Raw genomic sequence first — 42,525 nt, 5'->3', positions numbered from 1 at the left:
ATCTTGACCTTAAAAACAGGATCAAAAGATCGCAGCCTGCGGCAGCTACAGGGTCATTTTCCGGCCTTTAAATCAGCGCATGAACAAGCCGCCGTTGACGTCCAGGCACGCGCCCGTCACGGAGGTCGCGTTATCGGCGATCAGCAGCAACACGCTGTCGGCGATGAACGCTGGGTCTCCGAGGGTGCCGGCCGGGATCATCTTGAGGATCTGTTCCAGACGCTCCGGGGCCACACTTTCACGCACTATCGGCAAGTCCAGCGGGCCCGGCGAAATGCTGTTGACCGTTACCCCTTGCGGGGCCAGTTCACGGGCGAAAACCTTGGTCAGTGTCGCCACGCCACCCTTGGCCGCCGCGTAATGCGCGCCGGTGGCGGTGCCGCCGTTCTGTCCGGCCAGGGACGCGATGTTGACGATGCGCCCGAAGCCGCGCTCGGCGAAGTGCGCGCCGAATACCTGACAGGCGACAAACGTGCCGCGCAGGTTGATCGCCATCGACTCGTCGAACTCTTCCGGTGTGATCTCCATCAGTGCAGCGACTTTCGACACGCCGGCGTTGTTCACCAGAATGTCGGTGCCGCCCCACTGCTCAGTGAGCAGGTCGCGGGCACGCTGAAAGTCGGCCTTGCTGCGCACATCCAGTTCAATAGCCACGGCGCTGGCGCCGCTGCTATCGAGTTCCAAAGCCAAACGTTGCACGCCATCAAGACGCACATCGGCCAGAGCGACGCGATAACCTGCCGCATGCAGACGGCGGGCGATGCACTCGCCCAGTCCGCGCGAGGCACCCGTTACGAGGGCTACTCGACTCATGATGTTGCCCTCACAGAAGGAAGCCGAGCGCGCTCAGGCTGTCGGTGGAGTTGATCAGCCGTACCACTTTGCGCTCCAGGCTCGGCACGCCGTCGGTAAAGCGAATGCGGTGATTGAGGTCGGCCACGAATGGCGTGTGCACGCCGCGTTTGTAGGCGTACAGCAACTGCGCGGAATTCACTTCAACGATGTCGCCCGCCGCTTCCACCAGGCGGAAACGCGAAACCGTGCGAATGGTTTTCGCCGCATCCACGGCCGACGGCGAATAGCCGGCGGTCAGGCGTTCGATGCGCAGGTCACGCATGCGCGCATCGTCGTAGGCGTAGTTGAGGGTCGCTTCGAAATCTTCGGTGTCCGGGTCGATCGGCACGATGTACTTGCCGCTTTCGCTCCACAAGGTCGCCCACTCGGCGTAGTTCTTGTGATCGAGCAGTTCGGCTTCGCGCCAGATGAATTCGATGGCCTGGGCCAACGGGCCGGAAAAGCCGTTCAGGGTGTCTTGATTGCTCATTGGCTCATCATCCTTTTCCACATGTCGTAGGCACCGCGCATGCCGCCTTCATCGGTGGCGTGGCTGACCTTGTCGCCGTTTTCAGCGGTGATTTCGCGGTTCAGGCCGCGGTTGACCAGGATTGGCGCGTCGACGCCGGCGTACGAGCCGCGCTGCACGCGGTCCCAGGCTTCGGCATCGTCAGGGCTGCCGAAACCGAACGGGCCCTGGAAGTGTTCGTGGATGCGCATACGTTCGCGGTTGGCGATTTCCGGGCCGCCGTCCATGCCGAGGGCGACGTGGCGGATCTCGGTTTCGGTAACCGACACCGGGCGCAGCACGCGGAAAAACGACATCGACATCGCCACGTTCGGGAACAGGTTCAGGTTGAAACCGGCGCCGTGCAGCGAGCGCACGATGCGACGGACCTGATCGGCCGGCATGGTTTTCGACAGTTCTTCAGTCACATGGGCGAAGCGTTCCTGCAACTGCTCGGTGCCGTCGTCGTGATCGAGGTCGACGTGCTCCGGCACCATCACCATCACGCTGTGGCCATTACCCAGCGAGTGGGTCACGGCTTGTTCGTCGGTCATGAACGAAAGCATTTCCGAGGTTTCTTCATCCACCGACGACATGAACGACTTGTGCACGATCGGGAAGTGGTAACCGTCGGTGGTGTTTTCCAGCTGGATCTTCCAGTTGCCCTTGAAGCTGAACTTGTGTTCGCCCTGGGTCTTGATCGGGTAGCCGGCGCCCTGTTTCATGAACAGGTCCATCCAGTGTTTGGCGCCGCCGAGGAAGTCTTCCAGCGGTTCGATCTCGTCGTTGTAGCTGGCGAAGACCATGCCGGCGTAGCTTTCGACGCGCAGGCTGGTCAGCGGCAGTTCGGATTTCTCCAGGATGCCTTCGTAGCCATCCGGATATGGCAGCGCACGCAGCTTGCCGTCCAGGCCATAGGACCAGCTGTGGTACGGGCAAGTGAAACCGGTGGCGTTGCCCTTGTGCTTCTCGCACACAGTTGCACCACGATGCCGGCAACGGTTTTCCAGGACGTTGATGTTGTTCTTCTTGTCGCGCACGACAATCACCGGGCGACGGCCGATGGTGGCGGTCTTGAAGTCACCGGAATTACGCACTTCGCTTTCGTGGGCAACCCACACCCAGGTGCGGTAGAAAATCTTGTCCAGCTCGGCTTCGAACAGCGCCGGGTCGTTGTACAGCGAGACGTCGACGCGGTCGTGCTGGACCAGGTCTTCGGGGCTTTTCGACGTCGCGATCAGCCGATATTCATGAGTGCTCATGCGGTTCTCCTCATGGCTTCTTTTTATGATTGAGTGGTAGAGGCTTGCAGCTGCGCACCAAAGGCGCAGACCAGTTCGTCCTGACCTTTGCGACCAACGATTTGCAGGCCGACTTTCAGCCCGCCGCAATCGAGTTCCACCGGCACCGTCAGCGCCGGATGGCCGCTGAGGTTGAAGGGCCGTACCAGCGGGGTCATGCCGGCCACGGCTTTGCTGCCGGCGCGGGCTTCGCTGAGGGTTGGCGGCAAGGTCGGCAGTGTCGGCAGCAGCAACACCGCGAAGTCTTCCAGCGCGGCGTCCACCTGTTGCGTGAAACGTGTGCGCACGGCTTCGGCCTGGGCCAGTTCTTCACGGGTGGTACGGCTCGCCGCCAGCAAACGTGTCTCGACATCGGCGCCGATCAGGCCTTTGCCGGTCAGGTGACCGAAGGCCGCCCAGTTTTCAAAATTGATCACGGTCAGGCCGGCCGCGAACGCCGCTTCGAATTCGCTCAGGTGCAAATTGCCGCGGCGCCATCCGGCACGGTCGGCGGCGGCACCCAGGCAGGCTTGCAAGTGCGGGTCGCAGTTCACGTCAAGGAAGGCGACTTTCGCACCCGCGCCCGGCAAGCCTTGCACGGCAAAGCCTGGGCAAATGACCTGCATCGCGGCAATCAGGTCGTCCATGGATTTGGCGAACGGCCCGACGCAATCGAGGCTGGATTCCAGCGGATGCGCACCGACGCGGCTGACGCGACCATAAGTCGGCTTGAGTCCGGCAACGCCGCAGCACGCCGCCGGCACCCGCACCGAACCACCGGTGTCGGTACCGATGGCGATGTCGGCCAGACCGGCCGCGACTGCCGAAGCCGAACCGCTGGACGAGCCGCCCGGCACGCGATCCGGTGCTTGCGGGTTGATCGGTGTGCCGGTCCAGTCGTTGATGCCGGTAACGCCAAACGCCAGTTCATGCAGGTTGGTCTTGCCGACGATCTGCCAGCCAGCGTCGAGGATCGCGTCGACCACTTCGGCGTTCTTTGTCGCAGCCGGGGCGTCGGCGAAGGCGCGGCTGCCCGAGCGCGTCGGGTGACCGGCGATGTCGATTGAATCCTTGATGGCAACGCGTTTGCCGTTACCGCCGAGGAGGAATTCGCTGATGAAAGTACTCATGCATTCAACTCCGTATTGAATAGGCGCTGCGTACGGAAATGCGCGATCAGCCAGACGCCGTCGACACAACGAAAATCGATGTTCAGCCGCGTACCGAACAGCTCGTTGCGGCCATCGGCGTAAGTCGAAATCTGCTGCATGATCCACTGCCCCTGCGCTTTATCACCGTCGACCACGATCGACTCGCTGGTGAGGTAATGCAGGTTCAGCCTGAAGTGGTCGGACGGTGGCAAGTAGCCGCCGACAAACGCCGCCACTGCCTCACGCCCCTGGTGCTGGCCGAAGGTTTGCGCGGTCTGGCTACCAACGCCTTCCCAGATCGCGTCTTCGGTAAACAACTGCGCCAACTGGCTGAGTTGAACCGCCGCTCGCGGCACATCGCACAGGTCCATGTAGCGCGCCATCAGGCGGCGCACTGCACTTTCCCCTTCGAGCGTCGCCAGACGCTGCAGCAAGGCCTCGTTCATGGCTTACACCTTGGCCGCATCAGGGATGGTCAGCGGACGACCGATGCGCGCTTCGATCTTGGCGTAGCGCCACAGGCTGTACTGGCCGACCGGTGTGGTGCGGAACAGGTTGCAGGCATCGATCACCGACTGGTGGCAGTCGACGTCGGCCATGATGTACACGGTCCACGGCGAGGTGGTGGACGGGCCAACCATCAAGCGGTCGTCATCCATCGCACCGAGCACGGTGATGCCGGGCATGGCGCCGAGGTCGCCCATCATCTGGCTGAAGCCCTTCCAGACGCTCAGGCCTTCGCCGGTCGGCAGGTCGAAAAAGTTCTGGGTGATGCCGATGCAGAAGACGACGCGCAACGGTTCCTGGGTAGCTTGGGACATGCTGTTGATCCTTTGAAAAAGTGATGAGAATTCAGATGTAGCCAGGGAACGGCGGCACGCCGAGGAACACCGAGCCGGCGCCGTCGTACAGGCCTTCGCTGAGGAAGGCGTGCTGGGTCACCACCAACGAGTCGCGCAAGTAACGTTGCAGCGGATGGCGCAGGTAAATGGCGGTAGTGCCGGCGAGGCTGTAGGCGCTTTGCACCACTTCGGCACCGGCTTGGGACACATGGATCGCCGACAGACGCAGCAGGCTGGTCTGCTCAGGCGTGACCGGGTTGCCCGCGAGGATCGAGTTCCAAACCTGTTCGGTGGCGTTGTAGAAAAAGCCACGCGCGGCGGCGAGCTTGGCTTCAGCCTTGGCGATCTCGATGCGCACGTAAGCGCGGTCGGACAGTTTCGGCGCGCCGGTGATGCCGCTGCCGCCCGCCATGCGGCTGATTTCGTCGAGCGCAGCACGGGCCAGGCCGAGGTTGACCACTGCCAGCACTTGCGCGGCATAAGCAATCGATGGGTAGCGGAACAGCGGTTCGTCGATGGTCGCGGCACCGCCACGGATGAAGGTCCAGCGCTCGTCGACGCGCTTATCGGTCACACGCAGGTCATGGCTGCCGGTGCCTTTGAGGCCGACCACATCCCAGTTCTCAATGATGTCGACCTGCTCCGGGCGAAACACAGCGGTGCGCGGCTTGCCGCCAGCGGCACCGATGCCCACGCCCAGCAGGTCTGCGCCTTTGCAGCCGCTGGCAAATTTCCAGGTGCCGTTGACCTGATAGCCACCTTCCACGGCTTCGGCCGGTTGCAATGGGAACAGACCGCCAGCGAACACCAGATCAGGGCTGTCGGCGTAGAGTTCAGCGAGGGTTTCCTTCGGCAAAGCGGCCAGGTAAACGCCGGCGCTGCCGAAACTGGCCACCCATCCGGCAGAGCCGTCGGCTTCGGAGATGCGTTCGATCATTTGCAGGAACAGCGCTGGCGCCAGCGCATCGCCGCCGAAGCATTTCGGCGTGGCGGCGCGGTAGATGCCCACTTGTTTGAAACGCTCGATCATGTCCCGTGGCACATGAGAGACCGCGTCGAATTCCTCTCGACGCTGGCGCACTTCATCCAGTACCTGCGCAAAGGCCTGGCTATCGACGACATTCTCGTCAACGCCGATCAGAGCGTCTTGTTGCGCAACCGCTGAACGCAGCATGGGCATTCTCCGTTTTGATTATTGTTAGTGGGGGATACGCTGCTGACTCCTGTAGGAGCGAGCTTGCTCGCGAAAAACGCCCGGACAGCGCGTTCATTCAGACAGGACGCGTAATCGTTGACGTCCATCGTGAGCGAGCTCGCTCCTACAGGGATCTGCGTGGTCACCCTTGCATTGCGGTCCAGTGTAAAAACCGCACCCCGGCGCAACTATTGGTGCGTGCAGCCCCCCGACTAAAGAAAACCCCTAGGCCGACACCCCTTACCTCTGAGCGCATCCCCATGCGCGAGCGGGTATAAAACGCCATACTTCCGGCTCCACCGGTCGGAACCCACTGCCACCAAGGGCTGCGCGATGTACTTGCCGAAACCGAACGACTTTTATGCGCTGATCGAAGCCATGCCGCTGTGCATCATTCTTCACGATGCGCACACCAAGGAGATTCTCTGGGCCAACGCCGCAGCCTTGGCGGCGCTGGGCTTTACCCTGGAAGAACTGACGCCACTGAAAGCCCCGGACATGACCCGCGACGCGCCGAAGTACCGGCGCTCGGTGGGTTTGCGCTGGCTGGAAGGCGCCGCGCGCACGGGCCAGCGCGCCATCGAGTGGTGCTATCGCTCAAAGCAAGGGGTGGAGATTCTTTCCGAGGCGGTGGCGACGCTGGTGCACCTGGACGGTCGCGATGTGCTGATGGTGCAGTTCCGCGACATCTCTAAAGAAGACAAGGTCAAGCGCGACCTCAAGCGCTTCGAAAGTCGGCTCAAGGCTTTCATGCAGGACTTGGCCGAAGGCGTGGCGGTGCTCGGGCCGGAGGGTGGCATTCGTTTTATCAGTGACTCTGGTGCGCACTTGCTCAACAGCGAGGGCCACGAGCTGATCGGCAAGAATTTTCTCGCCTGGTGCGACAACGTTTCACGCCAGCGCCTGTTGCAACAGCTCGCCAACGAAACACCGGAACATGCGCCGTTCAGCGTTCACTACAAGGTCCAGCGACTGGACGGCGAATGGCGCTGGCATGACGCAACCTGCCGCTACATCGAAATTGAAGACGATCTGGTCGGCCACCTGCTGCTGTTCCGCGACGTGACCGAACAGGTTCAGGCCGAAGAGGCGCGGCGGGTCAGCGAGCAGAAACTCGAATACCTGGCGCGCTACAACGCCATGGGTGAAATGGCCGTGGCCATCGCCCACGAATTGAGCCAACCCTTGGCCGCCACGCGTAATTTCATTGAAGGCACGGTGATTCGCCTGAACAATGCCGGCGACACCGATGAAGGCGTCGCCTGGGGCTTGCAGAATGCGGTGCGGCAAATCGAGCATGCCTCGGTGATCATCAAGAGCGTGCGCGATTACGTGGTCAAGCTTGAGCAGTCCGAAGAGCTGGTCGACCTTAACGAGCTGCTGCGCGAAACCCGCTACTTCATCAGTTTGCGCGCCGATCCGAGTCTGGTCCGCGTGGAAATCGTCACCGCGCCCGAGCCGCTGCGGGTGAGCTGCGAGAAGGTGCTGATCGGCCAGGTGATCCTCAATCTGGCTTTCAATGCAATTGAAGAAATGGCCGACCTGCCCATTGAACGGCGCTTGCTGCGCATTCATGCCAGCGCTGGCGACGGCGTTGCGCTGGTGCGCATCGAAGACCGTGGCCGCGGGATTCAGGCCCAGGCGCAGGAAAAGCTGTTCGACGGGTTCTTCTCGTCCAAAGTCAGCGGCAACGGCATCGGCCTGGCGCTGTGCAAGAACATCATCGGTCGCCATCGCGGCGATATCTGGGCGCAAAACCTGGAGCCTTGTGGCGCTGTTTTCAGCTTCTCCCTTCCTCTCGCCTCCTCCCTTTAAACGCAAAAGATCGCAGCCTGCGGCAGCTCCTCCAGGAGAAATACGAACCCTGTAGGAGCTGCCGCAGGCTCGGGCCGCGTTCGGACGATCTTTTGATCTTCGGCCATCACTGGCACAGATACACAAACACTTGGCAGGCAGCGCAATTCCCCGATTTGCCGGGCGAGGCACTATTCGATGGTCAGAATCTGCCCACTCACCCGCGATCCGCGTTACCAACAATTCAGGAAGTTCCCCTTATGCGAACAAACAGGATCTCCGTACAGTCAGCGCTAGGCCTGAGCCTGCTTGTACTCGGTTTGAACAGTGCCCGTGCGGATTTGCCCGCCGACACCATTGGCCAGACCACCTTGGCATTCCCCGCTGAACCGCATCGCGCGTTTGTCGTCGATGTCGAGTTCGAAAGCTTCGTCGCCGGCCGTGTCACCGTGGTCGACCCCGACCAGAAGCGTGTGCTGGGCATGGTGCCGACCGGTTTCGCCGCACCTTCGGCCCTGAGCCATGACGGCAAGCTGCTCTACAGCGCCGACATCTGGTATTCGCGTGGCACCCGCGGCACCCGCACGGACGTGCTGACCGCCTGGGACACTTCGACCCTGTCGCCGGCCTGGGAAGTGCTGATCCCGAACAAGCGCGCCGAGTCGCTGACCCAGCGCTATGGCCTGAAGACCAGCGGCGATGACCGCTTCGTCTACGTCTACAACTTCACCCCGTCGACCTCGGTCACCGTGGTCGATACCCAGACTAAAGCTGTTGCGACCGAAATCGCGATCCCCGGCTGCGTGCTCAACTACCCGGTCGGCAAACGTCGCTTTGCCTCGCTGTGCGGCGACGGCAGCCTGCAAGTGGTAACGATCAACGATCAGGGCCAGGAAACCGCGCGCAACCGCACGCCGTTCTTCGACCCGAACGCCGAGAAACTGGTCGAGCGTGCGGTCAACGTCGGCGATACCTACTACTTCACCACCACCACCGGCACCGTACGCGCCGTGGACTTCTCCGGCGACACACCGAAAATCCTGCCGAGCTGGTCGCTGACCACCGACGAGGAAAAGAAAGCCGGCTGGGCACCGGGTGGCTGGCAGCTGATGGCCGTCGCGCCGAAGCTGAACCGCTTGTACGTGCTGATGCACGACGCTCATGAACCGATGAAGTGGGAAGACCCGAGCACTTTCATCTGGGCCTATGACCTCAAGACCATGAAGAAAATCGCCACCCTGGAAGCCCCGGCTCCGGTGTGGAGCATGCAGGCAACCGGCGACGACAAGCCGCTGTTGCTCGGCGCCGACGTCGAAGGTGGCTTGCAGATTTTCGACCTCAAGACCAACAAGCACACCGGCAGCATGGCAAAAGTCGCGAAGACCGCGACTCAGGTCATGAGCTACTAAACGAGGTTCGGCCATGCAATCAGATCCGATCTTCATCATTGCCAGCGCACTCGCCATTTCGGCGCTGCTGGCCAGTGCCGCGACCCACAAGGTGCGGGCCCCGGCGCGCTTCGCCAAGCAAGTGGCGGACTATCAACTGCTGCCCGCTGCGCTGGTGCGCCCGAGCGCGCGGTTGATTCCGCTGTTGGAACTGGCCATCGCTTTCGCGCTGCTGGTTCCGGTCAGCCGGGGCTGGGCAGCGTTGAGTGCGGCCAGCCTGCTGGCGCTGTACGCCGCCGCCATCGGCATCAACCTGTGGCGAGGTCGTCGCGACATCGACTGCGGCTGTGCCGGTCCCGATCAGGCGCAACCGCTGCGCCCGGTCCTGCTGCTGCGCAACAGCGTGCTGGTAGCGGTAGCGCTGCTGGCCAGCGTGACGCCGGTGGTGCGTGACATGACTGTGTTCGATGGCTTCGTCACCGTGGCTTCCGCCGCTGTCGCGCTGCTCATCTACGCCGCGGCCGCTGGCCTGATGGCGAACTCCCCTCTTCTGCTCAAATTGATTGGTAGGTAATCAAAATGGAAGGCTTGATAGTTTCCAACGTTCTGCTCTGGGTGCTGCTGGTGGCCGTGGCGTTTGTCGTCATGGGCCTGGTTCGTCAGATTGGTGTGCTGCACGGTCGCCTGGCTCCGGCCGGCGCACTGATGGTCGACAAAGGCGTGGCCGTCAACGAAGCCGCACCGCAAATCACCGCCGCCGACCGTAACGGTCGCCCGGTGAACTTCGGTTATGCCGGTGAAAAATCGCAACTGCTGTTCTTCCTCTCGCCGACCTGCCCGATCTGCAAGTCCTTGCTGCCGGCGATCAAATCCATCGCCAAGGAACAGGCCGGTACCCTCGACGTGGTGTTCGTCAGCGATGGCGACATGGACGCCCAGCAAGCACTGATCCGCGAACACAAACTGGAAGACGCGACCTACGTGGTCGGCCCGGAAGTGGGCATGACCTACCAGATCGGCAAACTGCCGTACGCGGCGCTGATCGACAAGTCCGGCACCCTGCGCGCCAAAGGCCTGGTCAATTCCCGCGAGCATCTGGATAGCCTGTTCGAAGTAGAGCATTTGAAGCACGCCACGCTGCAGCAGTACCTCAATGCTCAGCCTCACGATCATGACCACAGCCACGGCCATAGCCACTGATAAGGCAGGGAGACGTTTATGAAACTGCTGGATCTGTTGTTCGAGCGCTCGACGCGCCGTGTTGCCGACACCACCTCGCGCCGCAAACTGCTGTCGCGCATGGGCTCGCTGATGGTGGCCGGTGCCGCCCTGCCGCTTTTGTTGCCTCTGGATCGCACCAGCAAGGCACTGGCCGCCACTGACCCGAAGGCCGGCGACCCCGGTGATCCGAACAGCTGCGACTACTGGCGCTACTGCTCCATCGACGGTTTTCTGTGCAGCTGCTGCGGTGGTTCGGTGACGTCCTGCCCACCGGGCACCGAAGCCTCGCAAGTGACCTGGATCGGCACCTGCCGCAACCCGGCCGACGGCAAGGACTACATCATTTCGTACAACGACTGCTGCGGTAAACAAAGCTGCGCGCAGTGCGCCTGCACCCGCAACGACAGTGAAGAACCGGCCTACCGCCCGTTCAACAACAACGATGTGAACTGGTGCCTGGCCGCCAAATCGCACATCTACCACTGCACCGTTTCGATCATTCGCGGCGTCGCGGTCTGACACGCGCTTTACCGCCGGTTGCCCGGGCAATCGGCGGTTTTTTTCTTTATGCGTCTGTTGTTTTTTTCTTTTGGTAAGACCTGCCACCCGCAAAAGGTACTTGTCATGCGTATGTTGCTTTCCCTGGGCCTGGCCTGCCTGCTCATCACCCCACAGGTGTACGCCCGGGCCATTCCCAACCCTGGCCAGCGCCATGCGCCGGGCAACGAAGAACTGCAAAAGCCCATCGCCGAGGCCAACTACAGCGTCGGTGTGAACTATCAATTGCAATGCGCCGGTTGCCATTTGGGTGACGGCACCGGTTCCGCCGCCAACGACACGCCACGGATGAAAGGCTTTGTCGGCAACTTCCTGAAAGTCCCCGGCGGCCGCGAATTCCTGGTGCGCGTGCCGGGCATGTCGCAATCGGCGTTGAACAACGCGCAACTGGCGGATTTGCTCAACTGGCTGATGCGCGAAGACGGCATGGCCGGCAAGAGCATGCCGGCGGATTACCAGCCTTACAGCGCCGAAGAAGTTGCGACGTTGCGCGCCAAAACCATGCTCAACCTGCCCGGCACCCGTGGAGAATTGATCAAAGCCATGCGTGCGCAAGGCATCGCGATTGATGACGGGATGAATTACTGAGTCGGCTCAGTCGCGACCCGCCTCAATTGACGATACGCATCCACCAATTGATCAAGGCTGAACGAGAGATTTCGCCCACTGGGGTTGGGCAAGATCCACACGGCCGCATTGCCGAAAGTCCTGTCCTGAAGTCCCCACTCCACGTTGCGCTGACCGGATAGCGCCGAGTACGCCGCTTTCCCCAGAAACGCCACATAACGTGGCGCATGACGGGCGATCTTCTGTTCGAAAGCCGCCGCCGCTGCGGCGAACTCATGCAGCGACAACTGATCCGCCCGCGCCGTCGGTCGGTCGACCACCGCAGTCAAACCGCACTGATACTGAAGAATCGTCCGGTCGTTTTCCGGGCGCACTTGCTCCGGGGTAAAACCGGCCAAATGCAGCGTGCGCCAGAAGCGATTGCCCCGGCCGGCAAAGTGATGCCCCTGCGCGGCGGCGGTCATGCCGGGGTTGATCCCGCAAAACACCACCGCCAGACGTTTGGCCAGAATGTCTTCGAGCCCCTCACTCACCGCAGATCACACTCACCGCATTACGGGCGAGGTCGGTCAGCTCGCTGCGGGACTTACCCGCCCGCGCGCGGATCGAAATGCTGTGCAGCAGCGATGATGCCAGTACCGCCAGGGACGCCGCGTCGACATCGCCTTTCAGTTCGCCGGATTCGATAGCCGTTCGCAGGCGCGCTTCCAGGTCGGCGTCCAGGCGGCTGAGCCGATCCGAAAGCACCGCGCGAATTTCCGAGTCCTCAACCGCTTCGGTAGTCGCCGTGCCGATCGCGAAGCAGCCGCGTGGTTGGCCTTCGCCCGAGAAGTAGATCGACAACTGTCCCTCATAAAAACGCATCAGCGCCTCTCGCAACGTCAGGCCGGTGTCTGTCAGCGCCCCCTGCATTTCCGCGGAGGCCACTTCCCAATATTGCTCCAGCGCCTTGATGTACAGGGAATGCTTGTCGCCGAAGGCCGCGTAGAGGCTCGGACGATTCATCCCCGCCGCCGTGGCGATGCTGTCCAGGGACGCGCCGGAATAGCCGGTGCTCCAGAAAACACCGAGCGCTTGTTGCAGCGCCGTCTGCGGGTCATACGCGCGGGGCCGGCCGCGGCCTTTACCCTCTGTCAGTTTATTTTGTGCCATGTCGTACAAAATCCTTGCAGGAAGGTGAATGTGGGGATATTTTTACACCATCGCACAAAAATAAGGAACCACAAATTCCTTGATCCATGTTTGTTCACGCGAAGCTCGAACCGGGTGTTGCAGCGACGAAACAGAGGCGGCGGAGCGATCCTCCCAACCGCCTGCGGGTTTGCTTTCAAACAGCATTTATTCACATCGGCGCCAGGCGATAGCTCCAGGCCCGAATTCCCCGGTTAAAGGTGCTTTCGATCATGACTACCCAAATCGATATCCCGGCTTCCCAGGCCTTCGCGGCCCAATCGCCCATCAAGAAACCCTTGAAGGAAAAACTGCGGCCATGGCTGATGGTGGGCCTGCCCGCCCTCTTCGCCGCCGTTGGCTACGCCCACTACGTTGCCGGCGTACCCTTCGTCACCACTGATAACGCCTACGCCCGGGTGGCCAAGGCTTCGATCAACGCGCGGATTTCCGGTCAGGTTGTAGAAATCGCCGTTGAAGACAATCAGAAGGTCACCAAGGGCCAGGTGCTGTTTCGCATCGACCCCAAGCCATTGCAGATCGCGATCAATCGTGCCGAAGCGCAACTGAGCGTCGCGCGATTGCGCATCGACGGTCTCAAGGCCAGCTATCGCCAGCAACAGGCGGAACTGCAATCGGCGAAAGAGTCGGCGGGCTTCGACCAGAAGGAATTTGCCCGCAAGAAAGCGCTGGTGGCGACCGAGTTCGTTTCCCGTTCCCTTTTTGAACGCTCGGAAACCGACCTCAAAGTGTCACGGCAGCGCATTGCGTCCATCGAGCAACAAATCGCCAGCACCGTTGTGGCTTTGAACGGCAACCCGAACATCGAAGCCGACAGTCATCCGAGCGTTCGTGAAGCCAAGGCGCATCTGGACGAAGCGCAGTTGTACCTCGCGTACGCCACGGTTTATGCGCCGGCCGACGGCATTGTTGCCAAGGTGGATGACTTGCAGGTCGGCAACTACCTGAACAACGGCGCACCGGCCTTTGCGTTGATTTCCGATCACGAAATCTGGGTCGAGGCCAACTTCCGTGAAACCCAGGTGACGCATATGCGCCCCGGCCAGGAAGCGACCATCCGCATCGACACCTACCCGGATCGCGTGTTCAAGGCCCACGTCACCAGCATGAGCCCCGGTGCCGGTTCGGACTTCGCCCTGCTGCCGCCGGAAAACGCCACCGGCAACTGGGTCAAGGTTGTTCAGCGGGTACCGGTTCGCCTCGAACTGGATGACGCCGACCCTGCCCTGCCGCTGTTTTCTGGCACCAGCGCCACGGTCAAGGTCGACACCGGTTACAGCACGCCATGGTGGTATCCGCTCAAATCGTTGCTGACGGCAGGTAACTTCTAATGAACGCCCATGCAGATACAACCCCGAATGCAAGCAGTGCGCGCTCGCTCAGGTTGGCCGTTCTGCTCGCGACTTACATGCAGTCGGCGAACCTGCCGTTGCCCAATGCGGTACTGCGGCTGATTCAAGGCAGCCTGTCGATGACCGACGACCAGGCGGGCTGGATTTTCACCGCGTACCTGGCGGCAAGCGCGATCACCATGCCGATTGCCCAGTGGCTTGCCGGGCGCTTTGGCTTGAAGCTTGTGTATCAAGCGGCGCTGGCGTTCTTCGTGCTCGGTTTGCTGCTGGCCACTGTTTCCAGCACGCCGCTGGAGTTCATCGGCGCACGCATTATTCAAGGCTTGGCGAGTGGTGTGCTGGCGCCGCTGTCGATGGCGATTGCCATGGAGACGTTGGCGCCCGAGAAACGCATGAAGTTCGGCGCGACCTGGACCGCCATCGTGCTCGTGGGCATCGTCAGCGGCCCGAGCATCGGTGGCTGGATCGCCGAGCATTTCGACTGGCGTCCGATCTTCTACGTCAGCCTGCCGTTGTCGGCATACATCTTCCTGGTCGTAGCGCTGTTGCTCACCGAGAAGAAAGCCGCGAAGGCGCCGGCGTTCGACTTCTTTGGTTTTGGCACCTTCACACTGGCGTTGATCAGCCTGCAAATGCTGCTCGACCGTGGTGAACGCATGGACTGGTTCGACTCGCCGGAAATCTGGATCGAGGCGCTGGCCAGTGGACTGGGCTTGTACCTGTTCCTGGTGCATGTGCTGACCAAACAGGCGCATTTCCTCAACAAGAGCCTGTTCCGCGATCGCAATTTCGTGCTGTCGACGATCATCTTTTTCGCCGTCGGTTTCGTGCTGTTGTCGACCATGGCCCTGACGTCGCCGATGCTCGATGAAATCCTCGGCTACCCGCCTGACACTACCGGAGCCCTGACCATCCCGCGCGGTATCGGGCTGGTTGGTGCGTTCCTGCTGATGGGGCGCGTGCCTGAGCGTTTCGACCGTCGGTGGTTCGTGGCGATAGGCGCCGGCGCGGTGATTTATGCCAACTGGTTGATGCTCGGCTATTCGCCGTTGATGGACTGGTCGCCGGTTGCGGTGACCGGCGCGATCCAGGGGATCGGCATCGGCATGCTAATGCCGTCGCTGACCAAGGTTGCGTTCAGCACGCTCGACCCCAAGCTGCGTCCGGAAGGCACCGGTCTGTTCAATCTTTCCCGTGTTTACGGCAGCACCATTGGCGTGGCGATCGTGCAGATTTTCTTCTTCAACAATACGCAGGCGATGCATCTGGCGCTTGGCAACAACGTGACGCCCTATAGCGCCGCCGCGCATTTCGGCACCGCATCGCTGCCGACACTTGAAGGGCTCAACCACCTGATCACCCACCAGGCTGCGTTCATCGCCGTTGTCGACCAGTTCAAGATCCTGATGGTGGCGATGCTGGTGGTCAGCCCGCTGATTCTCTTTCTTCGCAAACCCGCTGCGGCCAACTAGTTTTCGTGGAGTGTGCCCAATGAAATCCAGTCATCTGTTCCAACCGAAACTCACGGCATTGTCGGCGCTGGTTTTTCTCTCGGCCTGCACCGTCGGCCCTGACTTTAAAACTCCGGCTGCCAGCCCATCGCAGCACTACGACCAACAGGCCGAACAACATCTCGGCGGCCAGCAGCGCATCGCGCTTGGCCAGAAAGTCAGTGGGCAATGGTGGTCGGCCTTCCGCTCGCCCAAGCTCGACCAGGTCGTGCGCCGGGCCATCGACGGCAACCTTGAACTGGTCGCCGCCGATGCAACCATTCGCCAGGCGTCGCAATCCGTGGCGGCGGCGCAAGGCGCGTTGTACCCGCAGGTCGACTTCGGCGCGACGGCGGGTCGTCAACGGGTGCACAACGCCAAGGAACCTTCGATCTCTAACTTCTATGCGATCGGACCACGGGTCGGTTTCGACCTCGATGTGTTCGGCGGCAACAAGCGGCTGGTCGAACAGCAGCAAGCGTTCACCGATCTGCAAAAGCATCGCTTTGAGGCGGCGTACCTGACCCTGACCGGCGAGGTTGCCAGCCAGTCGTTATTGATCGCATCGGCCAACGCGCAAATCCAGGCCGTGGAGAAACTGCTGGCCAACGACATCAAGAACCTCGAACTGGTACGCGCGGCGCTGATCAACGGCACGACCACGCAGATTGATGTTTCGCTGGCCGAGACGCGGCTTGCCCAGGACCGCACGCTGCTGCCGCCATTGGCCCAGCAACGTGATGCGGCCCGCCATGCGCTGTCGATTCTGACGGGCAAAGGCCCGGCGGACTGGATCGCGCCGGACTTCCACCTCGACGAGTTCGCCTTGCCGTCGAACGTGCCGGTCAGCCTGCCCTCGGAAATGGCCCACGACCGGCCGGACGTGCGCCAGGCCGAGGCCGAGCTGCACATCGCCAGCGCCGCCGTTGGCGTGGCGACCGCCAATCTTTATCCGCGGGTGACGCTGTCCGCGTCGCTGGCCCAGGCCGCTTCAGGCAATGGCGGTGCCGCGCTCTGGGGTTTTGCTGCGGGCCTGACGGCACCGATCTTCAACGGCGGAACCCTCAAGGCTGAGCAGCAGGCCGCCGTCGAAGGCTACAACGCGACGCTCGCCGGCTATCAGCAGACCGTCATCAGTTCGTTCGGCCAGGTCGCGGACACGCTGCAAGCGATCAACCACGACGCGGAAGAATTCCGTGCCCAGGAAGACGCCCTGCAAGCGGCCGAAACCAGCCTGCGGTTGAACCAGCAAGCCTATGCCCAAGGCGAGAACAGCATCCTCCAGGTGCTGGAAGCCGAGCGCGCCTACCAACAGTCGCTGCTGGGCCATATCCGCGTGAAGACCGCGCAGTACCTCGACACCGTGCAGCTGTTTGTTGCCCTCGGCGGCAATTCCATTGGCGTCTTCGAGCAACGGGTTGCCAGCCGCGAAGCCCCACAACGTTCGTATCAGTAGAGGCTGCGGCCTCGATATTTGGAGTAATGACATGTCCTACGAAGCCTTTCACGATGAACTTCGCGATACAAAATTTGCGCTGAATCACGGTACGGGGAAAATGCCCGCCGTCGGCTTCGGCACCCTGTTCAAGGACCTGAGCGTCACCACCGAGGCGATCACCCATGCGCTGGAAACCGGGTTCCGCCATTTCGATTGCGCCGAGCGGTACCGCAACGAAGAAAGTGTTGGCGTTGCCTTCAAGGCATTCATGGACGCGGGTAAGGCGCGGCGCGAAGACTTGTTCATTACCACCAAACTGTGGAACACCAACCACCGTCCCGAGCGCGTGTTGCCGGCGTTCGAAGCCAGTTGCCGTCGGCTCCAGGTGGATTACATCGATTGCTACCTGATCCATACGCCTTTCGCCTTCAAGGCGGGCGACGATCAAGACCCGCGGGATGCTTTCGGGCATGTCCTCTACGATGGTGACGTGAAGCTGATCGACACCTGGCGCGCGCTTGAGCAACTGGTGGATGAGGGTCGTTGCGGCGCAATCGGCTTGTCCGATATCACCCTGGAAGCGCTGAAAGAGATCGTGGCCGAGGCGCGGATCAAACCCGCCGTGGTGCAAGTCGAATCCCACCCGTACTTGCCGGAATGGGAACTGCTGGAGTTCTGCAAGGAGCATGGCATCGTCGTCCTCGCCTTCGCCCCGCTCGGGCATGGCATGGAGCCGAACGTGCTGGAAGACGAAGTGATTACCGGGATCGCCCGGCATTTGCAGCGCACCCCGGCCCAAGTATTACTGGCCTGGGCTGTGCAACGGGGTGTAGCGTTCCTGACTACTTCGGCAACACCGAGCCGTATCCGCGAAAACTTCGATATCGCTACATTGCCGCACCGGGCCATGCTGGAAATTCGCGAAGAGATCACAACGCGGATACGCTTCAATTCGGTGGTCGAGACGGGTGTGCCGGGATTCATCCCGCGCAAACAGTAATGCACGACAAGGGACGGCACCGACCGTCCCTTTTTTTGGCTATACCTTGAGGTGAAACCGATGGATGTTTTCCAGACCATGCGCAGCTTCATGGCGGTCGCCCAAAGCGGCAGCTTTACCGCAGCGGCCCAGTTGCTGGACACCACCACGACCAACGTTTCCAAAGCGGTTTCCAGTCTGGAAGCCCGTCTGCAAACCCGCCTGATCAACCGCACGACCCGCCGCCTGGCGCTGACCGAGGCCGGCACACGTTACTTGCAACGCTGCGAGAGAATTCTGGAAGAACTGCGTGAAGCCGAGGAGGAAGCGGGCACCGCACAGATCACCCCTGTGGGCCGTTTGAAGATTCATGCGATGTCGGCCATCGGCAACCATTACGTGATCGACGCCATCGCCCAATACCGCGAGACACATCCCTCGGTCCTGTTTGATCTGACCTTGACCAATCGGCTGCCGGACTTGCTGGAGGAAGGCTATGACATGTCGATCGTGCTGGCGCGGGACTTGCCCGACTCGGGCTTTGTCGCGCAGCGGCTGGGCATCACCTACAGCATCCTCTGCGCCTCGCCGGCGTACCTGAAGAAACGCGGAATGCCCGACACACCGGGTTCGTTGGGAGCACATGATTGCTTGAGGATCGTCAACACGATCATGCCGGTTGAACACTGGGTGTTCGAAGGGCCGGAAGGCGTGGAGACCGTCAGCACCCCGGTGTCGCCGTTTCACGTCAACACCGCCGATGCAATGACCGTTGCCATCACCCGTGGCATGGGGATCGGCATTCAGCCCATTGCGTCTGCCGTGGCCGGGCTCAAGGCCGGCACCCTGGTGCGGGTGCTGCCGGACTATCATTTCGAAGAGTTGAACCTGTTTGCAATCTACCCTTCACGAAAATTCGTCGATGCAAAAATAAAAACCTGGGTGGAGTTCCTGAAGGACTACCTGCCCGGGTTGCTGGCGACCGATGACAAAATTGCGCGTTCGTCAAAACACGCCAAAAACAACTGAATGTACCCCCCCGCCCGGATGGAGTGTCGACCCTCCACCGTCATCACGGCACTCAACCGTTCGAGCATCCGGTGCCCATGACCTGATACTGCAGGACATGCCGCTGACCTTGCGAATCTTCATAAGTCATTTGTGCCGAAACCGGACCACATTCTGGCGGAACATCGGTCACGGAGATGACCTTCTTCACGTCCAGTTTCGAACCGTAGGTGTAGGTCTCTACCGGTGTCTGGTCTCTCGACACTTTGGCGTGGCTTTCTTCGGCAAAGGCCTGCGCACCGATACAACTGAGTGCAAGGAAAATCGCGATTTTTGAGATATTCATGAGGTTCACCGTCTCGTTCAAGTGGGTTTGCTTGTACGTTGTGAGCCCATGGCGTGGGCTCATTCCGTAGAGACGATGCTAGGGGTTTACCCCGGCGCCAAACAGCGCAGCGCCGGACAAACACTGTTAACGAAATGAGGGGGAATGCAGGACGCCAACGGTAGCGCGCCCTGCCTGAATGACCGCATTCGCCGAACGTTTTTCGCGAGCAAGCTCGCTCCTACAGGGGAATGCGTTCACTTGTGGGAGCGAGCCTGCTCGCGATGGACGTCAACGATAACGCGCCTTAAGCCTGCGCAGCAGCCAACGAACCCATTCGCCCCACCGACTCACGACGCTCAATGTCCGGCAAAACATCCACCGCTGGCGTCCACGCCGGCACGCTCGGCATCTCTTTGCGCAAGCTGTGAATCAAGGTGTACGACATCACCAGCAGCAACATCGCAATCGGCAAACCGGCAGCAATACTCGCCATCTGAATCGCCTTCAGCCCACCCGCCAGCAATAGACCTGCGGCAATCGCACCTTCCAGAAGGCACCACAGCAACCGGATCCAGTTCGGCGGATTGGTGCTGCCCAGCGCACACAAGGTGCACAACACCTGGGTTCCGGCATCCGCCGTGGTGACAAAATGCACACCCAGCAACACGCACACCAATATCGACAGCGCAGCGCCAATCGAAGGGCCATCGAGCGACTGAAGCAGCGTGAACATGGCCGCCGTGGTTTCTTTCTTGGTGGCGAGCAGCACCGTGCCGCCTTCGAACTTCGGCTGTTCCTGAGTCACCACCTGGCTGGCGACAGACGCCTGGTAAGCCTGACGATCCTGCTGTTCGTTTTTCAGCGCCGCACCACCGAACACCGACATCCACAGAATGGTCACCATGGTCGGCACCACCAACGCGCCGATCACCAGTTCACGGATGGTCCGGCCTTTGGAGATCCGTGCAATGAACAGACCGACAAAGGGACCCCAGGTCATCCACCAAGGCCAGTAGAACGCCGTCCACCAGTTTTGCCATTCGCTGTCTTTTTGCGTGTCCATCCAGAGGCTCAGGCCGACGATGTTTTGTACATAGTCGCCAGTGGACTCAAACATCAGGTTCAGAATGTAGCGAGTCGGACCAATCGCAAGTACCGCCAGCATTAAGATGAAGGACAGATACATATTAAGCGTGGAGATACGCTTCATACCCTTGGACAGCCCGGCAAGTAGCGAAATACACGCAACAATACTCACGAACAGAATGATGGATAACTGCAATCCAACACTTACCGGAATACCAAATACCTGATGCAACCCGGTATTGATTTGAACGACACCCAACCCCAAAGATTGCGAAACACCGAACGCCGTAATAACCACGCCCATAATGTCGACAACATGACCGATCCAGCCGTAGATGCGGTCGCCAATCAGCGGGTACAGCAACGAACGAAGGGCCAGCGGCAAACCTTTACGGTAGGCGAAATACGCCAGGCTCAGGCCGATCATGGAGAAGATCGCCCACGGGTGCAGGCCCCAGTGGAACAGCGTGATGCGCATCGCCAAGGTTGCAGACTCGTCCGTCAGGCCCTTGGAGAACGGGTTGTCGGCGTAGTGCAGCATGGGCTCGGCGACAGACCAGAAAATCAGGCCAATGCCCATCCCGGCGCTGAACAACATGGCAATCCACGAGGCGAAGCTGAACTCGGGCCGGTCATGTTCGGTGCCCAGTTTGAGATTGCCGAAACGGCTGACGGAGATATAAAGCAGCAGACCGAGTACGCCACTGATCAGGGCGAGGTAATACCACTTGAAGTTATGCAGGATAAACACCGAAGCCATTTCAAAAGCCTTGGCTGCCTGCTCATCTTTAAATGCACAAAATAGAACAAATGAGATCACCGCCAATATCGAAGCGACTGTCACATTCGGGTTCAAGCCTTTTAACATGCCTGATTGCGCACGCATTGTTTTCCCCTTTTGTTTTTGTTTAAGGGTTTTAGAGAGTATTCCGCAAGATGCTTATCGCCTGATATCAACTGATGTCAGCGCGCTGTTTATCTGCAGTTTAATTCCGGTCTATCTCGGTTTTGGCAGCATCGCCAAGATGATTGAAACCTGACCATCGTTCAAACCATTTTTAGTCACCGACTCATGAGAAAAACGCATCAATAAATCCGCTCCGCCCTCCTTCGCTTAACGTCCGTCCACGCACTCACTGACAGGCTCGACAACCGACGCCAGGCTCGAGCTGGCGATCCCGTTGGGTGTCGATGGGTGTTGCAGTGGCGCATCCTTTTGCAGGTGCTTGCCGGTGACTTTCGCCTGGCCCACGCACAACGCAAGCAACGCTGCACTGCCCGCATAGAAAAAGTAGAAGCTTGAGCTGCCGAAATACTCCATCAACACACCCGCGATCAGCGGACCGAAACAGGCGCCGACACCGAAGGTGATCAACAACATGCCCGACAGCGAAACGCGCAACTGTGGCTCCATATTGTCATTGGCCAACGCCACGCCCAGCGGATACAGGCAGAACTGCAAAAAGCCGATGCCCGCGCCGAACCACAGCAAGGTCATGAACGAAGGCGCTTGATAGAAGCCCAGCGGCAGGCTGATGAGCACCAGCAACACCGCCACTGCGCGAATCAGGCTCGCACGGGGCAATCGATCCGAAAGCCAGCCCAGCGGCAACTGCGCCAACAGCCCGGCGCCGATGGTCAACGCCATGAACTGGCCAACCTGCGCCGTGCCCAAGCCCTGCTTGCTCGCATAGATCGACGCCAATCCGTAGAAGCTGCCGTTGATCATCCCGGACACCAGAATCGTCACCAGAGACTGCGGGATGCGCCGCAGGAACAACCGTAGATCGATCGAGGCCGAAGGCACCGCCGTCGGATGTGCGCTGCGGGTGAGTGCCACTGGCACCGAACACAGCGCGAACACCATCGCCACCGCCAACAGCGCACGAATCCCCAAGCCCTCGTCGAGACTCAAGGCCAGTTGACCGAGCATCATGCCGACGTAGCTGGCGACCATGTACAACGCCAGCACACTGCCGCGCTGCTCGGTGCGGGCCTGATCGTTGAGCCAGCTTTCCAGCACCATCAACTGGCACATCATGGCCAGCCCGACCAGCCCACGAAGCACCAGCCAGAATGGCAAGGAGGTGCTGAACTCATGCGCCAATACCGCCGCCGCAATCGTTCCGGCGCAAGCCGCATAGGTCCGAATGTGCCCGACCTGCGCGATCAGGCTGCGCCCGACCCAGCCACCCAGCACCATCCCCAAGGCATTGGCGGCCATCAGCGCACCGCCTGCCGTTTCGGTCGACCCCATCGCATTGAGACGCAGCGCCAGATAGGTCATCAGCAAGGTCGATCCCAACTGCATCAACAAGCTGGCCAGATAGAGGGCGCCGAAGGTTTTTGTGAGTTTTATCACCGTGCCGATCCCCCGATAATTGCGCGTCAAGCCAAGCCGTGAAGTTGCTTCCAGTTGCCGGGGTGAACCACATATCCGAACAACGCATGCCCGCCATACACCAGCTCGGTGCCTTCGGGAATCCACAGCAACTGGCCAGGCGTGACTTGAAAAAGCTCGTCGCCGACCTGCAGTTCGAAGCAACCCTCGATCACGAAAATCACCTCGTCGTAGAGCACCGTCCAGGCGACTTGCGCACCTTCCCAGCGCGCGAAACCCACACCGATGTTCGGCGAGATTTCGTTGCTGATGGCTCGCGCCACATACGCGGCGCCGGGCGGGCCGCCACGGAAGGTAAAGTCGAGGTCCTGATGGTCGATACGCAGCACGCCGCTTTTGCCTTTGTCCGCAGGGCTCATAGCTCACTCCGGCTGTTCCACGCCGCCAGATGAATGCGCGAGCGCACGCCCAGGCCGAGGAACGGTTCCGGCGGATTGAGCGACGGCATGCCGGTCACGGCGCGGATATCGTTCAACTGTGCCGACTCGGCACCGACGGCAAGATCGGCGAGCATCGTCCCGGAAATGGTGCCCCAGGCTGCACCGACACCGTTGTCACACGCCGAGGCATGCACGCCCGGTTCCAGCTCGCCAAAGAAATTGGTGAAATTGCGCGAGATCGCATAGACGCCGCCCCACGTATGGCTGAAAGGCACGTCGGCCAGTTGCGGGAAGCGCGCCAGGAATGCCTTGCGGTGTGAATCACGCACTTTCGAACGCATGCCGTCGCTGGTGCTGCGACCGTATTTGGGTACGTGCTTGTAGGTGTTGCGGATGATCAACCGACGATCCTGAGTCATGCGCACCGTCGTGCCGGCGTGGTCCGCCGGGGTCAGGCCCCAGTCCAGTTGGCCGCCATAGGTGGCCAGTTCCGCATCGGTCAACGGGCGGGTCCAACTGGCGAAGGTCATCACCGGCAACAGGCGATTGCGTAGATAACCGAACTCCTGGGTGAAGATGCTGGTGCCCAACAGCAGTTGCGGGGTACGGATCAGCCCTGAAGTGCCGTGCAGAATCCAGCCGCCACGCCCGTCGCGCTCCAGACGCTGGATGGGGGACTCTTCCAGCAATTCGACGTTGCTCGGCAATGTACGAGCCAGACCGGTGACCAGCGCTGCCGGTTGCATCAGGTAGCAGCCGGGGGTGTAGATGGCGCCGCTGTAATGGTCGGTGCCCAACACCTTGGCCAGCTCAGCGGAATCGGCCCTGCGGAACGGTTCGCCGAGATCGCTCATCAGTCGTTCGAAATGATCGAGGTAAGCCTCGCCACGTGCGCCAACGGCGCCTTGATACTTGCCGGCATGGGACCATTGGCAAACGATGCCATGGTTTTGCACCAGCCCTTGCAGCTGCGAAATCGCGGAACGGTTGAGCGACAGCAAACGCTGTTTGTGCGCAGGGTCCGGATGCTCCAGGGCAAATTTGTGCGGCAGGTCGATCACAAAACCGGAGTTGCGCCCCGAGGCGCCATGGGCGACCCGTTGCGCATCCACCAGCAGGATACGGGCCTGCGGATGATGCTCGGCCAGACGGCGGGCAGCGGCGAGGCCGGCGAAACCCGCGCCAATCACGGCGTAGTCTGCACGCTGTTCACCGGACAAGCGTTGGCAGGACGGTTGCTCGGGCAGCGCCGCGTACCAGCCGCAGCTCGAGTCATCGAATGGCAGGTTGATCGTGTTTTTCATGATTCGAGCCTCAGGCAACCGCCTGCTGGGAATGCTGACAGGACTGCAGCAATGCGCTGCGTTGCGTTTGCGCTTGACGACCGAGCAGGACAAAACCATTGAGCTGGCCCGTGGTGTCGTAGAACCCGGCACTCAAGCCATCGTCGGTCGGCGTGCAGCGCCATTCACCTTCACCGGCGTTAGCGGGTGCCAACAGACACAGCGGCGCCGCCGGCGTCTTCACCGTTACCGGCATCAACGGGTAGTCGACAGCCGTGGGTTGGCCAAGCAATGTCTTGCTCAACGCAGCAATGCCTTGGTTGATCGGCGCCAGATACGGCAGCAGTTGCCCATTGACCTCGATGCAGTCACCCAAGGCGTAGATGCCCGGTACAGAGGTTTGCAACTGAGCGCTCACCTGAATGCCCCGCCCAACCACTACGCCAGCGCTCTCTGCCAGGCTCACATCGGGACGCAGACCGACGGCAGACAACACCAGATCTGCCTCGATGGTCTGGCCGTTGGCGAGTTTCAAGCGATAGCCCTGCGCGGTGGAATCGATGGCCTCCAGGGTGTTCTGCAGATGCCATGTCACTCCCAAATCACTCAGAGCGTTTTGCAGCACCTGCCCCGCCTCCGCCGGCAACAGACGCTCCATCGGCCAGCGACCCAGGCCGATCACATCGACGCTGAAACCGTTGTGGGCCAGGTCATTGGCAAACTCGCAACCAATCAGGCCATCGCCCAGGATCGCGACGCGCCGCACACCGGTCAGACGCTCACGGAACCCGTGGTAATCCTGCAGGTTATTGACGCTGATCAGCGCTGACGTATCGCCCTGAATCGGCAAGCGAATCGGCTGTGCACCGCTGGCAAGCACCAGCTGGCCATACTCCATTTCGCCGAAACTTGTACGCAAGCGCCGCGCCGAACTGTCGATGCCCAGCACCTTGCAGTGCGGATACACGCGGATGTTCAAGCGCTGCTCGATTGCCAGCGGTGATTCGCCGGACAACGCCTCGGCGCTCTTGCCTTGGGACAGTCCGATCGACAGCGCAGGTTTCGAATACAGGTGACCGGACTCTTGCGTCAGCACGCGGATCTCGACCTTCGGGTCTGCCTTGCGCAACGCCTGGGCCAGGCCGTAACCGGCATAACCACTGCCGATGATGACGATCGGCTGGCGCGGTGCCGTAGCAATGACAGGCGCAGCCACCGCTACCGGCGGCGTGCTGACGGCTGTCACCGCCTGCGTGTATTCACTGATATCGAGCATTTCGAAATCAGCCTTGCCGACGTGGCATTCCGGGCAGATCCAGTCTTCGGGAACATCTTCCCAGCGCGTGCCGGCGAGGATGCCATCCTCGGGCCAACCCAGCGCCTCGTCGTAAATCAGGCCGCAAACGATGCAAAGCCAAGTCTTGAACATGGTGTTCACTCCCCAGCAATCCGGATCGCTACGTTTTTGGTGCGCACATAGCTGTACAAGGCTTCCTGGCCCTTTTCCCGACCGAAGCCCGACAACCCGACACCGCCAAACGGCGTTTCGATGCCACCGGCGTACCATTCGTTGACGAACACTTGGCCGGATTTCAACTGGCGTGTGCAACGCATGGCGCGGCTGATGTCCTGAGTGAACACCCCGGCCACCAGACCAAATTCGGTGCCGTTGGCAATCGCGATGGCTTGTTCTTCGGTGTCGAATGGCATGATCGCCAGCACCGGCCCGAACACTTCTTCCTGGGCGATGCACATCTCTGGGGTGACGTCGCGGAACACGGTCGGACGCATGAAGTGCCCGGCACGGTCAGCGAAGGCTTCACCGCCGGTAACCGCCACGGCGCCGTCTTCGATGGCTCGTCGGCACAACGCTTCGATGCCCGTCAGTTGCCCGGCGCTGACGACCGGCGTGAGGTCGGCATTGTCCTGACCCAGTCCGACACTTAGCCCTTCGGCCATGGCGACGACGGCCTCGACCACTTCTTCATAAATCTCGCGCTGTACCAGCAGCCGCGACATCGCCGAACAGACCTGGCCGGCATTGAAGAAAATCCCCGACTGAACGCTGGCCAGCAGTTGTTCACGATTAGCATCGGCAAAGGCGATTGCCGCCGACTTGCCACCCAACTCCATCACACTCGGAATCGCATGCTGTGCGGCATCGCGCAAAATCGACTGACCCGTCGGTACGGAACCGGTGAACACGATCTGATCGACAGCACGGTGGCTGACCAGGTACGCACCGACTTCGCGACCACGGCCACAAATCAGGTTGACCGCGCCGTCGGGCAAGCCAGCCTTGGCGATGGCGCGGATCAGTACGCACATGCCCAGCGGGGACAGCTCGGGGGACTTGATCACCACTGCGTTACCGGCCGCCAGTGCCGGCGCCAGCGAACGGGCGCAGATCGACACCGGGAAATTCCACGGCACGATCTGGGCCGAAACGCCCATCGGGTCGTAAAGGGTGAAGTCCATGTAACCGTTGCCCAGCGGAATCGAGGTGCCCTCGATCTTGTCCGCCATGCCGGCGTAATACTCGAAGTAGCGCGCTGCCTCGATGAACTCGTCCTTGGCATCGCTCAGGCGCTTGCCGTTTTCCTGGCACAGCACCCAAGCGCCTTCGTCCGCCACCGCACGAATTTCTTCGGCGATGCGCAGCAGCCAGGTGACACGCTGCGCCGGGCGCACGCGGGTCAATTCGCCGCTGTCGGCGCAGCGACGCGCCGCCAGCAATGCACGCTCGGCATCGGCCACGGTGGCCTGGGCGATGGTCGCCAGGGGTTCGGCGGTGCCAGGGTTGTTCACCGTCAGGCGCTGGACGCTGTCGCTCCATTGCCCGTCGATGTAGTTGAGCCAGTGAGAGGCTATCGGATACATGGGACCTCTCCTCAGGCAGACGGCGTGGTGGCGAGCAACTGACGTGCAGCCCACTGGTGGAAGAAGTGCGTCGGGATGTCCATTTCCGGCGAGAACGCGCCGCCCTTGTAGCCTGGGGAATGCCGGCCTTTCTGCATGCCTTCCACGGAGCTGATGTCTTCGGCGAACACCACTTTCCACGACTCCAGGATTGCATCGCGGCAAGCGCTGAATTCTTCGCTGCTCGCGGCTTCGTCGCCGACATAGAACAGGCGCAGGTGCTCGATGGTGCGGCCCGGCGCGACTGGTTCCAGTTGCATGGCGAAGGCATGGTCAGCCTGGATGCCGAGCAAGACGTTAGGGAAGAACGCGACGTATTCGGCGTTGCGCAAACGGTCCAGCGGCCAGCCCGGGAATTTCGGCAGGTGCGTACCGGCGACGTCCGACAGGTTGTAGGCGTAACTGCCCTGACCGGCGAAGTGTTCGTCAAAAATGATGTTGTAGTGATCTTCCAGACGCGAGTACGAGTTCAGGCTCGGGTGTACCCACGGCAAGTGGTAAGCCTCGCAGTAGTTCTCGACGGCCAGTTTCCAGTTGCAGTTGATGTCCAGCGTGGTCGCGTCATGACCCGGGCGGCGGCGCAACAGGCTCATGCCGTCTTCGCCAAGGAACTGGGTCCAGCGTTGGGTCAACGGCGCCAGCATGTCTTCGAGCGGCTGCGCATCGCCGGACAGGTTGATGAACACCATGTCCATCCAGATCGCGCTGCGGATGGCCTTCAAGCCATGTTTTTCACAGGCGAAGCGTTCGTCCTTGTGCTGGTCGATGCCGCCAACGTGAGGCGTGCCACGCAAGCCGCCGTTGAGGTCGTAAGTCCAGGAGTGGTACGGGCAGCGAATCACGCCCTGCACTTCACCGGCCTCTTCCACCAGTTTCATGCCGCGGTGGCTGCAGACGTTATGGAACACTTGCACCAGGCCTTCGCGGTTGCGCATCAACAGCAACGGCAGGCCCATGAAATCGATTGGCTTGACCGAACCGGCCTTGCCCAGATCGCTGGCGAAGCCGACACAGGCCCAGGTTTTACCCATGACCTGATCGCGTTCGAGTTCGAAGTAACGTTGCTCGGTGTAGAACTCGTTGCTCAGGCCGGTCGCTTCGTGAATCGGATTGAGGACGGTTTCAAGGTGATGCACTGGAATCTGTTGGAGGGTGGTCATTATTGTTTTCCCCTGCTGGGCACGGTTTGGATGATCGGCAGGCTCATTGGCCCGGGTCCGCTGGCGGCAAGTTTGGGAAAACAGGGAGTGTCTCGACAAACGATATTTCGGGAGGGATTAATGACTTTTGATCATGAATATGACAGCACCGTGGTTCCCCCGTAGGAGCTGCCGCAGGCTGCGATCTTTTGATTTTGCTTTTTAACAAAACAAAAGATCGCAGCCTCGTTGCACTCGATAGCTCCTACAGGGGCGGTGTCGGAAGTTGATTCATCAACCAGCTGCGAAAGCGTTTGACGCTCTGGCGCATGCCGCCACGGGACAACGGCTCAAGCAAACAAAACTGCGCATCGGTCCGCAACACGGTATCGAGCGGACGGATCAGCGCGCCGCTCTGCAGGTGGTCATCGACAAGATTGGACCAGGCCAACGCAATACCCTGCCCGCTGATGGCCGACTGGATCAGCATCGAGTAGCTGTTGATATTGATGCGGCGTTTTGGCTCGACATTTTTCAGGCCCTGGCTCTGGAACCACTCCGGCCAGCCAATCCAGTCGCGTTGCGGGTCATCGAGAAACAGCCAGGTGCAGGCTGCCAGGTCCTCGGGCTTGTTCAAGGCTGGATATTTGGCAAGGTAAGCTGGGCTGCAAACCGGATAAACCTCTTCGGAAAACAACGGGGTGACCTGCATGTCGCGGGGCGGTGTCTTGCAGTAATACAACGCCAGGTCGCAATCGAGGCGGGAGAAATCCTTGACCTGGTCATGGGCGATGATCCGCAGGTCGATCTCTTCGTTCTCCCGTTGAAACTCGGTCACTTTCGGCAAGAGCCACAGCGAAGCCATCGCGGTACTGGTAGCGACCGTCACCTGCTCGGCGCCCTGCCAATGGCGAATCTCGCCGGTGGCTTGGGCGACTTGCATCAAAGACGCACGCACCGTTTCATAGTACTGACTGGCCGCCGGGCTGAGGTGAATCGTACGGGTGGTGCGTTCGAACAACACCTTGCCCAGATAATCTTCAAGCAGCCGAACCTGCCGACTGATTGCACCTTGCGTCACGTTCAACTCTTGCGCAGCCAGCGTGAAACTCAAATGACGTGCCGCCGCTTCAAACGCGACCAGACTGTTGAGTGGCGGTAATGGGTGGATTTTCATACAAGGCCGGTCACGTCGTTATTGTGGTTTTATCGCGGCATATTAGCCCCTGTTGCAGGAGGTGGACAGCGGGGTTCCGGACCGACATTGATTACCTGTAGGAGCGAGCCTGCTCGCGATAAGGCCGGCATGTTCAAAATACATGGCGGCTCACACACCGCCATCGCCAGCAGGCTCGCTCCTACACTGGATTTCCTATGCGCCGGTCGCCGTTTTCATTTTGCTGGTCAACGGTGCAATCGCCACCGTTGACGGCACAAACACCTCCTTGACCTCCTCCTCAACAACCTCACCATTAAGCGCCTTGTGCATTTTCACCGTATCCAGCGCTCCCACCCATTTGGCAATCGCCATGGTGCCGACGCCATTGCCAATGGTGTTGGTGATCGCCCGCGCTTCCGACATGAAGCGATCAACGCCCAACAGCAAGACCATGCCCGCCACCGGAATGGTCCCCAACGACGACAAAGTGGCCGCCAGAATGATGAAGCCGGAACCGGTGACGCCCGCCGAACCCTTGGAGGTGAACATCAACACTGCCAGCACGATCAATTGATCGGTCAGGGTCAGCGGCGTGTTGGTTGCCTGGGCAATGAAGATCGCGGCGATGGTGTAGTAGATCGCCTGTCCGTCCGGGTTGAAGGTCAGACCGGACGGAATGATCATCCCCGCCACCGGTTTCGACACGCCAGCCTTTTCCATCTTGGAAATCATCTGCGGCAGCACCGATTCCGAAGAACTGGTACCCAGCACGGTGAACAGTTCTTCCTTGATGAACTTGAGGAACTTCCACAGGCTGAATCCGCTGTAGCGGCAGATTGGGCCAAGCACAAAAATCACGAACACCGCGCAGGTCAGGTACACGCAGGCCATCAGCTTGCCGAGGGAGAACAGCGAGCCGAAACCGTATTTGCCGATGGTGAACGCAATGGCACCGAAAGCGCCGATCGGTGCCAGGCGCATGACCATGTTGACGATGCGGAACATGCCCTGCATCAAGCTGTCCAGCGTGTCGACGAAGGGTTTGCCGCGCGGTCCGACATGGGCCAGGGCAATACCGAGCAGGATCGAAAACAGCAGGATCTGCAGGACGTTGCCCTTGGCGAAGGCATCGACAATGGTGTCGGGAATGATGTTCATGACGAAGTCCATGAACGAGGCATGTTTCACCGCCGTGGTGTAGGTCGCCAGGCTGGAAGTGTCCAGCGTCGCGACATCGATGTTCATCCCCGCACCGGGTTTGAACACGTCCACCACGACCAGTCCGACCACCAGTGCCAATGTCGACACCACCTCGAAATACAGCAGCGCGCGAAAGCCCACGCGCCCCAGTTCCTTCATGTTTTCCATGCGCGCGATGCCCGTGACCACGGTCAGGAAAATCACCGGTGCGAGGAGCATTTTGATCAGTTTGATGAACGCGTCACCCAAGGGTTTGAGCGCCGCTCCGGTTTCGGGAACGAACACCCCGACGATGGCGCCGAGGATCACCGCAATGAGCACTTGTACGTAGAGTTTGCCAAGTATTCTTTTCATGACAGGGCCCTGATTTTTTATTGTTGTCAGGAAATGCCGAGGGGTCAGGTCCACTGACCTGCCCCTGGGCGTTGTGCCGCAGCTTGAATCGTCGGGAATCAGCGGTTGATCAGCGCGATCACCGCGTCGGTGATCTGGCGGGTGGTGGCGTTGCCGCCGAGGTCCGGGGTGTGCAGGCCGCTTTCAGTCACCGCTTCGATGGCCGACATCAGGTGTTTGGCCGCACTAGCTTCACCCAGGTGTTCGAGCATCATGGCGGCGGTCCAGAACGTCGCGACCGGGTTGGCCACGCCTTTGCCGGTGATGTCGAAGGCCGAGCCGTGGATCGGTTCAAACATCGAGGGGAATTTGCGTGACGGGTTGAGGTTGGCGGTCGGTGCGATACCCAGGCTGCCGGACAGCGCGGCAGCGAGGTCGGACAGGATGTCGGCATGCAGGTTGGTGGCGACGATCACGTCCAGGGTCGATGGCTTGAGCACCATGCGCGTGGTCACGGCGTCGACCAGTTCCTTGTCGATTTTCACATCCGGAAAATCCTTGGCCACTTCGTAGAAAATCTCATCCCACAACACCATGCCGTGACGCTGGGCGTTGGACTTGGTGACCATGGTCAGATGCTTGCGTGGACGGCTTTGCGCCAGTTCGAAAGCGAAGCGGTGAATGCGCTCGACCCCGGCCCGGGTGAACACCGACACCTCGGTGGCGACTTCTTCCGGCAGGCCTCGGTGCACGCGCCCGCCGTTGCCGGAATATTCGCCTTCGGAGTTCTCGCGCACCACCACCCAGTCGATCTGGTCACCGTTGTGCAGCGGGCTTTTCACCCCCGGCAACACGCGGGCCGGACGCACGTTGGCGTACTGGTCGAAACCCTGGCAGATCGGCAGGCGCAGGCCCCACAGGGAAATGTGATCCGGCACGTTGAGCGCACCGACCGCGCCGAAGAAGATTGCGTCGAAGGTCTTCAGCTCTTCCAGACCACCTTCGGGAATGTAGTAGCCGTTTTTCAGGTAGTTGTCGGAGTTCCAGTCGAAGTGTTTGAAATCCAGTTCGAAGCCGGATTTTTTCGACAGGGCCTGTAGCACTTCAACACCTGCGGCAATCACTTCCACACCAATACCGTCACCCGGCACTGCAGCAATTTTGTATGCGCTCATTGTTGACTCCACTCTCGTCGATTTCTTGTTGTTCCCGCTGTTCAGGCGGGGTGTGAGCGGAGTATATGTAGTGAACAAATAGGTGTGAGTTCCTCAAAATCACTACATAAATAACTTTGAGTTACCAATGAGCCAAACTTTGGATTTGTCGTTTTTCTACCTGTTGGCCAACAAAGGCAGCCTCGCCGCCACCGCACGGGAGCTGGGCATCACGCCACCGGCAGTGAGCAAACGCCTGACGGCGCTGGAGGCTCGTTTGGGTATCCGTTTGGTCAACCGCACCACGCGCTCGATGAGCCTGACCTCCGAAGGCGAGCTGTATTTCTCCCAGGCGGCGCGCATCCTCACCCAGATCAACGAGCTTGAGCAGTTGGTCAGCAGCAGCCGGGCCACGCCCAAGGGCCTGATTCGGGTCAATGCCTCGTTGGGCTTTGGCCGTCGCCATATCGGCCCTGCCCTCGCCTCGTTCTACGCCCGGTATCCCGAGGTGGAGATCCAACTGGAGATCAGCGACCACCCGCTGGACCTGGCCACCCACGGCTTCGATCTGGGCATCCGTTTCGGCACCTTGCCGGACGCCGCTTTTCATGCCCGCAAGATCGCCTCCAACCGTCGCTTGCTGTGTGCTTCGCCGTTGTATCTGGACAAACACGGCACGCCACAGAGACTGGCCGATCTGCAAAACCACAACTGCATTTTCATCCGCCAGAACGAGTCGCCCTACGGCGTCTGGAGCTTCACCAGCGGCGGCCACACGGACAACATCAAGGTGCATGGCGCCCTTGGCTGCAACGATGGCGAAGTGGCGCTGAACTGGGCGCTGGATGGGCATGGCATCTTGCTGCGGGCGGAATGGGACATCGCCCGCTATGTGCGCAGTGGCCGCCTGCGCCTGGTACTCGAAGACCAGACGCCGACCCGCGCCGACGTGTATGCCGTGTACCCGCAACAACTGCATTTATCCGCGCGGGTGCGCAGCCTGATCGACTTTCTGATCGAGCGGTTCAAGCACATCGACAATGTCGAGGACAGTTGAGGGGAAAATGGATCCGAAAGTGTAACAACCGCGAAACAGCCGCGATCAAGCGGACTATTTCGCCGATAAAGGGCGCTTGCGAGCGACTGGCCAACTGCTAGTGTGAACAGGGAGCGCAACGGTTGAACACGCTATGTGTTCGAGTGCTGTAGGTCATTGGCCAGTACCGGAACGCAACAACGGCAGACTCCTGCACAGTGCCCCGGTGGATTCCTGGGTTAGCGTTTTGTGAATGGCGGAAGGAACGGCATGTCTGGCCCAGCCAAATGCGACCAAAGGCTCGCCAATTGCTTTTCTGCGTGCTTCCACCATCTGCCCGCCGCATTGATGGTTGCTGCAGTGGTGGGCATCTGCCATCACGGTTTGCACTTGCTCGACGCTATCGACGGGTACGCCTTTCTCGGAATCGGCAATCTCACGGCCCGGGACGTCTCACAAAACATCGGCAACGAGCCCAAGGTAGCGGTGGTGCTGATCGACCAGGAAAGCCATGAGAACTTCTACCGGGAGCGCAGCCCGCTTGATCGCTGCGAGCTGAAAAAGGACCTCGAAGCAATCTACAGCCTGCCCACTCCACCGAAGCTGTTGGTGGTCGACCTCGACCTTTCGCCACCATTACCACTGCTTCCCCTCGAGCGTCCGGAAAATAAAGTGTCCGAGGACTGCGATAGTCAACTCAAGACGCTGCTCTCGCAACCTCGAAAAACCGAAACGGTTTTGATTGCCCCCTTCGAAATGCTGGACCGTGACGCCCAGGCGAAGATCGAAAAGTGGAGCGTGGATCTCAAGGGTTTTGTGTCCTTCGCTGACCCCACCATCAGAGTCAGCTATGGACTGGTCAACGGCATCGAATGCAATGCCGACTCGCTGGCCGCCACCGCGTATGAGAAATACCCTGACAAATCCGCCCACCTGGCAAATTGCCGGAACGAAAAAACCAATGATCTGAAAATCAGCCCGGGGCAATATTTTTCCGGATTGCGGCCCGTGTTCCTCTGCCAGCTTCCTTCACGCAGGGCCGAGCCGCAATGCGCCGGCGTCCCTGCCTACGAAACGCTGCATAACCTGCCGGTGGTATTTTTTGGCAGCAGCTACGGCGACAGTGATACCTACCTCACCCCACTCGGTACGATGTATGGCGTGGAGGTGCATGCCGCGGCCTTCATGTCGTTGCTGCAACCAACCACCGAGAGCAAGGAATGGCAGCAATTTGCCCTGGACGTCCTGCTGGGTCTGTTGATGGGCGGCATGATCGCTTTTTTCTGGAGACGCTACTTCTCTCTGCGCTTCAGTTCCAGCGCCCTCGATCGTCAGCGGGCGCCCTGGCAAATCCTGTTACTTGCTATCAGCCTGGCGGTCGTGGTCGGGGGGCTGACCTTCGGTTCGTACTGGTTATTGCGCCACTTCAGCATTTGGTTGTCACCCATTCCGATCGCGCTGGGGATGCTGTTTGAAAGCTTTTTCAACAGCGCCATTAGTGCTGCCGTGCAGGAAGGCTATGAACAACGCCAGGCCATGATTCAACGTCTGCAAGCGAGTGACCCCAACGGCGTTACCAGCCAATTGGCATTGGAAGCGGAACAGCGGCCGCACCATGCTCATAGCCTTCCAGAGCGTGCGGCGCGTTTCTTTTACGTGGATTGCCTGCGCCTGCTGCGTAGCCGGCAATATTGCGCAATGACCCTGCTGCTCATACGTCGGATGGCATTTTTTCTGATACTCCTGCTCGCATTTTTCTGGGATGACATTTTTCACTAGCCGAGGACACGCCATGAATCCGTTCTGCTTAAAGCTCGTCATCGCCACGCTACTGCTGCCTGCCGCAATGACCGCCATGGCCCAAGATTGCAAAGGGCTGCAGGACTTGCAGCAATCCAGCCTGCGACAGATTCAAACCGACAAACCACAGACTGATTGCGGCTCCCTGATGTCAGTACTCGACAGACTGGTCAACACCCGCAAAACCGGCGGCCGCAAACTCGAAGAAGACCGCCCGTTCAACGCCCAGCAAGCCCAGGCCGACTTGACCAAGGCGCAGGCCGACCCCGAGGTCCGTCCGCGGCTGGAGAAGATTAAAAAGGAAGTGTCTGACCCGACCCGCCGGCTGGTGTATGAAGCAGCGGTTTTCGACGAAGAGGGGTATTACGGCGCCAGGGATTTGCGCATCAACCAGCTCAAGCAACAGCTCAAATGACAGGCAAGTTCCTGTCGGGGATACCCCATGAACACGCGCGTGGCCCTGCACGGTGTACTGGCGCTGACGATACTGGTCAGTGCCTGTGACAGTACCCCGAAATTGTCCAACCCCTTCAGCAGCCAGGATAGCCCGCAACACATCAAGGACATCAACAGCCTGCCGCCCCGGGCGCTGGTGGTGCTCGACCGTAACTGTGCCGAACTGGTGCAACCCTATCGGCTGACCGATAACTTCGCATCGCTCTCGGTGTTCGGCATGCAGGAAGGTATCAAGGCAGTGCCCGGTCAACTGAGCAAACTGTTCGGTGGAAGCGGTTCGCAAGCGTCCGCCAGCAGCGACAAACTCAGTGACTCGGCGAAGCAGGCGGCCAAGCAATTGAACTGGATGCCCATGAGCGCCGAGGTGATGTATGCCGAGCGTCAGCATCGGGCCCGCCAGGACGAGTTACTCGCCCGCGACAGCAAGCAGGGCCGCAAGTATTACCCCACCGCCGACAAGATGCTCAGCGATATTCTGGCCAGCATCCACGAGCCGTACGACTATCAATTCAAGCTGTTTATCGTCAAGAGCGACAACCATAACGCCCTGGCCTTACCGGGCGGCTACCTGTATCTGGACAAGGGCCTGCTGAGCACACCGGGGATGCAGAAAAAGGCCTACTTCGCCCTCGCCCACGAAATTTCCCATGTGCTGCAACGGCATGAAACCAAGGAGATGCAGAGCCTGGTGGTCGACTCCTTCAGTGCCAAATCAGACTTGCTCACACTGATGAAAAGCTCTCAGGGAAACCCCAAGGCAGTGGTCGACCGGATCAAACTGGAGAAGGGGCAATTCACCCGTCACCATGTCGATCAGGAGCTGCAGGCCGATTCCTGCGCGGTAAAAATGCTCAGTCGGGTCTACCCCACTCGGCAGCAACTGGCGGACTCGATCAATGCGTTCATCAACGACCTGCCGCCGGCGCAGGCCAGTTCGACGTCCAAAGCCGCCAGCAACCAGGCTGTGGCCATGGCGGGTGATGTGGAAGACATCGTCAAGTCACCGGCCCTGCGCCATCCCAACACCCAGGAGCGCAAAGCCAACTTGCAGGAGATTTATCAGGAGGTCGGGGCTGGCGGAAAGTCAGGCTAGTGGCTGACTCAATTTCCCGAGACCAGCTTCAGTCCGATCACGCCAGCCAGGATCACCGCGATGCAGAGTATCCGCGGCAGCGACGTCGAGTCGCCCAGCAACGCCATGCCGACAATCGCCGTCCCTGCCGCGCCGATGCCGGTCCACACCGCGTAGGCCGTGCCCACCGGTAACGTGCGCAGCGACAGTGACAGCAGAATGACGCTCGACAGGCCGGTGACCACGGTCAAGACGCCGGGGACCAGTCGCGTGAAGCCTTCGGAGCCCTTCATGTAGAAGGCGAAAGCGATTTCCAGAATGCCAGCGATACCCAGCAGTGCCCAGGCCATATGTCATAGCTCCTTTGAAAGGACTCGCCGGGCCTCGAAGCCCGGCGAGAGAGAAAGTGGGATCAGGCTTTTGCGGCGGCTGCCGGTTGCGAGCGGAATGCCACGCCAAGTCGGTTGAAAGCGTTCATCAAGCTGATGGCGTAGGTGAGATCCGCCAGTTCCTTTTCGCTGAACTCAGCGGCAGCGGCCTCATAGACGGCATCGGGAACGCCGGTTTCGGCAACGCGAGTGACACTTTCCGCCCAGGCCAGCGCAATGCGTTCACGCGGGGTGAAGACATTCCCGGCGTCGTGCCACACCGGCACCAGCACCAGTTTTTCTGTCGCGACACCGAGGTTGAGCAGGTCGCGAGAATGCATGTCGATGCAAAACGCACAGCCATTGATGAGCGAAACCCGCAGGTAAACCAGGTCGATCAACTCGGTGGGCAAACCGCTCTTGAGCAGATAGCCGTAAACATTGCCGAAGGCCTTGTAACCTTCAGGAGAAGCGCTGGAGTAGTTGATACGTTGAGTCATGATGAATCCTCGGGTTTGCTGTTTGGAGGACTGCATCGTGGGGCAGCTTGGCCTATGCTTGAAGAGCCATGTTTTGGTTAGTGTCATGGGCCATGTTTGTGTCGTCATGGCCTAGTCGAACAAGCGATTCATGGCCCTTTGAAGCAGGTCATGAGACTTGTAGGATTATTGTTTAAGTCGGCGACGCTGTTGCCTTCAGAGCCAGAGCATGAGCAAAACCGTCAATAGCTTTTCCCCCCTTGACCCCGGCTCCACGGAACCGATCTACCGGCAGATCTACTGGCGGTTTCGCGGTGCGATCACCGAAGGCGTACTCGCGCCAGGCGAACGCATTCCCGCGGCCCGGGCGCTGGCAAAAGAGCTGGGGCTGGCGCGGGGAACCGTCGATACCGCGTACTCGTTGCTGACCGCCGAAGGTTACCTTCAGTCTCGCGGCCAGGCCGGCACGGTGGTTGCGGCAGGGCTGAATGTCCGGACTAGCCAAAGCCGAGACGAACGCGCCTTGAGCCCAGCCTCCAGCGCCTCGCTCCGGCAAAAGTCGCCGGTGCTGCCCTTTCAGATGGCCTTGCCGGCGCTGGACGAATTTCCGCGCAAAATCTGGGCGCAGATCGGTGCTCGCTGCGTGCGTGCAACGGGGATTGCTGAGATGGCCAACCCCTCGGCGCATGGCCTGGAATCCCTGCGAAATGCGATTGCCAGCTACCTGCAAGTGGCGCGCGGCATCAGTTGCCAGCCTTCGCAGGTGTTCGTCACTTCGGGCTACCGCAACACCCTGACGCTGATCGTGCACGCCTTGCTGCAACCGGGCGACCGCGTGCTCGTCGAGAATCCCGGTTACTCCCCTACCCGTCAGGTGCTGGAATATTTGCAGATCGGCGTGCAACCCGTTGCGGTGGACCAGGACGGCATGCAAGTCGCGCAAGCCGTAAACGACTCATCCGGCGCACGCGCCGCCGTGGTCACGCCGGCCCATCAGAGCCCGTTGTGCATGTCGCTGTCGTTGCCGCGACGCTTGCAACTGTTGGAGTGGGCGAGTCGGGAGCAAGCGTGGATCATCGAAGACGACTACGACGGCGAGTACCGCTACGTCAGCCGTCCACTGCCAGCGCTCAAAAGCCTGGATCGCGAGGGTCGTGTGCTTTACGCCGGCACCTTCAGCAAAGTGCTGTTTCCCGGCATCCGCATTGCCTATCTGGTGGTGCCGTCGGCGCAGGTCGAACGCTTCGAGCAAGTCGCCCAAACCTTCCTCGGCGGCGTCCCGGAGCTGACCCAGGCCATCGTTGCGACCTTTGTCACCGAGGGCCATTTCGCCCGGCATATCCAGCGCATGCGCAAACTCTACGGCGAACGCCGGATAGCGGCAGTCAAAGGCCTGAGCAATGCCTTGGGCGAACACATCCACATCGATGCCCAACCCGGCGGCATGCACCTGATCCTGCGATTGACCCGGCCACAATCAGACCGTGCGCTGGTCGAACGCCTGCTGCACGCGGGGATCTACGCCGAAGCCTTGAGCGAGTCTTGCATCGGTCCCGAAACCCATTGCGGGCTGATGCTCGGCTTCGCCAACATCGACTCGCAAGCCAGTGCCGAACGACTTGGGCAAAAAATCCTGGCGCTACTCTGACCCCATCCATGGCCCACACACGCAACCAATTCTTGGCTCTTTGTCACTGGTCCAAGCGACGACATCATGCAGATCCTGTCTCCACCAACGTCGAAGGATGCCATGAAAATACTGCGCGTGATCTGCAGCCCGCGAGGGACATCCTCCGAGAGTTATCGACTCTCGCAAACCCTCATCAATCACCTGATCGACAGCCGCCCCGGCAGCGATTTCATCATCACCGAACGCGGGGTCACGGGGCTTGCGCATATCGACGCCGACTACGCCGAAGCCGTGAGCAAGCGACGCGATCCGTCCAACCCGGTAACCGCCACAGGCGCGCTGCTGCGATCCGAGCAATTGATTCGCGAACTGGAAAGCGCCGACTGCGTGGTGATCGCCACGCCCATGCATAACCTGATGGTGCCTTCGGCGCTGAAGGCCTGGCTCGATCATGTGATCCAGGCCGACCGGACCTTTCGCATCACCCCTGAAGGCAAGGTCGGCGCCCTTCGCGACCGGCCGGTGTTTATCGCTGTCGCTTCGGGCGGCACCTTTACCGGGGTCAACGCCCATCAACCGGACTTTTTGCGGCCCTGGCTGAAAGCCGTGCTGGCGAGTATCGGCTTGCGCGATGTGAAGTTTTTTTCGGTGGAAGGCACCGGTCAAAAACCGGATGTGGTGAATGTCATCCGGGCAAAAGCCGAGCGGGAAACTGCCCTGTATTTTTCCAGCCTTGCAGCAGTGCCTGCCTGAATCGAACCCCAGGAATAATCCCATGACTACCGCTTCTCCCCTGCGCAGCGTTGCCGTGTTTTCCGGCTCCAACTACGGCTTCAACCCGGCCTATGTCGAAGGCGCCCGGGCGTTGGGCCGGGAAATCGCCAGGCGTGGTTTGCGTCTGGTGTATGGCGGTACAGACAAAGGCTTGATGGGCGTGATGGCCGACACCGTGCTCGCCGAGGGCGGTGAAGTGGTTGGCATCATCACCCGCCTGCTGTGCGACCTCGGGCATCTGCATCAAGGCCTGACCCGGCATGAAGTGACACCCGACATGCGCAGCCGCAAGACCCGCATGAGCGATTGCGCGGACGCGTTCATTGCCCTGCCCGGCGGCCTGGGAACCTTTGAAGAGTTGTTTGAAGTGGCGACGCTGACGCAATTGGGCGAACACCATAAAGGCGTCGCGTGCCTGAACATCGGCGGTTTTTTCGAGCCGGTGCGCAGCCTGCTCAATCATGCGGTGAGTGAAGGTTTCATGAAGACCGAACACAGCGAGATGCAGGTGTTCGATACCGATCCGGCAGCGCTGATCGATGCGCTTGAACGGTGGCAGGCGCCGACCGTGACGAAATGGATCGCCTCTCCCGTGATTTGAACGCTTTCAGGTCCTGGCGATGCTGCTCCCAAAATCTGTCGCCAGGACCTTTTTTTACATAAGCATCAATGCGCGGCAGCGTTTACCCATTGCGGCGCGACAAGGCTGTTCTGGCGCTTGGCGCGCTGGGTCAATGCCAGCATCGTCAAGAAGCCCAACACGATCAGCACCGGGTACGCCATCAGCAGTTCGGAGAGAGAGTATTTCCAGGCCAGTGGTCGACCGACACCGAGCATGGCGGCATACATCCAGGACACCGCCGACAGAGAGCCGCAAAACAGAGCCAGCATTCGGGCACTGAAGCCGAGTTCGAGCAAGGAGCCAGCCTTCTGCAATGCCGGCAAGACCAGGTGGTGCAGCAGCACACCGTTGTAGGTCAGCAGCACGACGATTATCACCTTGGCGTGAAGCTTCGGATTCATGAAGTATTCCGTGCCTTTGCCCAGGTAATCGATACCGATGATGGCGGTGCCTGTCACCCATAGACAGATCAATGCCATGACCACAGACCGCTGCAGGCTTTCCATGTGCGCATGATCATGTGCAGTGAATGCCTTGCGTTTCAATAAATCCCTGACCATCGCAATATCACTGGTCAACACTAAACCAATCGCCACGCAACAGGCGACCAAATGCACGTAAACAACGCCCAGCCGTAAAAACTCCATGAATTCTTTATGTTCGATCAGGCTCATAATTGTATTTATCGCCACGGGATTCTCTCCACCTTATTCGACAGTACAGATCGGCCAATCAACAGGGTATTTATTACAACAGCCCCGAATGACCTTGCTCATACAAGAAAATCAAACCCAGGGTTTATTATTTGAAGCCCTATTGGTCCGATTAGGAAATTGATGACAGCTTAGTTGTTACCTCTTGAATTTCGGGTAAAAAAATCCTCACTTGCATTCACTGCAATTGAGGTTCGGATTCCACTTCTTTTTGCGATCAAAGCAGCAGGTCATGGGTGACATGCTGCAGGATCTGAGGCCTGCAGCCACGGAATGTTCATTTTTTAGCCACCCCACCGACAAGCGGTCGCTGGCTGGAGAGCCGCCAGTCTCGACATCAAGACATCAACTTCCGCGTCAAGGCCCGGTCCAACTGAGCTGCTTTAATTACATGACCTTCGACATTGCCAATTGGATCCACTAGTTGCCGCGCAAGCAAAAAACATGATCAATAGCGATCACATGTCATTTATGCCCTCACAACTAAAACAGTCAGACTATTCATCGTGCTCGAGCTTGACCCGACAGAGCCCGAGAAGAGGAAAATGCGAGCGCACTCTTAGTTAATCATTAGATATCAAGTAAGAGAATTTAAGCCAAAGAACTTCTGACACGCTTGGTCGTCATCCTTGCAAGTGTTCAGGTCTTGGCGACGTTGCTTTCGAAAATCAGTCGCCAAGACCTTTTTCATTTCAGTTCAGACCAACTTCAATGTGACGTTGATGTTGTTGCGGGTGGCTTTGGAGTACGGGCAGTACTTGTGGCCGGTGTCGACCAGCTTCTGTGCGGTTTCGCGATCCAGTCCCGGCAGGCTCACATTCAACCGCGCCTGCAAAAGGTAGCCACCTTCATTGGTGCCCAGATCGACTTCGGTATCGACAGCCACATCCTTGGGCAGCGCCACCTTCATTTCCTTGGCCGCGACGCCCATCGCGCCGATGAAACAGGCAGACCAGCCGGCGGCGAACAATTGCTCCGGATTGGTGCCACCGCCGCCCGCGCCCGGGGACGACAGTTTGACATCGAGAATGCCGTCATCGCTTTTGGATGCGCCGTCCCGGCCACCTGTGGTGTGGGTTTTGGCGGTGTACAGAACTTTGTCGAGCTGGGTCATGATGATCTCCTGATTGAATTAAGGTTTATGCCATTTCAGGTGAATCAGAAAAGCGGCCTTCAGGTTGGATGCCGGACATTGAATATAGATGGCACTGCTGGATAAGGTGTGTGATCCGACGAAGGTCGTGTTTTGGGGGTTCGTGGGTATACCCTTGATGGTGTACATATTCATTTCTACGGTAACGGCCACTGGCGGTTTCGCTCTTACAGCGACTCACTTTTCCAGACGCCGGAGTGCCGGCCCAGCGAAAAGTAAGCAAAAGGCTTTGCCCCGGCGTACG

Annotated in this window: 43 protein-coding genes and 1 pseudogene; 19 read left to right on the top strand and 25 right to left on the bottom strand. The window is 59.9% G+C overall.

The window, feature by feature from the left end:
• Positions 1-72: 72 nt before the first annotated feature.
• From ACW9JC_RS09975 to ACW9JC_RS09945, 7 genes are read right to left on the bottom strand one after another with little or no spacing between them, the layout of a single operon-like run.
• Positions 73-813: an SDR family NAD(P)-dependent oxidoreductase gene (locus ACW9JC_RS09975; RefSeq protein WP_457454906.1), complete on the bottom strand. Its 741-nt coding sequence runs from the start codon at positions 811-813 to the stop codon at positions 73-75.
• Between the two features lie 10 nt (positions 814-823).
• Positions 824-1,324 carry an aromatic-ring-hydroxylating dioxygenase subunit beta gene (locus tag ACW9JC_RS09970; RefSeq protein WP_150702408.1) on the bottom strand — a complete coding sequence of 167 codons (501 nt, stop codon included), beginning with the start codon at positions 1,322-1,324 and terminating at the stop codon, positions 824-826.
• Positions 1,321-2,604, bottom strand: a complete 1,284-nt coding sequence (locus ACW9JC_RS09965) for an aromatic ring-hydroxylating oxygenase subunit alpha (protein WP_338581577.1) — start codon at positions 2,602-2,604, stop codon at positions 1,321-1,323. The genes ACW9JC_RS09970 and ACW9JC_RS09965 overlap by 4 nt, the downstream gene beginning before the upstream one ends.
• A gap of 23 nt (positions 2,605-2,627) precedes the next feature.
• Positions 2,628-3,752 (bottom strand): amidase, encoded by a 1,125-nt coding sequence (locus tag ACW9JC_RS09960; RefSeq protein WP_338581578.1) that lies wholly within the window; start codon positions 3,750-3,752, stop codon positions 2,628-2,630.
• A complete protein-coding gene (locus ACW9JC_RS09955) occupies positions 3,749-4,219 on the bottom strand; it encodes a nuclear transport factor 2 family protein (protein ID WP_457454905.1) in 471 nt (156 codons plus the stop codon). Before ACW9JC_RS09955 ends, ACW9JC_RS09960 begins: the two co-directional genes overlap by 4 nt.
• Positions 4,220-4,222: 3 nt before the next feature.
• Positions 4,223-4,594, bottom strand: coding sequence for a hypothetical protein (locus tag ACW9JC_RS09950; protein ID WP_046040355.1), 372 nt, complete (start codon positions 4,592-4,594; stop codon positions 4,223-4,225).
• Between the two features lie 31 nt (positions 4,595-4,625).
• Positions 4,626-5,789 (bottom strand): acyl-CoA dehydrogenase family protein, encoded by a 1,164-nt coding sequence (locus tag ACW9JC_RS09945; protein WP_457454904.1) that lies wholly within the window; start codon positions 5,787-5,789, stop codon positions 4,626-4,628.
• A gap of 354 nt (positions 5,790-6,143) precedes the next feature.
• On the opposite strand from ACW9JC_RS09945, the gene ACW9JC_RS09940 reads away from it, so the two are divergent.
• The 6 genes from ACW9JC_RS09940 (at position 6,144) to ACW9JC_RS09915 (ending at position 11,359) form a co-directional block, all read left to right on the top strand.
• Positions 6,144-7,625: a sensor histidine kinase gene (locus ACW9JC_RS09940; RefSeq protein WP_457454903.1), complete on the top strand. Its 1,482-nt coding sequence runs from the start codon at positions 6,144-6,146 to the stop codon at positions 7,623-7,625.
• A gap of 239 nt (positions 7,626-7,864) precedes the next feature.
• The gene (locus ACW9JC_RS09935; protein WP_457454902.1) at positions 7,865-9,013 is read left to right on the top strand and encodes an amine dehydrogenase large subunit; all 1,149 of its coding nucleotides are present in this window, start codon (positions 7,865-7,867) and stop codon (positions 9,011-9,013) included.
• Positions 9,014-9,026: 13 nt separating this feature from the next.
• The gene (locus ACW9JC_RS09930; protein WP_457454901.1) at positions 9,027-9,566 is read left to right on the top strand and encodes a MauE/DoxX family redox-associated membrane protein; all 540 of its coding nucleotides are present in this window, start codon (positions 9,027-9,029) and stop codon (positions 9,564-9,566) included.
• A 5-nt stretch (positions 9,567-9,571) separates the two neighbouring features.
• Complete coding sequence (gene mauD / locus ACW9JC_RS09925; protein WP_338581587.1) at positions 9,572-10,192, top strand: methylamine dehydrogenase accessory protein MauD; 621 nt, start codon at positions 9,572-9,574, stop codon at positions 10,190-10,192.
• 18 nt (positions 10,193-10,210) lie between these two features.
• On the top strand, positions 10,211-10,732 hold the full coding sequence (locus tag ACW9JC_RS09920) for a methylamine dehydrogenase light chain (protein WP_027620621.1): 522 nt from the start codon (positions 10,211-10,213) through the stop codon (positions 10,730-10,732).
• A gap of 105 nt (positions 10,733-10,837) precedes the next feature.
• On the top strand, positions 10,838-11,359 hold the full coding sequence (locus ACW9JC_RS09915) for a cytochrome C (RefSeq protein ID WP_457454900.1): 522 nt from the start codon (positions 10,838-10,840) through the stop codon (positions 11,357-11,359).
• On the opposite strand, the gene mug is transcribed toward ACW9JC_RS09915, so the two are convergent.
• Positions 11,353-11,871, bottom strand: coding sequence for a G/U mismatch-specific DNA glycosylase (gene mug / locus ACW9JC_RS09910; protein ID WP_457454899.1), 519 nt, complete (start codon positions 11,869-11,871; stop codon positions 11,353-11,355). The two genes, ACW9JC_RS09915 and mug, sit on opposite strands and share 7 nt — an antisense overlap.
• Entirely contained in the window at positions 11,864-12,490 is a 627-nt protein-coding gene (locus ACW9JC_RS09905; RefSeq protein WP_457454898.1) for a TetR/AcrR family transcriptional regulator, read from the bottom strand. The genes mug and ACW9JC_RS09905 overlap by 8 nt, the downstream gene beginning before the upstream one ends.
• Before the next feature lie 251 nt (positions 12,491-12,741).
• On the opposite strand from ACW9JC_RS09905, the gene ACW9JC_RS09900 reads away from it, so the two are divergent.
• The 5 genes from ACW9JC_RS09900 to ACW9JC_RS09880 are packed head-to-tail and all read left to right on the top strand — an operon-like array spanning position 12,742 to position 18,817.
• Entirely contained in the window at positions 12,742-13,860 is a 1,119-nt protein-coding gene (locus tag ACW9JC_RS09900) for an HlyD family secretion protein (RefSeq protein ID WP_457454897.1), read from the top strand.
• Positions 13,860-15,353, top strand: coding sequence for an MDR family MFS transporter (locus ACW9JC_RS09895; RefSeq protein ID WP_457454896.1), 1,494 nt, complete (start codon positions 13,860-13,862; stop codon positions 15,351-15,353). The genes ACW9JC_RS09900 and ACW9JC_RS09895 overlap by 1 nt, the downstream gene beginning before the upstream one ends.
• Before the next feature lie 19 nt (positions 15,354-15,372).
• Positions 15,373-16,827 carry an efflux transporter outer membrane subunit gene (locus tag ACW9JC_RS09890; protein WP_457454895.1) on the top strand — a complete coding sequence of 485 codons (1,455 nt, stop codon included), beginning with the start codon at positions 15,373-15,375 and terminating at the stop codon, positions 16,825-16,827.
• 31 nt (positions 16,828-16,858) lie between these two features.
• Positions 16,859-17,809 carry an aldo/keto reductase gene (locus tag ACW9JC_RS09885; protein WP_457454894.1) on the top strand — a complete coding sequence of 317 codons (951 nt, stop codon included), beginning with the start codon at positions 16,859-16,861 and terminating at the stop codon, positions 17,807-17,809.
• Positions 17,810-17,869: 60 nt separating this feature from the next.
• Entirely contained in the window at positions 17,870-18,817 is a 948-nt protein-coding gene (locus tag ACW9JC_RS09880; protein ID WP_457454893.1) for a LysR family transcriptional regulator, read from the top strand.
• A 52-nt stretch (positions 18,818-18,869) separates the two neighbouring features.
• Here the strand turns inward: ACW9JC_RS09880 and ACW9JC_RS09875 are convergent, their stop codons facing one another.
• Entirely contained in the window at positions 18,870-19,142 is a 273-nt protein-coding gene (locus ACW9JC_RS09875; RefSeq protein ID WP_191630508.1) for a DUF2790 domain-containing protein, read from the bottom strand.
• Between the two features lie 286 nt (positions 19,143-19,428).
• Entirely contained in the window at positions 19,429-21,036 is a 1,608-nt protein-coding gene (locus tag ACW9JC_RS09870) for a BCCT family transporter (RefSeq protein ID WP_457454908.1), read from the bottom strand.
• Here ACW9JC_RS09870 and ACW9JC_RS09865 point away from each other — a divergent pair.
• Entirely contained in the window at positions 20,939-21,250 is a 312-nt protein-coding gene (locus ACW9JC_RS09865) for a hypothetical protein (protein WP_457454909.1), read from the top strand. The genes ACW9JC_RS09870 and ACW9JC_RS09865 overlap by 98 nt on opposite strands.
• A 74-nt stretch (positions 21,251-21,324) precedes the next feature.
• On the opposite strand, the gene ACW9JC_RS09860 is transcribed toward ACW9JC_RS09865, so the two are convergent.
• From ACW9JC_RS09860 to ACW9JC_RS09815, 10 genes and pseudogenes are all read right to left on the bottom strand, one after another.
• On the bottom strand, positions 21,325-22,572 hold the full coding sequence (locus ACW9JC_RS09860) for an MFS transporter (RefSeq protein ID WP_457454892.1): 1,248 nt from the start codon (positions 22,570-22,572) through the stop codon (positions 21,325-21,327).
• Between the two features lie 26 nt (positions 22,573-22,598).
• Positions 22,599-22,970, bottom strand: a complete 372-nt coding sequence (locus ACW9JC_RS09855; RefSeq protein WP_457454891.1) for an ethanolamine utilization protein EutQ — start codon at positions 22,968-22,970, stop codon at positions 22,599-22,601.
• A complete protein-coding gene (locus ACW9JC_RS09850) occupies positions 22,967-24,295 on the bottom strand; it encodes an NAD(P)/FAD-dependent oxidoreductase (protein WP_457454890.1) in 1,329 nt (442 codons plus the stop codon). The genes ACW9JC_RS09855 and ACW9JC_RS09850 overlap by 4 nt, the downstream gene beginning before the upstream one ends.
• 10 nt (positions 24,296-24,305) lie before the next feature.
• Entirely contained in the window at positions 24,306-25,550 is a 1,245-nt protein-coding gene (locus ACW9JC_RS09845) for an FAD-dependent oxidoreductase (protein ID WP_457454907.1), read from the bottom strand.
• Positions 25,539-25,703, bottom strand: a pseudogene (locus tag ACW9JC_RS09840) (rubredoxin); the annotation flags it as partial. The gene ACW9JC_RS09845 and the pseudogene ACW9JC_RS09840, both read right to left, overlap by 12 nt.
• A 5-nt stretch (positions 25,704-25,708) precedes the next feature.
• The gene (locus ACW9JC_RS09835) at positions 25,709-27,154 is read right to left on the bottom strand and encodes an aldehyde dehydrogenase family protein (protein WP_457454889.1); all 1,446 of its coding nucleotides are present in this window, start codon (positions 27,152-27,154) and stop codon (positions 25,709-25,711) included.
• An 11-nt stretch (positions 27,155-27,165) separates the two neighbouring features.
• The gene (locus tag ACW9JC_RS09830) at positions 27,166-28,353 is read right to left on the bottom strand and encodes an aromatic ring-hydroxylating oxygenase subunit alpha (protein ID WP_419710053.1); all 1,188 of its coding nucleotides are present in this window, start codon (positions 28,351-28,353) and stop codon (positions 27,166-27,168) included.
• Positions 28,354-28,597: 244 nt separating this feature from the next.
• The gene (locus ACW9JC_RS09825; RefSeq protein WP_338581603.1) at positions 28,598-29,509 is read right to left on the bottom strand and encodes a LysR substrate-binding domain-containing protein; all 912 of its coding nucleotides are present in this window, start codon (positions 29,507-29,509) and stop codon (positions 28,598-28,600) included.
• 195 nt (positions 29,510-29,704) lie between these two features.
• On the bottom strand, positions 29,705-31,045 hold the full coding sequence (locus ACW9JC_RS09820) for a dicarboxylate/amino acid:cation symporter (RefSeq protein WP_457454888.1): 1,341 nt from the start codon (positions 31,043-31,045) through the stop codon (positions 29,705-29,707).
• A 98-nt stretch (positions 31,046-31,143) separates the two neighbouring features.
• Positions 31,144-32,199: a tartrate dehydrogenase gene (locus ACW9JC_RS09815; protein ID WP_457454887.1), complete on the bottom strand. Its 1,056-nt coding sequence runs from the start codon at positions 32,197-32,199 to the stop codon at positions 31,144-31,146.
• A gap of 127 nt (positions 32,200-32,326) precedes the next feature.
• On the opposite strand from ACW9JC_RS09815, the gene ACW9JC_RS09810 reads away from it, so the two are divergent.
• From ACW9JC_RS09810 to ACW9JC_RS09795, 4 genes are all read left to right on the top strand, one after another.
• Complete coding sequence (locus tag ACW9JC_RS09810) at positions 32,327-33,235, top strand: LysR family transcriptional regulator (RefSeq protein ID WP_457454886.1); 909 nt, start codon at positions 32,327-32,329, stop codon at positions 33,233-33,235.
• Between the two features lie 249 nt (positions 33,236-33,484).
• Positions 33,485-34,993 carry a CHASE2 domain-containing protein gene (locus ACW9JC_RS09805; RefSeq protein WP_457454884.1) on the top strand — a complete coding sequence of 503 codons (1,509 nt, stop codon included), beginning with the start codon at positions 33,485-33,487 and terminating at the stop codon, positions 34,991-34,993.
• A 13-nt stretch (positions 34,994-35,006) separates the two neighbouring features.
• Positions 35,007-35,429, top strand: a complete 423-nt coding sequence (locus ACW9JC_RS09800) for a hypothetical protein (protein WP_457454883.1) — start codon at positions 35,007-35,009, stop codon at positions 35,427-35,429.
• Between the two features lie 27 nt (positions 35,430-35,456).
• Entirely contained in the window at positions 35,457-36,563 is a 1,107-nt protein-coding gene (locus ACW9JC_RS09795; RefSeq protein ID WP_457454882.1) for a M48 family metalloprotease, read from the top strand.
• Between the two features lie 8 nt (positions 36,564-36,571).
• Here the strand turns inward: ACW9JC_RS09795 and ACW9JC_RS09790 are convergent, their stop codons facing one another.
• Both ACW9JC_RS09790 and ACW9JC_RS09785 read right to left on the bottom strand, forming a co-directional pair.
• Positions 36,572-36,892, bottom strand: a complete 321-nt coding sequence (locus ACW9JC_RS09790) for a DMT family transporter (protein ID WP_338581608.1) — start codon at positions 36,890-36,892, stop codon at positions 36,572-36,574.
• Positions 36,893-36,954: 62 nt separating this feature from the next.
• Positions 36,955-37,410, bottom strand: coding sequence for a carboxymuconolactone decarboxylase family protein (locus tag ACW9JC_RS09785; protein ID WP_457454881.1), 456 nt, complete (start codon positions 37,408-37,410; stop codon positions 36,955-36,957).
• A 208-nt stretch (positions 37,411-37,618) separates the two neighbouring features.
• On the opposite strand from ACW9JC_RS09785, the gene pdxR reads away from it, so the two are divergent.
• The 3 genes from pdxR to ACW9JC_RS09770 all read left to right on the top strand — a co-directional run bounded on the left by pdxR (position 37,619) and on the right by ACW9JC_RS09770 (position 40,394).
• Complete coding sequence (pdxR, locus tag ACW9JC_RS09780; RefSeq protein WP_457454879.1) at positions 37,619-39,037, top strand: MocR-like pyridoxine biosynthesis transcription factor PdxR; 1,419 nt, start codon at positions 37,619-37,621, stop codon at positions 39,035-39,037.
• Between the two features lie 102 nt (positions 39,038-39,139).
• Positions 39,140-39,772 carry an FMN-dependent NADH-azoreductase gene (locus ACW9JC_RS09775; protein ID WP_457454878.1) on the top strand — a complete coding sequence of 211 codons (633 nt, stop codon included), beginning with the start codon at positions 39,140-39,142 and terminating at the stop codon, positions 39,770-39,772.
• A gap of 22 nt (positions 39,773-39,794) precedes the next feature.
• Positions 39,795-40,394 (top strand): LOG family protein, encoded by a 600-nt coding sequence (locus tag ACW9JC_RS09770; RefSeq protein WP_457454876.1) that lies wholly within the window; start codon positions 39,795-39,797, stop codon positions 40,392-40,394.
• A 65-nt stretch (positions 40,395-40,459) separates the two neighbouring features.
• Here the strand turns inward: ACW9JC_RS09770 and ACW9JC_RS09765 are convergent, their stop codons facing one another.
• Positions 40,460-41,107 (bottom strand): hypothetical protein, encoded by a 648-nt coding sequence (locus ACW9JC_RS09765; protein WP_448108347.1) that lies wholly within the window; start codon positions 41,105-41,107, stop codon positions 40,460-40,462.
• A gap of 718 nt (positions 41,108-41,825) precedes the next feature.
• Positions 41,826-42,242 (bottom strand): organic hydroperoxide resistance protein, encoded by a 417-nt coding sequence (locus ACW9JC_RS09760; RefSeq protein WP_338581615.1) that lies wholly within the window; start codon positions 42,240-42,242, stop codon positions 41,826-41,828.
• Positions 42,243-42,525 lie beyond the last annotated feature (283 nt).

Source organism: Pseudomonas sp. SDO5591_S426 (assembly GCF_054070755.1).
The sequence above is the reverse complement of the archived record's forward strand: the minus strand, read 5'-3'. Positions and strand labels throughout refer to the sequence as shown.

What these genes read in the sequence shown, in the direction of transcription:
- ACW9JC_RS09955 (WP_457454905.1), bottom strand. Translation starts at nt 4,219, where the DNA reads ATGAACGAGGCCTTGCTGCAGCGTCTGGCGACGCTCGAAGGGGAAAGT.
- ACW9JC_RS09830 (WP_419710053.1), bottom strand. Translation starts at nt 28,353, where the DNA reads ATGACCACCCTCCAACAGATTCCAGTGCATCACCTTGAAACCGTCCTC.
- ACW9JC_RS09960 (WP_338581578.1), bottom strand. Translation starts at nt 3,752, where the DNA reads ATGAGTACTTTCATCAGCGAATTCCTCCTCGGCGGTAACGGCAAACGC.
- ACW9JC_RS09880 (WP_457454893.1), top strand. Translation starts at nt 17,870, where the DNA reads ATGGATGTTTTCCAGACCATGCGCAGCTTCATGGCGGTCGCCCAAAGC.
- ACW9JC_RS09810 (WP_457454886.1), top strand. Translation starts at nt 32,327, where the DNA reads ATGAGCCAAACTTTGGATTTGTCGTTTTTCTACCTGTTGGCCAACAAA.
- ACW9JC_RS09785 (WP_457454881.1), bottom strand. Translation starts at nt 37,410, where the DNA reads ATGACTCAACGTATCAACTACTCCAGCGCTTCTCCTGAAGGTTACAAG.
- ACW9JC_RS09775 (WP_457454878.1), top strand. Translation starts at nt 39,140, where the DNA reads ATGAAAATACTGCGCGTGATCTGCAGCCCGCGAGGGACATCCTCCGAG.
- ACW9JC_RS09970 (WP_150702408.1), bottom strand. Translation starts at nt 1,324, where the DNA reads ATGAGCAATCAAGACACCCTGAACGGCTTTTCCGGCCCGTTGGCCCAG.
- pdxR (WP_457454879.1), top strand. Translation starts at nt 37,619, where the DNA reads ATGAGCAAAACCGTCAATAGCTTTTCCCCCCTTGACCCCGGCTCCACG.
- ACW9JC_RS09930 (WP_457454901.1), top strand. Translation starts at nt 9,027, where the DNA reads ATGCAATCAGATCCGATCTTCATCATTGCCAGCGCACTCGCCATTTCG.
- ACW9JC_RS09895 (WP_457454896.1), top strand. Translation starts at nt 13,860, where the DNA reads ATGAACGCCCATGCAGATACAACCCCGAATGCAAGCAGTGCGCGCTCG.
- ACW9JC_RS09800 (WP_457454883.1), top strand. Translation starts at nt 35,007, where the DNA reads ATGAATCCGTTCTGCTTAAAGCTCGTCATCGCCACGCTACTGCTGCCT.
- ACW9JC_RS09975 (WP_457454906.1), bottom strand. Translation starts at nt 813, where the DNA reads ATGAGTCGAGTAGCCCTCGTAACGGGTGCCTCGCGCGGACTGGGCGAG.
- ACW9JC_RS09770 (WP_457454876.1), top strand. Translation starts at nt 39,795, where the DNA reads ATGACTACCGCTTCTCCCCTGCGCAGCGTTGCCGTGTTTTCCGGCTCC.
- ACW9JC_RS09795 (WP_457454882.1), top strand. Translation starts at nt 35,457, where the DNA reads ATGAACACGCGCGTGGCCCTGCACGGTGTACTGGCGCTGACGATACTG.
- ACW9JC_RS09950 (WP_046040355.1), bottom strand. Translation starts at nt 4,594, where the DNA reads ATGTCCCAAGCTACCCAGGAACCGTTGCGCGTCGTCTTCTGCATCGGC.
- ACW9JC_RS09905 (WP_457454898.1), bottom strand. Translation starts at nt 12,490, where the DNA reads ATGGCACAAAATAAACTGACAGAGGGTAAAGGCCGCGGCCGGCCCCGC.
- ACW9JC_RS09835 (WP_457454889.1), bottom strand. Translation starts at nt 27,154, where the DNA reads ATGTATCCGATAGCCTCTCACTGGCTCAACTACATCGACGGGCAATGG.
- ACW9JC_RS09850 (WP_457454890.1), bottom strand. Translation starts at nt 24,295, where the DNA reads ATGAAAAACACGATCAACCTGCCATTCGATGACTCGAGCTGCGGCTGG.
- ACW9JC_RS09890 (WP_457454895.1), top strand. Translation starts at nt 15,373, where the DNA reads ATGAAATCCAGTCATCTGTTCCAACCGAAACTCACGGCATTGTCGGCG.
- ACW9JC_RS09875 (WP_191630508.1), bottom strand. Translation starts at nt 19,142, where the DNA reads ATGAATATCTCAAAAATCGCGATTTTCCTTGCACTCAGTTGTATCGGT.
- ACW9JC_RS09900 (WP_457454897.1), top strand. Translation starts at nt 12,742, where the DNA reads ATGACTACCCAAATCGATATCCCGGCTTCCCAGGCCTTCGCGGCCCAA.
- ACW9JC_RS09945 (WP_457454904.1), bottom strand. Translation starts at nt 5,789, where the DNA reads ATGCTGCGTTCAGCGGTTGCGCAACAAGACGCTCTGATCGGCGTTGAC.
- ACW9JC_RS09915 (WP_457454900.1), top strand. Translation starts at nt 10,838, where the DNA reads ATGCGTATGTTGCTTTCCCTGGGCCTGGCCTGCCTGCTCATCACCCCA.
- ACW9JC_RS09935 (WP_457454902.1), top strand. Translation starts at nt 7,865, where the DNA reads ATGCGAACAAACAGGATCTCCGTACAGTCAGCGCTAGGCCTGAGCCTG.
- ACW9JC_RS09805 (WP_457454884.1), top strand. Translation starts at nt 33,485, where the DNA reads ATGTCTGGCCCAGCCAAATGCGACCAAAGGCTCGCCAATTGCTTTTCT.
- ACW9JC_RS09965 (WP_338581577.1), bottom strand. Translation starts at nt 2,604, where the DNA reads ATGAGCACTCATGAATATCGGCTGATCGCGACGTCGAAAAGCCCCGAA.
- ACW9JC_RS09820 (WP_457454888.1), bottom strand. Translation starts at nt 31,045, where the DNA reads ATGAAAAGAATACTTGGCAAACTCTACGTACAAGTGCTCATTGCGGTG.
- ACW9JC_RS09855 (WP_457454891.1), bottom strand. Translation starts at nt 22,970, where the DNA reads ATGAGCCCTGCGGACAAAGGCAAAAGCGGCGTGCTGCGTATCGACCAT.
- mauD (WP_338581587.1), top strand. Translation starts at nt 9,572, where the DNA reads ATGGAAGGCTTGATAGTTTCCAACGTTCTGCTCTGGGTGCTGCTGGTG.
- ACW9JC_RS09815 (WP_457454887.1), bottom strand. Translation starts at nt 32,199, where the DNA reads ATGAGCGCATACAAAATTGCTGCAGTGCCGGGTGACGGTATTGGTGTG.
- ACW9JC_RS09825 (WP_338581603.1), bottom strand. Translation starts at nt 29,509, where the DNA reads ATGAAAATCCACCCATTACCGCCACTCAACAGTCTGGTCGCGTTTGAA.
- ACW9JC_RS09760 (WP_338581615.1), bottom strand. Translation starts at nt 42,242, where the DNA reads ATGACCCAGCTCGACAAAGTTCTGTACACCGCCAAAACCCACACCACA.
- ACW9JC_RS09920 (WP_027620621.1), top strand. Translation starts at nt 10,211, where the DNA reads ATGAAACTGCTGGATCTGTTGTTCGAGCGCTCGACGCGCCGTGTTGCC.
- ACW9JC_RS09790 (WP_338581608.1), bottom strand. Translation starts at nt 36,892, where the DNA reads ATGGCCTGGGCACTGCTGGGTATCGCTGGCATTCTGGAAATCGCTTTC.
- ACW9JC_RS09940 (WP_457454903.1), top strand. Translation starts at nt 6,144, where the DNA reads ATGTACTTGCCGAAACCGAACGACTTTTATGCGCTGATCGAAGCCATG.
- ACW9JC_RS09845 (WP_457454907.1), bottom strand. Translation starts at nt 25,550, where the DNA reads ATGCTCGATATCAGTGAATACACGCAGGCGGTGACAGCCGTCAGCACG.
- ACW9JC_RS09885 (WP_457454894.1), top strand. Translation starts at nt 16,859, where the DNA reads ATGTCCTACGAAGCCTTTCACGATGAACTTCGCGATACAAAATTTGCG.